The following is a 56,290-nucleotide window of genomic DNA, read 5'->3' on the forward strand; positions in this document are numbered from 1 at the left end:
TGACCTGGCCGCAGGACCGTCCTCGGGGTCGTACCCGGTGAAGGGCATGCTGATCGTGCCGGCGTCCACCGCCTGCGTCGCGGGTGTGGCGCTAGGGCTGTCGAAGGACCTGCTCCAGCGGGCGGCGAGCGTGACGCTCAAGGAACGCCGGAAGCTCGTGGTCGCCGTGCGGGAGACCCCGCTGAACGGCCAGACCCTGCGGCACCTGGTGGCGCTCGACGAGGCGGGCGCCGTGGTTCTGCCGGCGTCCCCCGCCTTCTACGCGGGGGCGACGCACATCCAGGACCTGGTGGACTTCGTGGCGGGGCGGGCGCTGGACGCGGCGGGTGTCGCGCACGGTCTGTACCGCCGCTGGGAGGGAGAGCTGGGGGGCTCCAGGGCCGACTAGCCGACCGACCCGCGAGGGGACCGGCGGCCGGCGGGTTTCGGGCCGTCCACGTCCTCGATCGTTCGGGATACGCATGGGCAGCGCGGGGTGTACACCCTGCGCGCCTTGGATTTCACACGTAAAATTGCGGTAGCGATGAATAATGGAAGGCTCAGGCATATGGACGCCGTGGATAGGCAGCTCATCCAGGCCCTGCGTGAGAACGGCAGGGCCTCGTACGCCGAGCTCGGACGGCTCGTGGGACTCTCCGGTCCCTCCGTCACCGACCGCATCAACCGTCTGGAGGCCGCCGGCGTCATCACCGGCTACCGGGCGACCGTCGACGCCGCCTCGCTCGGCCTCGGCGTCACCGCGCTGATCGGCATCTCCCTCTCCGACGCCACCGACCACGAGGACGTGGCACGCCGGTTGCGCGACCTGGCGGAGATCGAGGACTGCTGGTTCATCGCGGGCGACGACTCGTACATGCTCAAGGTCCGTGCCAGCGACGTCGACGGACTCGAGAAGACGATCCGCCGGCTCTCGGGGACGAAGGGCGTCTCGCGGACGCGTACCACCATCGTGCTGTCCACGAAGTGGGAGAACCGGGTCGGGGACCTGCCCGAGGAGGTCTAGGCGTAACGTGGGTGGGGCCTCCGGCGATCCCGGGGGCGCTCCCGGGAAAAGGCCCTGGGACAAGCGCAGTACGAGGACATCTGGGAGGCGGCCGCATGGATGCGGGGCTCAAGCGCGAGCTGGAGGAGAAGGTCCGGGCCGGCGAGCGGCTGAGCCGCGAGGACGGCATCGCCCTGTACGAGTCGGACGACCTGGCCTGGCTGGGGGGCCTCGCGCACGAGGTCCGTACGCGCAAGAACGGTGACGTGGTCCACTTCAACGTCAACCGCCACCTCAACATGACGAACGTCTGCACGGCGTCGTGCGCGTACTGCTCGTTCCAGCGCAAGCCGGGCGAGAAGGACGCGTACACGATGCGCATCGAGGAGGCCGTCCGCCTCGCCAAGGCGATGGAGAGCGACAACCTCACCGAGCTGCACATCGTCAACGGGCTCCACCCGAACCTGCCGTGGCGCTACTACCCGCGGTCCCTCCGCGAGCTGAAGCAGGCCCTGCCGGACGTCTCGCTGAAGGCCTTCACGGCGACCGAGATCCACCACTTCGAGACCATCTCCGGGCTGACCGCGTCGGAGATCCTGGACGAACTCATCGACGCCGGTCTGGAGTCGCTGACCGGCGGCGGCGCCGAGATCTTCGACTGGGAGGTCCGCCAGCACATCGTGGACCACCGGACCCACTGGGAGGACTGGTCCCGGATCCACCGCCTCGCGCACGAGAAGGGTCTGAAGACCCCGTGCACGATGCTGTACGGGCACATCGAGGAGCCCCGCCACCGCGTGGACCACGTCCTGCGGCTTCGTGAGCTTCAGGACGAGACCGGCGGCTTCCAGGTCTTCATCCCGCTGCGGTACCAGCACGACTTCGTCGACATGAAGGACGGCAAGGTCCGCAACAGGCTCCAGGCCCGGACGACGATGGCGACGGGCGCCGAGGCGCTGAAGACCTTCGCGGTCTCCCGGCTGCTGTTCGACAACGTCCCGCACGTCAAGGTCTTCTGGGTGATGCACGGCGTGCAGACCGCGCAACTGGCGCTGCAGCACGGCGCGGACGACATGGACGGTTCGGTCGTCGAGTACAAGATCACCCACGACGCGGACAACTACGGCACGCCGAACAAGCTGACGCGCGACGACCTGCTGGAGCTGATCCGCGACGCCGGCTTCCGCCCGGTGGAGCGGAACACCCGCTACGAGGTCATCCGCGAGTACCCGGGCCCCGACGGCGACCGCCGCGAGTCGCCCCAGCCCATGCGGGTCTGACGCATCCGGCCCCGCACACGGGGCCGAGCCCGCGGCCGTTGCGCCCCGGTCCCACCCGCCCGCGAGGGCGTGCCCCGCCCCCACCAGGGGCCGGCGGGCGGGGGCCGGGGCGTTGTTATCGTCGGGGGCATGGCCCTGGAATTCACGCTCGATCCGCCTGTCGACCCCGCGCTCCGCGACGGGATCCTCAGGCTCTGGACCGACGTGAGCAATGCCGACGGGGCCGTGGGTTTCGTCCCGCCGGTGAGCACGGAGGACGTGCGGCCCGAACTGGTGCGGCATCTGGTGGCGATGGCCGAGGGGCGGGCGCGGCTGCTCGTCGGGTGCGACGAGCAGGGCGACGTCGCCGCCGCCGCGTTCCTCACGCACAACGCGCACCGGCTGATGCGGCACTGGATCTGGCTCTACACGGTGATGGTGCACCCCCGGCACCAGGGCAAGGGCTACGGCCGGGACCTGCTCGCCGAGGCCGCCGGCGTGGCACGCGGGATGCGCGGCATCACGGCGATACGCCTCACCTGCCGCGGCGGCGCGGGGCTGGAGCGGTTCTACGCCTCCTGCGGCTACAAGGAGGTCGGGCGGGTGCCCGACGCGATCCGCGTCTCCGACGGCGACTTCCGTGACGACATCACGATGCTGCTCCCGCTGGTGTGACCCGCCTCGGGTGCCGTGTGGCCCGGTCCTGCCGGAGCCGCCTAAAAGACCACAGTCGGGACGTGCTTCACTGGACGGGCGACTCAGTGAAGGAAAGGGGCCGTCGTGTCCGACAGCAAGACGAGCGCCACGCTCCGGTACACCCTCATGCGGCTCGGCGTCTTCGTCGGCTGCTTCTTCGTCCTGTGGGGACTGGTGTACCTGCGCGTACTGCCGCGCGGCCTGGGCGACTCCAACCTGCTGTGGGTGCTCGTCCTGTCCGTCCTGATCTCGGCGCCGCTGAGCTTCGTCCTGCTGCGCAGGCAGCGCGAGGCGATGTCCGAGCAGATCGCCGCGAAGGTCGACCGGGCCAAGACCCGCCTGGAAGCCAACCGCACGCGCGAGGACGTCCAGTAGCGCGCGACGGAGTCCGGTGGCTCCACCGGCTGACGTAACCTTCGTCACACCGGACTCCACAGACCCCACGCCCCGGCACGGGAGCAGACGCTCCCGTGCCGGGGCCGTGCTGTTTCCGGACACGCGATGGCGCGATGCCGACTCAAAGTCCGGCTTTGAGGATCTCAAAGTTCAAGTGTTAACGTGTGGGCCATGACGACAGCAGCGTGCCCCGAAACGGTCATGAGCCTTCCGCTCGTGACGCGCCTGCACGTCGACCTGCGCCTCCCCCTCGCGCCTCGCTGCGCCGGTCCCGGAGGCGCCCCCGGCAGGTCCGCGGTCTGTTGCCGCCCGGTCTGACCCGGTATCACCCGGCGGCTTCCCCCGAGTGAAACGGGCGCCGCATCTCGTCTCCCGCTTGTCCGATACGCCTCACCGGAGTGTGTCCGTGTCCGCGAACTCCGCGACGCCCACCCACGCCAGCCGCATACCGAAGGTCCCGTTCTGGGCCCAGATCGTCGCCGGTCTCGTCGTCGGCGTCCTGCTCGGCTGGCTGGCCCGCAGTCAGGACGTCACCTGGCTCCGCACGACCCTGGAGCAGGTCGGCGACATCTTCGTCCAGTTGCTGAAGCTGGCCGTCGCTCCGCTCGTGTTCTTCGCGATCATGGTGTCGATCACCAATCTGCGGAGGGTCAACAACGCCGCCCGGCTGGCCGGCCGCACCCTGCTGTGGTTCATGATCACATCGCTCATCGCCGTGGCGATCGGCCTCGCGATCGGCCTGCTCACCAACCCCGGCGCGGGCACCGGTCTCACTCGGCAGGACGGCGAGAAGCCGGAGAAGGCCGGTTCCTGGATCGACTTCCTCACCGGCATCGTGCCCACGGACGTCATCACGCCCTTCACCGAGCTGAACGTCCTTCAGATCGTGTTCATGGCCGCCGTCGCCGGTGTCGCCGCGCTCAAGCTCGGCGACCGTGCCCAGCCGATCCTCACCTTCAGCGAGTCCGTGCTGGAGCTGCTCCAGAAGGCCCTGTGGTGGGTCATCCGGCTGGCCCCGCTCGGCACCGTTGGTCTCATCGGCTACGCGATCGCCGACTACGGCTGGGACCTCATCGGCAAGTACGCCACCTTCACGGCCGACGTCTACATCGGCTGTGCGCTGGTCCTGTTCGGCGTGTACCCGCTGCTGCTGGCGACCGTGGCCAAGGTCAACCCGCTGCAGTTCTTCAAGGGCGCCTGGCCGGCCATCCAGCTCGCCTTCGTCTCGCGCTCCTCGGTCGGCACGATGCCGGTCACCCAGAAGGTCACCGAGCGGCTCGGCGTTCCGAAGGAGTACACCTCCTTCGCCGTGCCGTTCGGCGCGACGACGAAGATGGACGGCTGCGCCGCCGTCTACCCGGCGCTGGCCGCGATCTTCATCGCGCAGATCTTCGACGTGCAGCTCGGAGTGCAGGACTACCTGCTGATCGCCTTCGTCTCGGTCGTCGGATCGGCCGCCACCGCCGGCCTCACCGGCGCGACGGTCATGCTGACGCTGACCCTCTCCACGCTGGGCCTCCCGCTGGAGGGCGTGGGTCTGCTGATGGCGATCGACCCGATCCTGGACATGATGAGGACCGCGACGAACGTCGCCGGCCAGGCCGTCGTTCCGGTGATCGTCGCCGCCCGCGAGAACATCCTCGACCGCGACGCGTACGACTCGGCCTCGGCCTCCCCGGTGGACGACGTGGACGCGGACGTCCGCGAGCCGGAGCGGAAGGTGGCCGTGGCCGCCGCCGTGTGAGGGCCGCAGCGCCGCGGCAACCGCGAGAGGGCCCCGGATCCGCCGGATCCGGGGCCCTCCGTCGTCGGGGTCGGCGCGCGGGGGCACGCGTCATCGCCGGGGGGCTTCCAGGCGCGCGAAGCGCCGGGGCGTCGTCTCCCAGCCCCGGCCGGCAAGGCCCAGTGTGAGCTGCCCCTCGGACCAGGTGCCGCGCACCACGATCAGGCGACGTGCTGCTCGTAGCGCGCCGTGCGCACGCCTGGGATGGGCACTTCGCGACGCAGCCAGGTGGCGTTGGCCGCGGCGTTCTCGGGCCGGGGAGCGGGCCGTACGAGTACGTCGAGGACGGTGCCGTCCCGGTAGAACCGGAACACCTGCACGTCTGCGCTGAAGATGCCGCTCAGCGGAACGGGCCCCCGGTGGCGATTCCGTCGGGACACTGGCACCCCCAGGTGTTCGGTGATCGCTGCCCGGCCACCGACCCTACGGGTGGACCGTCCCCGGTCCGGGGTGCTTCCCCGGCCGTACCCGTGCGGGCCGGTGGTCGAGGGGGGCCGGCCGTGTCGGCGGGCCGTGGGTGCGGAGCCGGAGCGGCCGCCCTAGACTGGCAAGATCATCGTTTTTCATCCGGAAGCGGGAGATTCGCACCATGTCGAAGCGAGGCAACAAGCGACGGGCCAGGAAGAAGAGGAAGGCCAATCACGGCAAGCGTCCCAACGCCTGACGGCCCCCACGCCCCGACCGCCCGCGCCGACCGGCGCGGCCCGCCCGAGGACCGGTCCGCGAACCGCGCGGACCGGTCCTCGGCGTATTCGCCCGATGGCGGGCCTTAGGCTTACCGAACAGTAGATCGGTGGCAGGGCCGGGAGGGCGTCTGACGTGGATGGTGCCGGTAGGAGCAAGCGGATGCCGCGTGCCATGCGGGAGCAGCAGATGCTCGACGCCGCAGTGCAGACGTTCGGGCAACGTGGCTACCGGGCGGCATCGATGGACGAGATCGCCGAGCTCGCGGGCGTGTCCAAGCCGCTGGTCTACCTCTATCTGAACTCCAAGGAGGACCTCTTCACCGCCTGTATCCGGCGCGAGTCCGCGGCCCTGGTCGCGGCCGTGCGGGCGGCGGTGGACCCGGGACTGCCGGCGGACCGGCAGCTGTGGGAGGGCCTCACCGCGTTCTTCGGGCACACGACGGAGCACCCGGACGCGTGGGCCGTGCTGCACCGGCAGGCCCGTACGCACGGGGAGCCGTTCGCCGCCGAGGTGGCCGTGATGCGGGACGAGATCGTGGCGTTCGTGACGGGCTTGATCGGGGTGGCGGCGCGCGAGTCCCTCGGGGACGGCGAACTCGCCGACAAGGACGTGGCGGGTCTCGCCCAGGCGCTCGTCGGCGCGGCGGAGTCGCTGGCCGGGTGGGCCAACGACACTCCGGGCGTCTCGGCGAGGGAGGCGGCCGCGACCTTGATGAACTTCGCGTGGGAGGGCCTCGGCAACCTCATGAAGGGCCAACGCTGGTCGCCGTCCGCCCGATGAGGTGCACCCGGCCCTCGGGGCCGGTCCCGCGCAGCTCGAAGACCCCGTCGCCCGTGGCCGTGTCGCCGGCGGCGTAGGCGACGGACCCGGGCAGCAGCACGGGCGCCTTGAACTCGGCTTCCGCGTAACGGAGTTCCCGAGGGTTCCGCTCGGCCAGACACCGGGCGAACGTCCACATGCCGTGGGCGATCGCGCGGGGGAAGCCGAAGGGGCGAGCGGTCGCCGCGTACAGATGGATGGGGTTGCGGTCCCCGGATGCGGCGCCGTAGCGGCGCCCGAGGACCGCCGGGAGCTGCCACGACGCGCGCTCGTTCAGCGCGGAAGGGGCCTGCGGCGGACCGTCGTTCGCGAGGCCGGGCCCCGGCGCACCGCCCTTCACCGGACAGCCGTCGGCCGGAAACCTGCGCGCCGCCGGGCCACCCGGTGCGGGTGCGGCGCCGGTCCGCCCGCCGGCTCCTCGGCGTTCCGGCGTCACCGCGGTTCCGTCCGCCGTCGTCCCCTCCGCCCGCCCGGGCCGCGGATGCCGCGAGAGATACGTGCTGCCCGACTCCCACACGAGTTCGCCGTCGAGCCGGGCCTCGGTCACCAACGTCACCTCCGTGCCCCGCCGGTGCGGCCGCAGACCGGTCGCGTGGACCGAGATCTCCGGCCGGTCGTCCGTCCGGATGTCCCGGTGGCGGGTGATCTCGATTCGGGTGTGCACCAGCCCGAGGACCGGCAGGGGGAAGCCGCGGCCGGCCATCAGCCGCATGGCGATCGGGAAGCCGAGGACGTGCGGATACGTGATCGGCAGCGGGCCGGTGGTGTCGAAGCCGCACACACGGGCGTACGCGGCCGGCTGCGACGGATCCGCGGCCGCTCCCAGGAGCGTGAGCCGAGCCGACGGGAGCCGGGCACCCTCTTCCGCGCGGGCGAGGGCCCCGCGCCGGAACGGCGAGGCGAGGGCACCGCGCAGCAGGTTGGGCCACAGGGCGGGCGGTGAGGACAGAGTCCGGGTCTGCACGGCGGGTCTCCTTCGGGGCCGGGGCGTCACGCGCCGAGGAGCGACTGGCCGCACACCCGCACGACCTGGCCGTTCACGGAGCCGGATGCCGGGTGCGCCAGCCAGGCCGTCGTCGCCCCGACGTCCTCCGGCAGACCGCCCTGGGCGAGTGAGTTCATCCTGCGGCCCGCCTCACGGATCAGCAGCGGCACGGCCGCGGTCATGCTCGTCTCGATGAAGCCGGGCGCGACGGCGTTGACCGTGACGCCGTGGTCCGCGGCGGCGCGCGGGGCGAGCGAGCGCACCAGGCCGATGATGCCGGCCTTGCTCGCCGCGTAGTTGGTCTGGCCGGAGTTGCCGGCGATGCCCGCGATGGAGGCCGTCGCCACGATCCGGCCGCCGGCCGCCACCACACCGGTCTTCAGCAGCGCGTCCGTGGTGTCGAGCACCGATGTGAGATTCACGTCCAGTACGGAACTCCAGTGCTCCGCCGACATGTTGGAGAGCCGGCGGTCGCGGGTGACGCCCGCGTTGTGGACGAGGACGCCGAGCCCGTCGGGGAAGGCGTCGGCTATGCGCTCCGCCGCGTCGTCGGCCGTCATGTCCAGGGGGAGAGCCGCCGCGCCGAGCCGCTCGGCGGTGCGGTCGAGTTCGCCCCCGGCCTGGGGTGCGTCGAGGCAGACCACCCGGGCGCCGTCGCGGACGAGGGTTTCGGTGACGGCCGCGCCGATGCCGCGTGCCGCGCCGGTGACGAGCGCCGTGCGGCCGGCGAGCGGACGGGACCAGTCGTCGGGGGTGGTGACCGCGGTGTCGGACACCTCGACCGTCTGCCCGCTGACGTAGGCCGATCCGGGGGAGAGGAGGAACCGCAGCGTCGATTCGGCGGCGCGGGCGCCGCCCGCGATCCGCACCAGGTTCACCGTCCTGCCCCGGCCGGTCTCCTTGGCCAGGGAGCGCACGAATCCGTCCAGCGCCTGCTGGGCCGCCGCCTGGTGGTGGTCCGTCGCAGAGAGCGGTGTGCCGAGGACCACGATCCGCCCGCTCGCGGCCACGGACCGGACGACGGGGTGGAGGAGGGCGTGCACTCCGGCGAGCGCCCGCGCGGAGGCGACGCCCGTCGCGTCGATCACGATCGCGGCCGGATCGGCGGCCGCCGCCGCCACCGGCAGGCCGGTCGAAGCGAGGACGGCCGCGAGCTCCGGTTCGCCGGCGGTGGACGAACCCACCGTCAGATGTGCGATCTCCCCGTCGAGCGTGGGGTGTTCCGGCGTCCGGCGGCGGAGCGCGGCCGGTTCCGGGAGTCCGAGGCGGCGCGTCAGCAAGCGACCGGGAGCGGTGCGGGTGAAGCGCAGATAGCGGTCGGCCATGGTTGTCCGGACTCCCTGCTGGGTCGTGGATTTACTCCGGAGTAAGGTTACTCAAGGGTCAGGAGTTGGTCGAGGTGTCGGGGCTTCAATCTCGCCCGCGAGACCGTCCTCGGCTCCGGTCTCGACCCCCGTACCCCCGCCTACGACATCCAGCAGGCCTGCGGCACGGGACTCCGGGCGGCCGTCGCCGCGGCCAACGCGCCCCGGCTCGACGGCCGCGAAACTCGCCCGGCTCAAGCCGGTGTTCGGCACGGACCACGACAACCCGACGATGACCGCGGGCAATTCGACCCCGCTCACCGACGGGGCGGCGGTGGTGCTGCTCGCCAGTGAGGAGTGGGCGGAGGCCCGCGGCCTCGACTTCCTCGCCCGACTCACGGCGTACGAGACGGCCGCGGTGGACTACGTGGACGGGGACGAGGGCCTGCTGATGGCCCCGGCCCGCGCGGTCCCGCGGATGCTGGAGCGCACCGGCCTGGGGATGGAGGACTTCGACCTCGTCGAGATCCACGAGGCCTTCGCCTCACAGGTCCTCGCCACACTGGCGGCCTGGGAGGAGCAGGGGCTCGCCCCGGTGGACCGCGCCAAGCTCAATGTCACCGGGTCCTCGCTGGCGACCGGCCACCCGTTCGTGGCCACCGGCGCACGGATCGTCGCCACCCTCGCCAAGCTCCTGGCGGAGCGCGACGGGCCCGGCCGGGGGCTGATCTCGATCTGCGCGGCGGGCGGGCAGGGCGTGACGGCGATCCCGGAGCGGCCGCAGGGCCGCGGGGCCCGGCCCGGCGGCGGTCGTCAGCCCCGCCTGAGCCGCCACTCCCGGAGGACCTCGTCCACGTCGTACGGCCTGCGCCCGAGCGGCGGGCCCGGCGGCGGCATCAGGAGCATCTTGGTGATCTTCTCGTTGATCTCCGTGACGATCCGGCGCACCGCGGTCTCCGAGGGCGCGCGGTAGGCCTTCTCCAGCGCGTCCTCGGCTTCCTTGCGCAGGGCGAGTGCGGGGGGCAGGACGGCGATGCCCTCCTTGTGCATCTTGCCCTTGACCCACCAGAGCTCGTCGTACGGGGCCAGATCGTCGGGCAGGGGCTCGCCGAGGCCCGGCAGATCCTCGAACTCTCCGCGTTCCCTCGCGTCGCGGATCTGCTTGTCGACCCACGATTCGAAACTGACGCCCGGGGGTTTGCGCTCGGTCATGCTTCCCAGGGTACGGACGTGCGAGGCCGCCGGTCGGGCTCTGGGACACTTGAACCGTGCTGATCAGAGAGGCGACCGCGCAGGACTGGGACCGGATCTGGCCGTTCTGGCAGCGGATCGTGTCCGCGGGCGACTCCTACGCCTGGGACCCGGACACCTCCGAGCCCGCGGCCCGGGCGCTGTGGATGGCGCCCTCCCACCGGGTGTTCGTGGTCGAGGACGAGGACGGCGCGCTGGTCGCTTCGGCGTACGTACGGCCCAATTACGGCGGCCCGGCCGCGCACATCGCCAACGCGGGCTTCATGGTCGACCCGGAGCAGGCGGGACGGGGCATCGGCCGGCTGCTGGCCGAGTACGTGATCGACCGGGCGCGGCGGGACGGCTACACCGGCATGGTGTTCAACGCGGTCGTGGAGACGAATCCCGCGACGCGGCTGTGGGAGGCGCTGGGTTTCCGCGTCCTCGGCACGGTCCCGGGCGCGTTCCGGCATCCGGAGCACGGTCCGGTGGGGCTGAACATCATGTTCCGGGAGTTGTGAGCCGTCCGGGGGACGCTTTCGTCTCCATTCCCCTCAGCCCCCCTCCGGTTTCCCTTTCCGGGTATCCGGCCCTCCGGGCGGCGATTCCGCCCGCCGGCCCGGTCCCGGAAAGGGCAGGAGCCCCGTCCCGTACGCGAGGTACGGGCGGGGCCCCTTGGGTACTGCTAAGTCGTGCGCGATCGCCGACCCGGTCGCATTAGGCCGGGGTGACGTTCTCCGCCTGCGGGCCCTTCGGGCCCTGGGTGACGTCGAAGTTCACGACCTGGTTCTCCTCGAGGGAGCGGAAGCCGGTCGCGTTGATCGCGGAGTAGTGGACGAAGACATCCGGGCCGCCGCCGTCCTGGGCGATGAAGCCGAAGCCCTTTTCAGCGTTGAACCACTTCACGGTTCCGGTAGCCATAAGCCCTCCTTGGGCCAAAGGGTTGCCCTGCTCCAGAACCTGCAAACAAGTCTGAAAACTACAAAAGCCTGCGGGTCACATGCTCCGCAGGCTCTGCACTGCAAGGGAAACCAAACTGCAACTTGCGTTGAGCCTAGCACGCACGGTGTTCAGATGGGTAGAGGGAAAGATCACGTCACCCGGATGTTTGATGCCGCCTTGACATGCTGACGCTCTCGGCGGGGTGCCCCGGCCATTCGAAGGCGTGCCCCCGGGTCTAGCCTCACGATGTGGACAGTCACGCAGAACCCGCGGAACGCGCGGAACACGCCGAGAACCCCGCCGCCGGTCGGGACCGCCGCAGCCGGCCGCGCGTCGGCCACATCCAGTTCCTGAACTGCCTGCCCCTCTACTGGGGCCTCGCCCGCACCGGGACGCTCCTGGATCTCGAGCTCACGAAGGACACGCCGGAGAAGCTCTCCGAGCGGCTGGTCGCCGGTGATCTCGATATCGGCCCGATCACCCTCGTGGAATATCTGCGCAACGCCGATGATCTTGTCGCTTTCCCTGATATCGCCGTCGGCTGCGACGGGCCGGTCATGTCGTGCGTGATCGTCTCGCAGCTGCCGCTGGAGCAGCTGGGCGGCGCCCGGGTCGCCCTCGGGTCCACCTCCCGCACCTCGGTGCGCCTGGCGCAGCTGCTGCTCGCCGAGCAGTACGGGGTGGCGCCCGACTACTACACCTGCCCGCCCGACCTGGGCGTGATGATGCAGGAGGCGGACGCGGCCGTGCTGATCGGCGACGCGGCGCTGCGGGCCTCCCTGCACGACGCGCCGAGGCTGGGGCTCCGCGTCCACGACCTGGGCCAGATGTGGAAGGACTGGACCGGCCTTCCGTTCGTCTTCGCGGTCTGGGCGGCCCGCAAGGACTACCTGCGGCGGGAGCCCGACGGCGTACGCCAGGTCCACGAGGCGTTCCTGGCCTCCCGCGACCTCTCCCTCCAGGAGGTCACGAAGGTCGCCGAGCAGGCGGCGCGCTGGGAGGCGTTCGACGCGGCGCTGCTCGAGCGCTACTTCACGACGCTCGACTTCCGCTTCGGCCCCGAGCAGCTGGCCGGGGTCCGGGAGTTCGCCCGCAGGACCGGGCGCACGTCGGGATTCCCGCCGGACGTGGCGGTCGAGCTGCTCGCCGTCTGAGCGGTGCGCCGGCCTCCGGCGCACCGCCGGGGGCCGGGCGGAACCAGGGAGGCCGCACGCGTGCCGCCTCCCGGCCCGGTCAGGAAGTGGGGATGGGCGCCTGCATGTGGCGGCTGATCCACTCGATCGACCCGTCCTCCATGCCCTGCACATAGGTCCTGGCGTTGTGCTCGCCGTCCTGGATGATCTGCAGGCGGGTCTTCACGGGCCCCTTGGTGTGATCCCGGATGAATGCCCTGACCTTTCGCAGCGCGGACTCCTTGGTGCCCGCCTGGAACGCCAGGTAGACGTCGGTGTCCTTGCCGCCCGGTTTCGCGCCGAGCGCCCGGGCGAGCTTCTCCGGGTCGTTCGCCGCCTGCTCCGCGGCGTGCCCGGCCCACAGCGGCGAGTCCGGCACGATGTCGGGGCCGGAGGCGATCACGGCCTTGAACCGGTCGGGGTGCTTCAGTACCGACTTCAGTCCGACGAAGGCCCCGGAGGACGACCCCATGAACGCCCAGCCGTCACGGGACTTGAACGTACGGAAATTGGCGCGGACGAAATCGGGAACGTCCTCGGTCATCCAGGTGCCCATTTTCGGCTGTCCGGGTATGTCGCTGCCGTCGTAGTAATACCTGTCGTCGGGATTGAGCACCGGCATCACCACGATGAACGGAAGGCTTCTGCCTTCCTTCGACCAACGGCTGATGCTGCTCTGCAACTTCAGGTCGGTGCCCATCCAGTAATTGTTCGGGTAGCCGTTGCCGCCCGGGAGAGCGATCAGGACGGGAAAGCCGCTGTTCGAGTATTTCGGGTCGAAGTACTGCCGGGGTGCCCACACCCAGACCTTGCCGGTGAAGCCGGACTTTCCGCCGTGCACCGTGGTGACGCCGATCCTGGTGCCGTCGTCGATGGTGTTCTGGGTGGTGAACTCGGCCTTCGGGCCGGTCGGCATGAGCGTCTTCGCGGCGGCCTCCGCGGCGGCCGTGCCGTCCGTGCCGCCGCTCCGGCCGGCGGCAGAAGCGGACGGGCCGTCGAAGGTGACGGGCTCCCCCTCGGCCGAGCAACCCGACACGAGCGCGACAGAGCCGAGGGCGACGGTGGCGATGAGCGCCGTGGACAGCCGTTTCATGGCGTACTCCGATTGTGCGGTGATTGGCGCGCTTCGCGGGGGTTACCGGCGCGGTGAGCGGTTTACGACCAGGGAGATGCGGGACCTGGCCGATCGGTTGGCCCCGCGCCGGGCCCAATCCCGGTGATCCGGACCACGCGTGGGCCTACGCTGCTGGACGGAACGGACGGGCCGCGGGCCGCCGCGACGAGGGGGGGAGAAGCGCATGCAGCCGTTGGAAGCCGGCGAACCGCGGACCATCGGCGCCTACCGGCTGCTGGGCAGGCTCGGCGCGGGCGGCATGGGCCGGGTGTACCTCGCCCGCAGTGAGGGCGGCCGCACCGTCGCGGTCAAGGTCGTCCATCCCCACTTCGCACTCGACGAGCAGTTCCGGGCCCGGTTCCGGCGCGAGGTGGAGGCGGCCAGGCGGGTGGGCGGGGCCTGGACCGCCCCCGTCCTCGACGCCGACCCCGACGCGCCCGTGCCGTGGGTGGCCACCGGGTTCGTCGCCGGCCCCGCGCTCGGCGCGGCGGTGGCCGGGCACGGGCCGCTTCCCCAACACACGGTCCGGACCCTGGGCGCGGGGCTGGCCGAGGCTCTGGCCGCCGTCCACGCGCTCGGGCTGGTCCACCGCGACGTGAAGCCGTCCAACGTGCTGCTGACGCTGGACGGCCCCCGGCTCATCGACTTCGGCATCGCCCGGGCCACCGACAGCACGGCCTCGCTCACCACGACCGGAGTCTCCGTCGGCTCTCCCGGCTACATGGCGCCGGAGCAGATCGTCGGCTCGGGCGAGGTGACGGGCGCTGCCGACGTCTTCTCGCTGGGAGCGGTCCTCGCCTACGCCGCCACCGGCACCGCGCCCTTCCCCGGCGACTCCTCGGCCGCCCTGCTCTACAAGGTGGTCCACGAGGAGCCCGAGCTGGGAGCACTGACGGGTGAACTGCGGGAGCTCGTCGGCGGCTGCCTCGCCAAGGACCCGTCCGCCCGCCCGGCCCCCGCCGTGCTGGCCCGCCGGCTCGCGCCGGCCGGCGCCGGGGCGTCGGTCGCGGCGGGCTGGCTGCCCGGGCCGCTGGTGGAGCAGGTCAGCAGGACCGCGGTACGGCTGCTCGACCTGGAGCCGGCGTCCGGGGAGGACCCGCTGGCGTCCGGGCCCGTGCCGTTCACCAGCCAGGCACTGGGCGTGTTCGGCCCGCCGATCGACCCCGTGCCCGCCACGCCGCCCCCCATGCCGACGCCACCCCCGCGTCAGGCGGCCGCGCCCGCGGACCGCAAGCGCGGCGGCCGTCTGTCCCTCTCGGTCACCACCCGCGACGAAAGCGAACGCCCGGGCGGCTCCCGAAAGGTCAGCTGCACCGTGGCCCTGGCCGTGGCCGGGGTTCTCGCCGCGGTGACCGTGGGGGCCGGCGTCCTGCTCGACCTCTTCCCGGGCGGTGGCGGCGGCCCCGACGACACCGCGGCCCAGCCGCCCGCGTCCTCGGAGACCGGCGCACCCACCGACGGCGGGACGGGTCCGGCCGAGGTGCCCAAGACCTTCGCCGGCACCTGGGAGGGGAGCATCACGGCCGCCGGCCTGCCCGCGGGCACGATGAAGGTCACCATCGAACCGGGCGGACGCACCGGCGAGCAGGTCGGCAAGGCCGAACAGACCGACATCCTGGGCAACTTCATCTGCGAGGACCTGCTCACCGCGACCAGCGCCGACGCCCGCACCCTCGTCGTGGACGCCCGCCGCGGGCCGCGCAGCAAGGGCATGTGCAGCGAGAGCACCAAGGGACTGCGCCTCGAACTCAGCGGCGGCACGCTGCGGTACGTCTCGGCCGACGCCCGTGCGGGCAACCCGGTCGGCGACCTCACCCGCGGCGGCAGATGAGCCCCGGCCGCCGGCCGCCCGGCGAGAGGTTCCCGGCGGGGCCGGACCGGGCGTGCCGCCGAGGTGCCGCCGAGGGGCGGGCGGCGGGCCTGTCGTAGGCTGGCACGGTCCGGCAACGACCCGCTCCACCACCGAAAGGCGACACCCCGGTGACCCAGAAGGCCGACCTCCAGTCCGTCCTGGACCGTGCCGCCGAGGGCGGGCGGATCACCCCCGAAGAGGCGCTCGACCTCTACCGTTCCGCGCCGCTGCACGCGCTGGGCTCGGCGGCCGACGCCGTGCGCCGCCGCCGCTACGCGGGTACCGAGCACATCGCGACGTACATCATCGAGCGCAACATCAACTACACCAACGTGTGCGTCACGGCGTGCAAGTTCTGCGCCTTCTACGCGCCGCCCAAGGACACCGCCAAGGGCTGGACCCGCGACCTCGACGACATCCTGCGGCGCTGCGCCGAGACCGTCGAGCTCGGCGGCACGCAGATCATGTTCCAGGGCGGTCACCACCCGGACTACGGCGTCGAGTACTACGAGAAGCACTTCGCGGCGATCAAGAAGGACTTCCCGCAGCTGGTCATCCACTCCCTCGGCGCCTCCGAGGTCGAGCACATGGCCCGGATCTCGGGGGTCTCGGTGGAGGAGGCCGTCCAGCGCATCCACGCAGCCGGCCTCGACTCCTTCGCCGGCGCCGGCGCGGAGCTGCTCCCGGCGCGCCCGCGCAAGGCGATCGCCCCGCTGAAGGAGTCCGGCGAGCGCTGGCTGGAGATCATGGAGACCGCGCACGGACTCGGGGTCGAGTCCACGTCGACGATGCTCATGGGCACGGGCGAGACCAACGCCGAGCGCATCGAGCACCTGCGGATGATCCGCGACGTCCAGGACCGGACGGGCGGCTTCAGGGCCTTCATCCCGTACACGTACCAGCCCGAGAACAACCACCTGAAGGGCCGGACCCAGGCGACGATCTTCGAGTACCTGCGGATGATCGCGATCGCCCGGCTCTTCTTCGACAACATCGCGCACATCCAGGGCTCCTGGCTGACCACGGGCAAGGAGATCGGCCAGCTGTCGCTGCACTACGGCGCGGACGACCTCGGATCGATCATGCTCGAGGAGAACGTCGTCTCGTCGGCGGGTGCCAAGCACCGCTCCAACCGGCAGGAGATCATCGACCTGATCCGCAGCGCGGACCGCGTCCCGGCGCAGCGGACGACCACGTACGAGCACATCGTCGTGCACGACGACCCGGCGAACGACCCGGTCGACGACCGCGTCGTCTCGCACATCTCGTCGACCGCGATCGAGGGCGGCACGGCGCACCCCGAGCTGAAGCTGCTCAACGCCAACTGACGGCGCCGTGCTGACCATTCACGCGGCGGACCTGCTGTTCGGCGCCAGGCACAGGCGCCCCGGCGACCCGACCGCAGTGGCGGTGGACGGCGGCCTGATCGCTGCGGTCGGGGCCCTCGGCCAACTCGTCGCCGCTCATCCGCAGGCCCGGGTGCGCCGCTGGCCCGGGCTGCTGCTTCCCGGGCTTGTCAACGCCGACGCCGTCGAGCTGCTGGAGGCGACCTACCACCCCGACCCGCGCGAGGCGGACGAGCTCGGCACCCAGCCGCTGACGGGGGAGGCGCTCGACGCCCTCGGCCTGGACGAGATGCGCCGGAGCGCGAGCGCGCGCCGGGGCCTCCAGCTGATGCTGGCCCACGGCACGACGGCCGTGGTCGGTCCGTTCACGCTGCCGGAGGTACGCAGCGCGGTCGCCCGGTCCGGGCTCCGGCTGCGGGAGCGTGCCCCGGGCCCGCAGAGGGAGGAGAGCGGGGCCGCCCCGTCCCTCGACCCGTTCGTCCGCCGGCCGCTGAACGCGGTGCCGGACGGCGACCTGACCCCGGGCGCCCCGGCGGACTTCGCCGTCTTCGACGTGCCGACGGACGTCCTTCCCGCGCGTGCCCTGCGCGAGCACGGCGCCCGCACCTGCGTCGCCACCGTCCTCGGCGGCCGGCTGGTGTACAGGCGGCGCTAGGCCGGGCCGGGGAACCTGGTGCCGGCCGCCCGAAGGGGGGTGACGTCCGCGTCCGGAACCCACGGCACGCCCCCGCCGGGCCCGCCGCGGTGTGCCTGAGACAATGGCCCGCGTACCGTCCGCACCCGACACTGCGAGGCCGAACGCCAGTGACCCGCGCTTCCCTGGACAAGCAGCCGCACGAAGTCGCCTCGATGTTCGACGATGTCGCGGCGAACTACGACCTCACCAACGATGTGCTCTCGCTCGGCCAGGACCGGCGCTGGCGCAAGGAGGTCGCCAAGGCCGTCGACGCGCGGCCCGCCGAGCGCATCCTCGACCTGGCGGCCGGGACTGGCACGTCGTCGCTGCCCTTCACCCGCACCGGCGCGTACGTCGTGCCCTGCGACTTCTCGCTGGGCATGCTGCGCGAGGGCAAGAAGCGGCACCCGTGGCTGCCCCTGACCGCGGGCGACGCGACGCGGCTCCCCTTCCGGGACGACTCCTTCGACGCCGTGACGATCAGCTTCGGGCTGCGCAACGTCCAGGACACCGACCAGGCCCTGCGAGAGCTGCACCGCGTGACGAAGCCGGGCGGCCGCGTGGTCATCTGCGAGTTCTCGCACCCGACGTGGGCACCCTTCCGGACCGTGTACGAGGAGTACCTGATGCGGGCGCTGCCGCCCGTCGCCCGTGCGGTCTCGTCCAACCCCGACGCGTACGTCTACCTCGCCGAGTCGATCCAGTTCTGGCCCGAGCAGGCGGACCTCGCCGGGATGCTCCAGAAGGCCGGCTGGTCGAAGGTGGCCTGGCGCAACCTGAGCGGCGGGATCGTCGCCCTGCACCGCGGCACCAAGTCCCAGTAAGTCCCCGGCGGACCGAGCACCATGGACTACCAGGCGATCCTCGAACGGATCGCGCAGGACGTCGCACCGCTGGTCGGCGACGGCACCCCGGCCGAATACATCCCGGCCCTGGCGGCCGTCGACCCGCGGCACTTCGGCATGGCCATCGCCGACCTCGACGGCAAGGTCCACGGAGTCGGCGACTGGGAGCGGCCCTTCTCCACCCAGTCCGTGACCAAGGTCTTCGCCCTGGCCCTCGCGCTCTCCCTGGGCGGCGACAGCCTCTGGGAGCACGTGGGCCGGGAGCCCTCCGGCAACCCGTTCAACTCGCTGGTGCAGCTGGAGTACGAGAACGGCATCCCGCGCAATCCGTTCATCAACGCGGGGGCCCTCGTCGTCACCGACCGGCTGCTGACCCTGACCGGCGACGCGAGCAGCGAGGTGCTGGAGTTCCTGCGGCAGGAGAGCGGCAATCCGGAACTGGCCTTCGACCCGGAGGTCGCCGAGTCCGAGTCCGCGCACGGCGACCGCAATGCCGCACTGGCCCACTTCATGGCCTCGTACGGCAACATCGCCAATCCCGTTCCGGCACTGCTCGACCACTACTTCTGGCAGTGCTCGATCGAGATGAACTGCGCCGATCTGGCCCGTGCGGCCCGCTTCCTGGCCCGTCACGGACTGCGCGCCGACGGCAGCCGGCTGCTGACCCGCAGCGAGGCGAAGCAGATCAACGCGGTCATGCTCACCTGCGGCACGTACGACGCGGCGGGCGAGTTCGCCTACCGGGTCGGTCTGCCCGGCAAGAGCGGGGTCGGCGGCGGGATCGTGGCGGTCGTGCCGGGGCGGTGCACGCTGTGCGTGTGGAGTCCGGGGCTCGACGGGCAGGGCAACTCGGTGGCGGGAGTGGCGGCGCTGGACCGGTTCACGACGCTGACCGGGCTGTCCGTGTTCTGACCGGACGGGAGGGCGCGGGCGGCCGTCGGGGTCGTCCGCGGGTGGGCAACCACATTGTGGCGAAAGCGAGTTGACGGGGCCCGGCGGACGGGCAAGATGGGTCGTTCACACCGGCCGCACCCGTTTTCTCCTGGAGCTCCCCTTGGCGTCGAACTGCCCGTACTGCGGGAACACCTCACCGGCCGAGGCGCGTTTCTGCATGACATGCGGACGGGAGCGCCCGCAGCCGGCCGCGGCGGCCTCGTACAGCCCCACCTGGGTGGGCCCCGGTGCTCCGCCGCCGGCGGTGCCGCCGGCCGCCGGAGGAGGACCCAGCCGCGCGCTCGTGTGGGGCGGGACCCTGACGGCGGCGCTCGTGCTCGGCGCCGGCACCACCGCGGGCGTGATGCTGATCAAGGACGACGGATCCGGCCCGGGCCCGGGGGGCCGTCCCACGGCGGCCGCCCCCGCACCGCCGCCGACGGCCGCCACGAGCCCCACGGGTGAGCCTCTCGCGAGCCCCTCGACCGCCGCGACGCCCCCGGCCCCACCGGAGCGGCCCGGGCCGGGCCGCTCCGGCGCCCCGCGCGGCGGCGACCCCGGTGTACCCGAAGGCTTCAAGCGCGTGAACGACCCCGCGGGCTTCTCCTTCGCGATCCCGTCCGTCTGGTACCGGCAGAAGGAGGTGAACGGGCAGATCACCTACGCCGGTTCCACGGGCATGTCCCACATCCTCGTCGGCGTCGTGCGGTCCGCCCCGTACACCTCCCTGGAGAACCTCACCGCCATCGAGGCCAAGTCCCGTTCGAAGAACGCCGACTACCGGCGGCTGCGGCTGGAGACGAACTCCTTCCACGGCCGGCCGGGGGCGATCTGGGAGTACACGTACACGCACGCCGAGTCCGGCGAGACGATCCACGGCATCGACCAGTCGTACATCGCCGACGACGGCACCGAGTACGCGATCTACTTCACCGAACGCGACCTGTACTGGGCGGACACCGAGCACGTCTTCGAGACGGCCCTGTCGACCTGGTCCGCGGACTCGGCGTTCGCTACAGGGTGAGCCGGAAGCAGAGCCCCTTGCGGTCCGAGTCGGGGACGGCGTACGTCTCCGCGAGCTCCATGCCAAGGCGCCGGGTCACGGCGATCGACCGCTCGTTGCGGGAGTCGACCATCGCGACCACGGAGGGGACGCCGGCCGAGCGCAGCCGGTCCAGGGTCGTCCGGGCGGCGGCGGTCGCGTAACCGCGGCCCCAGTACGGGCGCGCGAGCCGCCAGCCGATCTCGATCTCGCCGACCGGGCCGAAGGAGTCGTGCGGCCAGGGCTGCGCGCCCGTGAAGCCGAAGACCTCGCCCGCCCCGTCGAGCAGCGTCCACAGGCAGAATCCCCGCTCCGCGTCGTGCCGCCGCTGCCGCGCGGTGAGCTCTTCGTACACGGACACCTCGGCGGACCTGCCTCCGTGGAACTCCATCACCTCGGGGTCGTCGAAGACGCGGTGCCAGGCGAACGTGTCCTCCTCCGTGGGCACACGGAGCTGTACGACGGGAAGAGACGCTGCGGTCATCGTGGGGGAGCCCTTCGGTCGCCGATCGGTACGCCCCCATAGACTGCACATGACCTGTGCCGCACGGCACGCGAATTCGAGTCTTCGGGAGAACCAGCCGTGACCGAGACGACCCCTTCCGAGCACAGCGCAGATGTGATCGTCGTCGGGGCAGGCCCGGCCGGTTCGACGACCGCCTACTACCTGGCCAAGTCCGGCCTGGACGTGCTCCTGCTGGAGAAGACGGCGTTCCCGCGCGAGAAGGTCTGCGGTGACGGGCTCACGCCCCGCGCCACGAAGCAGCTGGTCGCCATGGGCATCGACGTCTCCGAGGAAGCAGGCTGGCTGCGCAACAAGGGCCTGCGGATCATCGGCGGCGGAGTCCGGCTGCAGCTGGACTGGCCGGACCTGGCCAGCTACCCGGACTACGGACTCGTGCGCAAGCGGGACGACTTCGACGAGCAGCTGGCGCGGCAGGCCCAGAAGGCCGGCGCGCGGCTGTACGAGCGCTGCAACGTCGGCGCCCCGATCGTGGACGACCGCACCGGGCGCATCACGGGCGTCCACGCCAAGCTGGGTGACGACAAGCGCGAGGTCACCTTCCACGCCCCGCTCGTGGTCGCCGCCGACGGCAACTCCTCCCGGATCTCCCTCGCCATGGGTCTGCACCGGCGCGAGGACCGCCCGATGGGCGTCGCGGTCCGTACGTACTTCACCAGCCCGCGGCACGACGACGACTACCTGGAGTCCTGGCTGGAGCTGTGGGACCGCCGCGGCCCCGGGGAGGACCGGCTGCTGCCCGGCTACGGCTGGATCTTCGGCATGGGCGACGGCACCTCCAACGTCGGCCTCGGGGTCCTGAACACCTCGGCGTCCTTCAAGGAGCTCGACTGGCGCGAGGTCCTCAAGGCCTGGTGCGCCTCGATGCCGGAGGACTGGGGCTACGTGCCCGACAACATGACCGGCCCGATCCGCGGTGCCGCGCTTCCCATGGCCTTCAACCGGCAGCCGCACTACACCAAGGGCCTGCTGCTCGTCGGCGACGCGGGCGGTCTGGTCAACCCGTTCAACGGCGAGGGCATCGCCTACGCGATGGAGTCCGGGCAGATCGCCGCCGACGTCATCGTCCAGGCGCACGCCCGGGCCACCCCCGCCCAGCGGGAACTGGCCCTGCACAACTACCCGAAGGTCCTGAAGGACACCTACGGCGGCTACTACACGCTGGGCCGGGCGTTCGTGAAGCTCATCGGCAACCCGAAGGTCATGAAGATCGCGACCCAGCGGGGCCTGACGCACCCGCTGCTGATGAAGTTCACGCTCAAGATGCTGGCCAACCTCACCGACCCGTCGGGCGGCGACGCGATGGACCGGATCATCAACGGCCTCTCCAAGGTGGCCCCCAAGGCCTGACGAGCGAAGCCCGGAGGGCGGGAGCGGGGCTCACGGGCCCGCGCCCGCCCTCCGGGCTCTCCGCCTCGGGCTCGCCTCTGCCCGCGGCGACGAGGGGCCACGGACGGACGACGAGAAGGCCACCGCCCCCCGGACGGGGAGACGGCGGCCTTCTTCGACTGACCAGCCGGAACGAAGCGGGCGTTCCGGGTGAAGTGCTACGAGAACCGCTCAGAGGACGCGAACGGCGCCGCTCGCCGGGTAGCCCGACAGCTCCTGGATGACGACGCCCTTGCTCGGGTTGGCGGCGTCGAGGTACTTGCCGTCGCCGATGTAGACACCGGTGTGGTACGCGGAGCCGGCGCCGCCCCAGTAGAGGATGTCGCCGACCTGGAGGTTGTCCAGGGAGACCTGGGTACCGGCCAGCGACTGGTCCTGGGAGACGCGCGGCAGGTCGATGCCGACCTGGCGGAAGGCGGCCTGGACCAGGCTGGAGCAGTCCCACGAGTTGGGGCCGGTGGCGCCCATGACGTAGGCGTCGCCGAGCTGGGCCTTCAGGAAGGCGACGACGGTCCCGGCGGAGCCGGACGCGTTGGAGACGCTCTGCGAGGCGCCGGAGAGGGTCGTGCGCTCGGAGGAGCGGGAGGACCGCTCCTCGGCGGCGGCGCGGGCGGCCTCCTCGGCCTTGCGCTCCGCTTCGGCCTTGCGCTCGGCCTCGGCCTTGGCCTTCTTCGCGGCCTTGGCGGCCTTGGCGGCCGCGGCGTTCTCCTGGGTCTGCAGATCGAGGTCCAGGGCCGCCTGCTGGGTCGCCTCGGCGGAGAGGGCGACCGCGCCGGCGAGCTGCGGGCTGTCGAAGGTGAGCGCGGGCATCTCGATGGTCTCGGTCACCGGCTCGGCGTTCGCCGGCCCGGCGCTTCCGGCCACCGCGATGGTGCTGAGGACGCCACCGGCAACTCCGGCGCGCAGCGCGAGCTTCGAGGAGCTGCGGCGGGGCTTCCGGTGGCTACGTATGTGAGCGGTGTGGGACATGGGTACAACCGCTATCAGGGCTCCACGGTTCCCTTCAAGAAACGTGGTTTCCACCACAGTTGCCGCCGGGAGCGCCCGAATCCACCGGCGTGACGCCTTTATTGACGCCGTAACGGGCAAAACGGGCAGGCGTGATCAGGGCTGTGATCATGGGCTTTCGTAAAAAGGTCCGGATTGCCCTTCGCTTACCACCCCTTCACACCGATGGCCAAGCCCCGGGTTTCCGGGCGGCGGCCCGAGTGGCGCAGGTCACAGATTGGTCACCGCCGGCGACGCCCTGGAGCGCTCGTGAACGTGTGCACGCGTCCACTTCGGTCCGCGCCACCCCTCGCGTGAGTGAAGGCCGTCCTCTATCACCCGGTCCGGTCCATCGCCAATTTGCCTGGGCGCCGTCGCTCCTGCTAGTGAGCCCGGCCTCTGACCAGCGGTAACGATCGAAATGGTCACCTTTTGTAGTCGCTCGTGCGCTTCCCGTGTGAAGATCACCGCTCATCCGACTTCATGATCCTTCGTCAGGTGGTGGAGATCACAAAGTCGTTGCGTACCCCGTGTCGCAGATCACAGACCGGCGGGCATAGGATGCGGAGCAGTCGGGCTTGTGAACTGCCTCACATGAGCATGATCTTCGCGGGGCGGCGAGGCGAGACCCGGTGCGGTCCAACGGTCAAGGACGACTGGAAGGAGCGAGGAGCGTGAATGCCTACGCGCCCATCCTCGTGCTCGGCGCCCTAGGGGCAGGCTTTGCGATCTTCTCCGTGGTCATGGCCACGCTCGTCGGCCCGAAGCGGTACAACCGCGCGAAGCTCGAGGCCTACGAGTGCGGTATCGAGCCGACGCCCACGCCGGCCGGAGGGGGCCGCTTTCCGATCAAGTACTACCTGACGGCGATGCTCTTCATCATCTTCGATATCGAGATCGTCTTCCTCTATCCATGGGCCGTCACCTTCGACGCCCTGGGGATCTTCGGGCTCGTGGAGATGCTGCTCTTCGTGCTCACCGTCTTCGTCGCCTACGCCTACGTCTGGCGGCGCGGCGGCCTGGAATGGGACTGAGGGGCTGAGGAGCAATGGGACTCGAAGAGAAGCTGCCGAGCGGTTTTCTGCTGACCACCGTCGAGCAGGCGGCGGGCTGGGTGCGCAAGGCATCCGTCTTCCCCGCGACCTTCGGCCTCGCCTGCTGCGCCATCGAGATGATGACCACCGGCGCCGGACGCTACGACCTGGCCCGGTTCGGCATGGAGGTCTTCCGCGGCTCGCCCCGTCAGGCCGACCTGATGATCGTGGCCGGCCGGGTGAGCCAGAAGATGGCGCCCGTCCTGCGGCAGGTCTACGACCAGATGCCCAATCCCAAGTGGGTGATTTCCATGGGGGTTTGCGCATCTTCAGGTGGAATGTTCAACAATTACGCGATTGTGCAGGGTGTTGACCACATTGTCCCCGTTGACATCTATCTGCCCGGCTGCCCCCCTCGGCCGGAGATGCTGATGGACGCGATCCTCAAGCTCCACCAGAAGATCCGGACCTCCAAGCTCGGAGTGAACGCGGAGGAAGCGGCCCGCGAGGCGGAGGAAGCGGCCCTCAAGGCGCTCCCGACGATCGAGATGAAGGGGCTGCTCCGGTGAGCGACGCGAGCACGGCCACCGGGCCGCAGACGACGACGAAACCCGCACCCCTGCGCCGTGCGGGCGGAGAAGAGATCAAGGGGGTGCACGCGTGACCGACCAGCCGAACCCGGAGAAGGAGCTCTCCGAGCAGAACCTGCCCGGGCAGCGTGGTGAGCACGGCGAGGAGATCCGCGTCCAGCGGGGCATGTTCGGCGCCAACAACGGCGGCGACACCTCCGGCTACGGCGGACTCGTCCGCTCCGTCCGGCTGCCCGGCGCCGCCACCCGCCCCTACGGCGGCTGGTTCGACGAGGTCGCCGACGAACTCGAGGGCGCCCTGGAGGAGCAGGACCTCCTCCCGGAGAGCGCGATCGAGAAGACCGTCGTCGACCGCGACGAGCTCACCTTCCACATCGCCCGCGAGCACCTCGTCCGGGTCGCCAGGACGCTGCGCGACGACCCGGCGCTCCGCTTCGAGCTGTGCACCGGGGTGAGCGGAGTCCACTACCCGGGCGACAAGGGCCGCGAACTGCACGCGGTCTACCACCTGCGCTCGCTCACCCACGGCCGGCTGATCCGCCTGGAGGTCAGCGCCCCGGACGCGGACCCGCACATCCCGTCGCTGGTCGCGGTCTATCCGACCAACGACTGGCACGAGCGCGAGACCTACGACTTCTTCGGCCTGGTCTTCGACGGGCACCCCGCCCTCACCCGGATCATGATGCCGGACGACTGGCAGGGCTTCCCGCAGCGCAAGGACTACCCCCTCGGCGGCATCCCCGTCGAGTACAAGGGCGCCCAGATCCCGGCTCCGGACCAGCGGAGGTCGTACTCGTGACCACCTCATCGGCAAGCTCGCGCGAGACCACCGAGGGGACCGTCTACACGGTCACCGGCGGTGACTGGGACGAGGTCGTCGAGACCGCGGCCAAGGCCGACGACGAGCGCATCGTCGTCAACATGGGTCCCCAGCACCCGTCCACCCACGGTGTCCTCCGGCTGATCCTCGAGATCGACGGCGAGACGGTCACCGAGGCCCGCTGCGGCATCGGCTACCTGCACACCGGAATCGAGAAGAACCTCGAGTACCGGACGTGGACGCAGGGGACCACCTTCGTCACACGCATGGACTACCTGACGCCGTTCTTCAACGAGACGGCGTACTGCCTCGCCGTGGAGAAGCTCCTCGGCATCGAGGACCAGATCCCCGACCGGGCCTCGGTCATCCGCGTGCTCCTCATGGAACTCAACCGGCTCTCCTCCCACCTGGTGTGCATCGCCACCGGCGGCATGGAGCTGGGCGCGACCACGATCATGATCTACGGATTCCGTGATCGTGAACTCATTCTCGACATCTACGAACTGATCACCGGCCTGCGGATGAACCACGCGTACATCCGCCCCGGCGGTCTCGCCCAGGACCTGCCCCCGGGCGCCGTGGACCAGATCCGCGAGTTCGTGAAGAAGATGAAGAAGAACCTTCCCGAGTACGACAAGCTCGCCACCGGGAACCCCATCTTCAAGGCCCGGATGCAGGACATCGGCCACCTCGACCTCGCCGGTTGCATGGCCCTCGGCGCGACCGGCCCGATCCTGCGCTCCACCGGCCTCCCCCACGACCTGCGCAAGACCGATCCGTACTGCGGCTACGAGAACTACGAGTTCGACGTCCCGACCGCGGACACCTGCGACGCCTACGGACGCTTCCTCATCCGGCTGGAGGAGATGCGTCAGTCGCTGCGGATCGTCGAGCAGTGCCTGGACCGGCTCGCACCCGGCCCGGTGATGGTCGAGGACAAGAAGATCGCCTGGCCCGCACAGCTCGCGCTCGGGCCGGACGGCCTCGGCAACTCCCTCGACCACATCAAGAAGATCATGGGCACTTCCATGGAGGCCCTGATCCACCACTTCAAGCTGGTGACCGAGGGCTTCCGGGTCCCCCCCGGACAGGCGTACGCGGCCGTCGAATCCCCCAAGGGAGAGCTCGGCGTCCATGTCGTCTCGGACGGCGGCACCCGCCCCTTCCGGGTCCACTTCCGCGACCCGTCGTTCACCAATCTGCAGGCCATGGCGGCGATGTGCGAGGGCGGCCAGGTCGCCGACGTCATCGTCGCCGTCGCGTCCATCGACCCCGTGATGGGAGGCGTCGACCGGTGACAGACGTATCGCTCGGGATGCCCCAGCTCCCCGCCCCCGACTATCCGGCGGAGGTGCGCACGAGGCTGGAGTCGGACGCCCGGCAGATCATCGGCCGCTACCCGGACAGCCGGTCGGCGCTGCTGCCGCTGCTGCACCTCGTGCAGTCGGAGGAGGGCCACGTCACGCGCACCGGCATGCGGTTCTGCGCGGAGGTGCTGGATCTGACGACGGCGGAGGTCACCGCGGTCGCGACCTTCTACTCGATGTACCGCCGCAAGCCGTCCGGCGACTACCAGGTCGGCGTCTGCACCAACACCCTCTGCGCCGTGATGGGCGGCGACGCGATCTTCGACGGCCTCAAGGAACACCTCGGCGTGGGGAACGGCGAGACCACCGGGGACGGCAAGGTCACCCTGGAGCACATCGAGTGCAACGCGGCCTGCGACTTCGCCCCCGTCGTGATGGTCAACTGGGAGTTCTTCGACAACCAGACCCCGGAGTCGGCACGCCGGCTGGTCGACGACCTGAGGGCCGGGCGGCCCGTCGAACCCACCCGCGGCGCCCCGCTGTGCACGTTCAAGGAGACCGCCCGCATCCTGGCCGGCTTCCCCGACGAGCGCCCCGGTGCCGTCGAGGCCACCGGCGGGGCCGGCCCCGCGTCCCTCGTCGGCCTCCAGCTGGCCAAGGGCGAGGCCCCCCAGCCGCGGGTCGTCCACCCGCGCGGCGCCGCACCGCGGGACGAGCCGCCGGGCGAGCACCTCAGCTCGCACGACGCACCACAGGACACGTCGGCGTCCGACCCGGCCCACCCGGCCGGCCCGGTTTCCGAGGAGGGGGAGTGATGACCGTGTCCACCGAGTACGGGCCGGAGGCCGGCGGCGAGACCAGCCCCGAGAAGCTGCTCGTGCCCGTCCTTTCCGCCTTCTGGGACCAGCCCGAGTCCTGGACCCTGGACACCTACCGCGAGCACGAGGGCTACGAGGGACTGCGCAAGGCCCTCGCCATGGCCCCCGACGACCTGATCGCCTACGTGAAGGACTCCGGGCTGCGCGGCCGCGGCGGCGCGGGCTTCCCCACCGGGATGAAGTGGCAGTTCATCCCGCAGGGCGACGGCAAGCCGCACTACCTCGTCGTCAACGCCGACGAGTCGGAGCCGGGCACCTGCAAGGACATCCCGCTCCTCTTCGCCAATCCCCACTCCCTCATCGAGGGCATCGTGATCGCCTGCTACGCGATCCGGTCCACCCACGCCTTCATCTATCTGCGCGGCGAGGTCGTCCCCGTGCTGCGCAGGCTGCACGAGGCCGTCCGGGAGGCGTACGACGCCGGCTACCTCGGCAAGAACATCCTCGGCAGCGGACTCGACGTCGAACTCACCGTGCACGCCGGCGCCGGCGCCTACATCTGCGGCGAGGAGACCGCCCTGCTGGACTCCCTCGAGGGCCGGCGCGGACAGCCCAGGCTGCGCCCGCCCTTCCCCGCGGTCGCCGGTCTGTACGCCTGCCCCACCGTGGTGAACAACGTCGAGTCCATCGCTTCCGTTCCCGCGATCCTCAACAAGGGCAAGGAATGGTTCCGTTCGATGGGCAGCGAGAAGTCCCCCGGCTTCACGCTGTACTCGCTGAGCGGCCATGTCGCCCGCCCCGGCCAGTACGAGGCCCCGCTCGGGATCACCCTGCGCCAGCTGCTCGACATGGGCGGCGGAATGCGCCCGGGCCACCGGCTGAAGTTCTGGACCCCCGGCGGATCCTCCACCCCGATGTTCACCGACGAGCACCTCGACGTGCCGCTGGACTACGAGGGCGTGGGCGCCGCCGGGTCGATGCTCGGCACCAAGGCGCTCCAGTGCTTCGACGAGACGACCTGCGTCGTCCGGGCCGTGACCCGCTGGACCGAGTTCTACGCCCACGAGTCCTGCGGCAAGTGCACGCCATGCCGCGAGGGCACCTACTGGCTGGTCCAGTTGCTGCGCGACATCGAGGCCGGCAAGGGCTCGCCGGAGGACCTCGACAAGCTGAACGACATCGCCGACAACATCAACGGCAAGTCGTTCTGCGCGCTCGGCGACGGTGCCGCCGCGCCGATCTTCTCCTCGCTGAAGTACTTCCGCGACGAGTACGAGCAGCACATCAGCGGCCGGGGCTGCCCGTTCGACCCCGCGAAGTCCACGGCCTGGGCCGTGTCGAACCTGGAGGTGGACGCATGACCGTCACCACGTCCGCCGCGTCCGCCGGCGGCGGGAGCGCCGCGGTCCCGCCGGAGGACCTGGTCACGCTGACCATCGACGGGGTCGAGATCTCCGTGCCGAAGGGCACCCTGGTCATCCGGGCCGCCGAGCAGCTCGGCATCGAGATCCCCCGGTTCTGCGACCACCCGCTCCTCGACCCGGCCGGCGCCTGCCGGCAGTGCATCGTCGAGGTCGAGGGCCAGCGCAAGCCGATGGCCTCCTGCACCATCACCTGCACCGACGGCATGGTCGTCAGGTCGCAGCTCACCTCGCCCGCCGCCGAGAAGGCGCAGAAGGGCGTGATGGAGCTGCTGCTCATCAACCACCCGCTCGACTGCCCGGTCTGCGACAAGGGCGGCGAGTGCCCGCTGCAGAACCAGGCCGTCTCGCACGGCCAGGCCGAGTCCCGCTTCGAGGGCAGGAAGCGGACCTACGAGAAGCCGGTCAACATCTCCACCCAGGTGCTGCTCGACCGCGAGCGGTGCGTGCTGTGCGCGCGCTGCACCCGCTTCTCCAACCAGATCGCGGGCGACCCGATGATCGAGCTCCTGGAGCGCGGCGCGCTGCAGCAGGTCGGCACGGGCGAGGGCGACCCCTTCGAGTCCTACTTCTCCGGGAACACGATCCAGATCTGCCCGGTGGGCGCGCTGACCTCGGCGGCCTACCGGTTCCGCTCCAGGCCCTTCGACCTCGTGTCGTCGCCGTCCGTCTGCGAGCACTGCGCGGGGGGCTGCGCCACCCGCACCGACCACCGGCGCGGGAAGGTCATGCGGCGGCTCGCCGCCGAGGACCCCGAGGTCAACGAGGAGTGGATCTGCGACAAGGGGCGGTTCGGCTTCCGCTACGCCCAGCAGCGCGGCCGGCTCACCACCCCGCTCGTCCGCAACAAGGAGAGCGGTGAGCTGGAGCCCGCGAGCTGGCCGGAGGCCCTGGAGGCGGCGGCCGCCGGCCTCGCGGCCGCCCGCGGCCGGGCCGCGGTGCTCACCGGCGGCCGGCTGACCGTCGAGGACGCCTACGCGTACGCCAAGTTCGCCCGGATCGCCCTCGACACCAACGACATCGACTTCCGGGCCCGGGTCCACTCCGCGGAGGAGGCAGACTTCCTGGCCGCCCGGGTCGCCGGCCACGGCCGGGACCTCGACCGCGAGGGCGTCACCTACACCTCCCTGGAGAAGGCCCCGGCGGTGCTGCTCGTGGGCCTCGAGTCGGAGGAGGAGGCCCCCGGCGTCTTCCTCCGGCTGCGCAAGGCGGCACGCAAGCACGGCCAGCGGACGTTCGCCCTCGCCACCCACGCCACCCGCGGGCTGGTGAAGGCCGGGGGCGTGCTGCTGCCGGCGGCCCCCGGCACCGAGACCGACTGGCTCGACGCCCTCGCGTCCGGCACCGGTCCCGAGGGGGACGGCGTCATCGCCGCCGAGGCGCTGCGGGCCGAAGGCGCCGTGATCGTCGTCGGCGAGCGGCTGGCCGGAGTACCGGGCGCCCTGAGCGCGGTCGCGCGCACCGCCGCGGCGACCGGTGCCGAGCTGGTCTGGATCCCGCGCCGGGCCGGTGAGCGCGGCGCGATCGAGGCGGGCGCCCTCCCGTCGCTGCTGCCCGGCGGCCGCCCCGCCACCGATCCCCGGGCCCGCGAGGAGACCGCGGCGGCCTGGGGCGTACGCGAACTGCCCCACCGCTACGGACGGGACACCGGGCAGATCGTGGAGGCCGCCGCCAACGGCGAACTGGCCGCCCTGGTCGTCGCTGGTGTCGAGGTCGCCGATCTGCCCCACCCGGCACGTGCCCGGGAGGCACTCGACTCGGTCGGCTTCCTGGTCTCGCTGGAGCTGCGGCCCTCCGAGGTCACTTCGCGGGCCGACGTGGTCTTCCCGGTCGCGGCCGTCGCCGAGAAGCCCGGTACGTTCCTCAACTGGGAGGGCCGGGCACGGCTCTTCGAGGCCGCGCTGAAGCCGGACCAGATGACCCGCACGCTGCCGCCCGCCGACGCGCGCGTGCTGCACATGCTCGCCGACGCGCTCGACGTGCATCTCGCCCTCCCGGACCTCCGGTCGGTGCGGCGCGAGATGGACCGGCTCGGTGCCTGGACCGGCCCCCGGGCGGACCAGCCCGCCGAATCCGCCCGGCCGCTGCCCCGCCCCGGTGCGGGCGAGGCGGTCCTGGCCGGCCACCGGCTCCTGCTCGACCAGGGGCTCCTCCAGGAGGGCGACGAGGCGCTGGCCGGTACCCGGCACGCGGCCGTCGCCCGGCTCTCCGCCGCCACCGCGGCCGAGGCGGGGGTCAAGGACGGCGATCTGCTCGCAGTCAGCGGGCCCTCCGGTTCCGTCCGACTCCCGCTCCGGGTGACCGAGATGCCCGACCGCGTGGTGTGGCTCCCGCTCAACTCGGCCGGCGGCGGCGTGCTGAGCGACACGGGCGTGACGCCCGGCCGGCTCGTCCGCGTCGGCCCGGTCGCAACGGCCGGCCCCGGGACCGCCGGCCCCGACGACGTACCGGAGGTGCGCGCGTGAACCCGGATCTCCTCGACCAGACACTGCTCGCGGCGGAGGACCTCTCGCTGTTCGGGCGGGATCCCTGGTGGCTCGTCGTCGTCAAGGCGGTCTTCTGCTTCGCCTTCCTGATGGTGACCGTGCTGTTCTCCATCGTGTGGGAGCGCAAGGTCGTCGCCTGGATGCAGCTGCGCATCGGCCCCAACCGGCACGGACCGTGGGGCCTCCTCCAGTCCCTCGCGGACGGCGTCAAGCTGATGCTCAAGGAGGACGTGATCGTCAAGCGCGCGGACAAGGTGGTCTACGTCCTCGCGCCGATCGTCGCGGCCATCCCGGCCTTCATGGCCATCGCCGTCATCCCGTTCGGCCCGGCCGGCAACGAGATCTCGATCTTCGGCCAGCGGACCACGATGCAGCTCACCGACCTGCCGATCGCGATGCTCTACATCCTCGCGGTGGCCTCGGTCGGCATCTACGGCATGGTGCTCGCCGGCTGGTCGTCCGGCTCCACGTACCCGCTGCTCGGCGGACTGCGCTCCTGCGCGCAGATGATCTCGTACGAGATCGCCATGGGTGCTGCGTTCGCCTCCGTCTTCCTCTACTCCGGCTCGATGTCGACATCGACGATCGTGGAGGCGCAGGCGGACCGCTGGTACGTCCTGCTGCTGCCGGTCTCGTTCCTCATCTACATCGTGACGATGGTCGGTGAGACCAACCGGGCCCCGTTCGACATGCCGGAGTCCGAGGGCGACCTCGTCGGCGGCTTCAACACCGAGTACTCGTCGATCAAGTTCGCGATGTTCATGCTCGCCGAGTACGTCAACATGGTCACCGTCGCGGCGGTCTCCGTCACCCTCTTCCTGGGTGGCTGGCGGGCCCCGTGGCCCATCAGCACCTTCTGGGAGGGTGCGAACCACGGCTGGTGGCCGATGCTCTGGTTCGTCGTCAAGGTGCAGCTGCTGCTCTTCTTCTTCATCTGGCTGCGCGGCACGCTTCCGCGCGTCCGCTACGACCAGCTGATGAAGCTCGGCTGGAAGGTGCTCATCCCGGTCTCGGTCGTCTGGCTGATGCTCGTCGCGACCGTACGGGCGCTGCGCAACGACGGTCGCGACTTCTCGCAGATCGTGCTGTACGTCGGCGGCGCGGTCCTCGCCGTCCTGCTGCTGTCCTTCGTCGCGGACCTCTTCCGCGGCCGGAGGGAACGGGCCGAGGCGGAGGCGGCGGAGGCCGCCGAGGCCGAACAGGGCGGGGTGCCCGGCGCGTTCGACCCGATGGCCGGCGGTTTCCCGGTGCCCCCGTTGCCCGGACAGGTGCTGCCACAGGCTCCGCGCAGGCGGCCCCGCCGCGACCGCGAGCTGATTGTCAGTGGCGGCACGAATACTGACAGTGACGGTCCTCGTGACGGAAAGGAGGCTGACGGTGTCTGAGCGACCCAAGGATTCCGGGGAGGCGTTCCAGAACCCGGTCGCCGGCTTCGGCGTGACCTTCAAGGCCATGTTCAAGAAGCGGCTGACCGAGCAGTACCCGGAGCAGCAGAAGACGACGGCGCCGCGCTTCCACGGCCGGCACCAGCTCAACCGGCACCCGGACGGGCTGGAGAAGTGCGTCGGCTGCGAGCTGTGCGCATGGGCCTGTCCGGCGGACGCCATCTATGTGGAGGGCGCGGACAACACCGAGGAGGAGCGCTACTCGCCGGGCGAGCGGTACGGCCGCGTCTACCAGATCAACTACGCCCGCTGCATCCTCTGCGGGCTGTGCATCGAGGCGTGCCCGACCCGGGCGCTCACGATGACCAACGAGTTCGAGCTGGCCGACAGCTCCCGCGAGAACCTGATCTACACCAAGGAGCAACTGCTGGCGGGCCTCGAGCCGGGCATGGTCGACACCCCGCACGCGATCCACCCCGGCACGGACGAGCAGGACTACTACCGGGGGCTGGTCACCGAAGCCGCACCGGGCACCGAGCGCCAGGTCGCCGTGTCGAAGGGGGAGAAGCCGCAGGACGCCGCATCCTCCTTCGGGCCGGCGGAGCCGGCGGCGAACAAGGAGGTCGACGCATGAGCGCGCTGGCCGCCGCGACCTCCACCGGCGAGGCCGTGCAGTTCTGGGTGCTCGGCACCGTCGCCGTCGTCGGGGCGCTGTGCACCATCCTGATGAAGAAGGCCGTGCACAGCGCGCTGTGCCTCGCCGCGACCATGATCATCTTGGCGGTCTTCTACCTCGCCAACGGTGCGTACTTCCTGGGCGTCGTCCAGATCGTCGTCTACACCGGCGCGATCATGATGCTCTTCCTCTTCGTCGTCATGCTCGTCGGTGTCACGGCCGCGGACTCCCTCAAGGAGACCCTGAAGGGCCAGCGCTGGTTGGCGGCCCTCTGCGGCATCGGCTTCGGCGTCCTGCTGGTCGCGGGCATCGGCCATGCCTCGCTGGGCCCCGGGTCCTTCATCGGCCTCGGCGAGGCCAACGCGGCGGGCAACGTCGACGGCCTGGCGGCGCTGATCTTCACCAAGTACGTCTTCGCCTTCGAGATCACGGGCGCCCTGCTCATCACGGCGGTGGTCGGCGCGATGGTGCTCACCCACCGGGAGCGCACCGAGCGCGCGAGGACCCAGCGCGAACTGGCCGAGCAGCGCGTGCGTGAGGGCAAGCACCTGCCGCCGCTGCCCGCCCCGGGCGTGTACGCCCGACACAACGCGGTGGACATCGCGGGTCTGCTCCCCGACGGCACCCCGTCGGAGCTCACCGTCAACAAGACGCTGCGCGCCCGCGGCCAGATCCGCGACGTGTCCCGTGAGGCGCTGAACGACCTCAAGGCGCTGGAGCGCCGCTCCGAGGAGCGTCTCGGCCGCGACCGGGACGCGCTCGACCGGGACGGCCGGCGCGACGGACAGGAGGCCCAGCGGTGAACCCCGTCAACTATCTCTACCTCGCCGCCCTGTTGTTCACCATCGGCGCGGCAGGCGTGCTGATCAGGCGGAACGCGATCGTGGTCTTCATGTGCATCGAGCTCATGCTCAACGCCTGCAACCTCGCGCTCGTCGCCTTCTCCCGGATGCACGGCAATCTCGACGGCCAGATCATCGCCTTCTTCACGATGGTCGTCGCCGCCGCCGAGGTCGTGGTCGGGCTCGCGATCATCGTGTCGCTGTTCCGTTCCCGCCACTCGGCCTCGGTCGACGACGCCAGTCTGATGAAGCTGTAAGGGGTCGCAGACTCGTGGACAACGCAGAGAACCTGATCGCGCTGCTGGTCGCGGCGCCCCTGCTCGGCGCGGCCGTGCTGCTGGTCGGCGGGCGCCGACTCGACCGCACGGGCCACTGGATCGGCACCGCGCTCGCCGCCGTCTCCTTCGTCGTCGCCGTCGTGCTCTTCGCCGACATGCTCGGCCGACCCGGCGACGACCGCACCCTGTACCAGCACCTGTTCAGCTGGATCCCGGTCGGCGGCTTCCAGGCGGACATCGCCTTCCAACTCGACCAGCTGTCGATGACCTTCGTCCTGCTGATCACCGGCGTCGGCTCGCTCATCCATCTGTACTCCGTGGGGTACATGGAGCACGACGAGCGCCGACGCCGCTTCTTCGGCTACCTCAACCTGTTCCTCGCGGCGATGCTCCTGCTGGTGCTCGCCGACAACTACCTGCTGCTGTACGTCGGGTGGGAGGGCGTCGGCCTCGCCTCGTACCTGCTCATCGGCTTCTGGCAGCACAAGCCCAGCGCGGCGACGGCGGCGAAGAAGGCCTTCCTGGTCAACAGGGTCGGCGACATGGGCCTGTCCATCGCCATCATGCTGATGTTCACCACCTTCGGCACCTTCGCCTTCGGCCCGGTGCTGGGGGCCACGGGCGAGACGTCCGAGGGCACGCTGACCGCCCTGGGGCTGCTCCTGCTGCTCGCCGCCTGCGGCAAGTCCGCCCAGGTGCCGCTGCAGTCCTGGCTCGGGGACGCGATGGAGGGCCCGACCCCGGTCTCGGCCCTGATCCACGCGGCGACGATGGTCACCGCCGGCGTCTATCTGATCACCCGCTCCGGGGCGATCTTCAACGCCGCCCCGGACGCCCAGCTCGCGGTCGTCACGGTCGGCGCGGTCACGCTGCTCTTCGGTGCGATTGTCGGTTGTGCGAAGGACGACATCAAGAAGGCACTGGCCGGTTCGACGATGTCCCAGATCGGCTACATGATCCTGGCGGCGGGCCTCGGCCCGATCGGATACGCCTTCGCGATCATGCACCTGGTCACCCACGGCTTCTTCAAGGCCGGGCTCTTCCTCGGCGCCGGTTCGGTCATGCACGGCATGAACGACGAGGTGGACATGCGGAAGTACGGCGGCCTGCGGAAGTACATGCCGATCACCTTCGTCACCTTCGGCCTCGGCTACCTCGCCATCATCGGCTTTCCGGGCCTGTCCGGCTTCTTCTCCAAGGACAAGATCATCGAGGCGGCCTTCGCCAAGGGCGGCACCGAGGGCTGGATCCTCGGCGGCGCGGCCCTGCTGGGCGCTGCCATCACCGCCTTCTACATGACGCGCGTGATGCTGATGACCTTCTTCGGCGAGAAGCGCTGGCAGCCCGACGACAAGGGCGAACTGCCGCATCCGCACGAGTCGCCGAGGACGATGACGATCCCGATGATCGTGCTCGCCTTCGGCTCGGTCTTCGCCGGCGGGTTGTTCTCCTGGCACGAGTCGTTCGTGAAGTGGCTCGAGCCGGTCACCAGCTTCGAGCACGGCCACTCGCCGCTCAGTGCCGCCACGGTCACGACGGCGACGGTCGCCGTGATGGTTCTGGGCGTCGCGCTCGCCTATCTCCAGTACGGCCGGCGCCCGGTGCCGGTCACCCCGCCGCGCGGCTCGCTGCTCACCCGGGCCGCCCGCCGCGACCTCCTCCAGGACGACTTCAACCACGTGGTCCTGGTCCGTGGCGGGGAGCACCTGACCCGGTCGCTCGTGTACGTGGACCACAGTTTGGTCGACGGGGTCGTCAACGGCACGGCGGCCTCGTTCGGCGGCCTCTCCGGCCGGCTCCGCAAACTGCAGAACGGCTACGCCCGCACCTACGCGGTCACGATGTTCGGAGGTACGGCGGTGCTGATCGCCGCGACCCTGCTGATGAGGGCGGTGTAACCGACATGTCCTTCCCGCTCCTCACCGCGACCGCGGCGCTCCCGGCGCTCGGCGCGATCGCCACCGCCGCCGTCCCGGCCGGCCGGCGCACCGCCGCCAAGTGGCTGGCGCTGCTGGTCTCCCTGGGCACGCTCGTGCTCGCGGCGGTGATCGCCGTACGGTTCGAGCCCGGCGGCGACCGCTACCAGCTCACCGAGTCCCACGCCTGGATCGCGGACTTCGGGGTCCGCTACGAACTGGGCGTGGACGGGATCGCGGTGGCGCTGATCGCGCTGACCGCCGTACTGATCCCGGTGATCATTCTGGCGGGTTGGCATGACGCCGATCCGCTCGAGACCGATTCGCAGAGGTGGCGGCCGACGCAGGGCTTCTTCGCCCTGATCCTGTCGGTCGAGGCGATGGTGATCCTCTCCTTCGAGGCCACCGACGTCTTCCTCTTCTACATCCTCTTCGAAGCCATGCTCATCCCGATGTACTTCCTCATCGGTGGCTTCGGGGACCGTGCCGCACCCGCCCGGCAAGGCGCTGCCGCGACGGGGGGCGGCGAAGAGAACGCCGCGGCCCAGCGCTCCTACGCCGCCGTGAAGTTCCTCCTCTACAACCTGGCCGGCGGCCTGATCATGCTGGCCGCGGTCATCGGGCTCTACGTCGTGGCGGGGAACTTCTCGCTGACGGAGATCGCCGAGGCCCGCGCCAACGGCACGCTGGAGATGGCGACCAACACCGAACGGCTGCTGTTCCTCGGCTTCTTCTTCGCCTTCGCGGTGAAGGCGCCGCTGTGGCCGCTGCACACCTGGCTGCCCAATGCGATGGGCGAGTCGACCGCCCCGGTCGCCGTGCTGATCACGGCCGTGGTCGACAAGGTCGGCACGTTCGCGATGCTGCGCTTCTGCCTCGGACTCTTCCCGGAGGCGTCCGAGTGGGCGACCCCGGTGATCCTGGCCCTGGCCCTGATCAGCATCGTCTACGGCGCGCTGCTCGCCGTCGGGCAGCGCGACATCAAGCGCCTGATCGCCTATGCGTCGATCTCCCACTTCGGCTTCATCATCATGGGCATCTTCGCGATGACGACCCAGGGCCAGGCCGGAGCCACCCTGTACATGGTCAACCACGGGATCTCGACCGCCGCGCTGATGCTGGTGGCCGGCTTCCTGATCTCGCGGCGCGGCTCCCGGCTCATCGCCGACTACGGCGGAGTGCAGAAGGTCGCGCCGATCCTCGCCGGCACCTTCCTCATCGGCGGCCTGGCGACCCTGTCGCTGCCGGGACTGGCGCCGTTCGTCAGTGAGTTCCTGGTCCTCGTCGGGACGTTCGCGCGCTATCCGGTGGTCGGCGTCATCGCCACCCTCGGCATCGTGCTCGCCGCCCTCTACACGCTGGTCCTGTACCAGCGGACGATGACCGGGCCGGTGAAGGAGGAGGTGCGGACCCTGCCGGACCTGCGACTGCGCGAGCTGGTGGTGGTCACCCCGCTCATCGCGCTGCTGATCTTCCTCGGCGTCTATCCGAAGCCGCTGACGGACATCGTCAACCCGGCCGTCGAGCACACCATGTCCGACGTCCAGAAGAAGGACCCCCAGCCCGAGGTGGAGGCGGCCAAGTGAGCACGACAGCTGTCCACAGCCTGTGGACAACGGCAGCCGAGCCGCTGGACAAGATCCCGGCGCCGCACATCGAGTACGCACAGCTCGCGCCCACGCTGATCGTGGTCGGCGCGGCGATCCTCGGTGTGCTGGTCGAGGCCTTCGTCCCGCGCAAGAGCCGCCACTACACACAGGTGTTCCTCGCCGTCGTCGCGCTGACCGCCGCGTTCGCCGCGGTGGTCGGCCTGGCCGTCGGCGGCTACGGCACGACCAAGGCGCACATCGCGGCTATGGGTGCCATCGCGGTCGACGGACCCGCCCTGTTCCTGCAGGGCACGATCCTGCTGGCCTCGCTGGTCGCGGTGTTCACGTTCGCCGAGCGCCGCCTCGACCCCGCGGCGCACGGCAAGCGTGTCGACTCCTTCGCCGCACAGGCCGCCTCCGTGCCGGGCAGCGACAGCGAGAAGGCGGCGGTCAAGGCTGGGTTCACCACCACCGAGGTGTTCCCGCTGGCCCTCTTCGCCGTCGCCGGAATGCTCGTCTTCCCCGCGGCGAACGACCTGCTGACGCTGTTCATCGCCCTGGAGGTCTTCTCCCTCCCGCTGTACCTGCTGTGCGCACTGGCCCGCCGCAAGCGGCTCATGTCGCAGGAGGCCGCGGTGAAGTACTTCCTCCTCGGTGCCTTCTCCTCGGCGTTCCTGCTCTTCGGCATCGCCCTGCTGTACGGCTACGCGGGCTCGGTCTCGTACGCGCGCATCGCGGACGTCGTCGACGGCACGGTCCAGACCATCGACCCGGCGCTCGCCGGCACGATGGGCAACGACGCCCTGCTGCTCATCGGCGGTGCGCTGATCCTGACCGGGATGCTCTTCAAGGTCGGCGCGGTGCCCTTCCACATGTGGACCCCGGACGTCTACCAGGGCGCGCCGACCCCGATCACCGGCTTCATGGCGGCGGCCACCAAGGTCGCGGCCTTCGGCGCGCTGCTCCGACTGCTGTACGTGGTGCTGCCCGGCCTGCGCTGGGACTGGCGCCCGGTCATGTGGGCGATCGCCATCGTCACCATGCTGGGCGGCGCGATCGTCGCCATCACCCAGACCGACATCAAGCGGCTCCTCGCGTACTCCTCCATCGCACACGCCGGCTTCATCCTGGCCGGTGTCATCGCGGTGACCCCGGACGGTGTCTCGTCGGTGCTCTTCTACCTGCTCGCGTACTCCTTCGTCACCATCGGCGCGTTCGCGGTGGTCACGCTGGTGCGCGACGCGGGCGGCGAGGCCACGCACCTGTCCAAGTGGGCCGGTCTCGGCAGGCGGTCGCCCCTGGTGGCGGCGGTCTTCGCGGTGTTCCTGCTGGCCTTCGCCGGCATCCCGCTCACATCGGGCTTCTCCGGGAAGTTCGCGGTCTTCCGGGCGGCCGCCGAGGGAGGCGCCGGAGCACTGGTCGTGGTCGGTGTGATCTCGTCCGCGATCGCCGCGTTCTTCTACATCAGGGTCATCGTGCTGATGTTCTTCAGCGAGCCGAAGCCGGAAGGCCCGACGGTAGCCGTCCCGTCCCCGCTGACGACGACGACGATCGCGGTCGGCGTCGCGGTCACGCTGGTGCTCGGTGTGGCACCGCAGTACTTCCTGGACCTGGCGGGCCAGGCGAGCGTGTTCGTGCGGTAGGCGCGGGCCGCGGGGGGATTCCCCGCACACGGTCGGCGCGAGGGCCCGGCACCTCTCGGAGGGGTGCCGGGCCCTCGCGCTGCCCACGCCCACCCGGCCGGGCCGCCCGAAAGCGACTACGCTCGGTCATGGGGCGAGGTCCGGCGGGTCGAGGAGGATTGTCATGACCGACCAGTACCAGGAGCCCGAGTACACCACCCCCTCCCAGGCCGAGGGCGAGGACCGGGACTCGACAGAGGAACAGCACCCCGATGTCGACCGGACCACGCCGTCCCAGGCCGAGGGCGAGCGCGTCGCCGACGACCGGACCTGACCCGGCCTGACCGGGGCCGAGCGGGACCCTTCCGCCGCCCCTCCCCGTCCGGCTCGGTCCGTCCCGTCTCCGGCCTCTCCCGCCGGTCCCGGGCAACCCGCGATCAAGGTTCGGCGTCCTCCAAGGCGCCGAACCTTGATCGCGGACACGGGGGGACGAGGTGGACACCTCAACGGAGAAGACGCAGGGCACCGTGGGGCAGGACGGACCCGACCCGGGGCAGGAGCCCGGGCAATCGGAGTGGCGCAAGCGCCCGAGCAGTGCCGACACCTGGCCGACGGTGGTGCTGCTCCCCGCGCTCCTGCTGCTGAGGTTCTTCGGGGAACAGGGCTGGGCCTACTGGACCGGGGCCGTCATCGGCGTCCTGGGCATGGCCGGGGCCGCCGTCGAGGGAACGGCGGCCGTACGGCACCTGCTGAACGGCCGCAGGCCGTGGGTCGCCGTCTGGGTCCTGCTGGTCCTGGTGTCGGCGTCACTGGTCCTGGTGCTCAGACTCGCCGATCACTGGTGACGCTCCGGGCCTGCACCGGCCTGCGTACTTTCGGCGTCGCGGCCGTTCGTGGCCGTCACCCGGGCCGCGGGGGCAGCGGTGAGCGCCCCCTGCCGGCGTGCACCGGAAGGCGTTCGGCGGGCCGGCGCCGGTGGCTCCGACGCCTGCCCGCCGATGGTGCCGCGGCAGTACCGCGCCGCCTCGGAGGCCCGAGCCGCGCCTCCGGCCTGCTGCCACGAGGGCGGGGCAGCCCTTCAGCCGGCGGCGGGCGCGATCCGGCCCGTGACCTCGCCGAGGCCGACCTTCACGCCGTCCGGACCGGGTGCCCATGCGGTGATGGTCACCTCGTCGCCGTCCTCCAGGAAGGTCCGCTTCCCGTAGGGCAGCTCGAGCGGGTCACGGCCGTTCCAGGTGAGCTCGAGGAGCGAGCCGCGCTGGTGGACGTCGGGGCCGCTGACCGTGCCGGAGCCGTAGAGGTCCCCGGAGCGCAGCGAGGCGCCGTTGACGGTCATGTGGGCCAGCTGCTGCGCCGCGGTCCAGTACATGGTGGCGAACGGCGGCTCGGACACGATCTGCCCGTTGATGGCGACGGAGATACGCAGGTCGAAGCCGCCCGGCTCCTCGTCGCCGGAATCGTCGAGGTACGGCAGGAGACCGAAGTCCCTGGCGGGCGGGGAGACCCGGGCCGCGTCCAGGGCCTCCAGCGGAGTGACCCAGGCGGACACGGAGGTGGCGAAGGACTTGCCGAGGAAGGGGCCGAGGGGCACGTACTCCCAGGCCTGGATGTCGCGCGCGGACCAGTCGTTGAGCAGTTGGAGCCCGAAGACGTGGTCGCGGAACCCGTTCAGCGGGACGGGCCGGCCGAGCTCGGACGGGGTGCCGACGACGAAGCCGACCTCGGCCTCGATGTCCAGCTTGACCGACGGGCCGAACACGGGGGCCGGGTCGCTGGGGGCCTTCCGCTGACCGGAGGGGCGGACGACCTCGGTGCCGGAGACGACGACGGTTCCGGAGCGGCCGTGGTAACCGATCGGCAGGTGCTTCCAGTTGGGCGTGAGCGGCTCGCCGTCCGGGCGGAAGATGCGGCCCACGTTGGTGGCGTGGTGCTCGCTGGCGTAGAAGTCGACGTAGTCGGCGACGTCGTACGGGAGGTGGAGGGTCACCGAGCCGAGCGGGTGGAGCAGCGGCTCGATGTCCCGGCGGTGGGCCGGCACCGTGACCCATGCGGTGAGCGCTCGGCGCACGTCCCGCCAGGCGGTGCGGCCGGCCGCGAGCAGCGGGCCGAGACCCGGCTGGGCGAGCAGCGCCGCGTACGGGGAGCCGAGGGTGTGCGCCGCGGCGCCGGCGTCGAGCACGTGGCCGCCGATCCGGACCCCGAGCCGGCGCCGGTCCGGCTCGTCCGCCGTGGTGAAGACGCCGTACGGGAGGTTGTGCGGGCCGAAGGGATCGCCCTCGGCCAGATCGAGCGGGCTCTGCTCGGGCATCGGTGCTTGCCTCGCTTTCCACGTGTGTGGAGGACACGTTACGTGGACCGTGCAGCCGGCGTCAGGGCCCACTCGGACACCCGGCACGGGGCCGACCGGCGCGGTGGTTCCGTCAGCCCGCCGTCCTCGGGATCCGCTTCTGCCAGGTGCGGTGGAAGACCACCTCGCGGCCGTGGCGGCACACCACCTCGTCGGTGGTGAGGAAGTCCTCCTCGTCGCAGCCGATCTCGGAGCGGGTCTCGACCGTGGTGTCCCAGCCCTGGTCCGGGCGGTGGAGGCGGATCGTCCACTCGGTGCAGGCCCTCGCGGACAGCGGGTCCCGCTCCCTGATCGAGTACGACTCCGCGCTCCTCTCGGTGTGTTCGAGACCGTCCGGGTGCACGCGGGTGCCGGGGTCGTGGGAGAGCTCCAGCCGCCATTCGCCCTTGGCGACGTCGCGGACCACCAGCCGTCCGGGGCGCGGCGGATCCAGTGTGACGGCCGTGACGACGCCGAGCGGTTCGGCGTGCTCCGGTTCCCCGAAGGCGATCGTGCCGGCGGACCTGGGGCCCTCGGGCGCGGCGCGGACGGGGAGTTCGAGGAAGGAGCCGTCCGGGTCGAGCGTGAAGCCCGCGGAGTCCGCCCGCGGCCAGATCCAGGGCCAGTAGGCGGAGGAGACGGCCAGCCTGATGCGCCGTCCGGCGGCGAAGGCGTGGCCGGCGGCGCCGAGCTCGAAGGAGACGTCCTCGGTGGCGCCGGCCTGCCAGTCGTCCGCGCGGTCCCGCCCGGCCCGGGACGAGAGGTCGAGCGCGCCCCGTGTCACGAGCGTCGACGAGCCGTCGGGCGCCACGTCGCACAAGCGGGCGACGACCTGTCCGTGGGGTGCGTCCAGGCGCAGCCGCAGGGTCACGCGCGGCCGTCCGAGAATCTCCGTCCGCTCGGTGACCGCGAACTCGAAGCTCACGGATTTCGCGTCCTCGTCCCGCTGGTCGGGCGGCAGGTCGGCGTCCTCACCGGAGGGCGTGAAGCTTCCGGCGTCCAGCCCCGTGTGCTGCGGTGAGTCGACGAGCGGCGGCGGGCCCCGGAACGCGTACGCCACCGGGGTGACCCTGGGGGACGGCCACACGGGCTCGCCGTCCCAGCGGCCGGGCAGTTCCTCGTAGGCCGTCGCGGGCGCGTGGGACTCGGTGACCCAGAAGCGGAGCAGCGGTTCCGCCATCACACCGGCGTCCGTGCGGGTGCCCGTGCCGTCGCCCGTTCCCCCGTCGGTGCCGGTGCCGGTGCCGGTGCCCGGGCCGGTGGAGGTGCCGGCCGTCACCGGCCGGTCCGTGCCGCTGCCGCGTCCGGCCCGCACCGTGGCGTCGCCCCGCAGCCAGTGGTCCCACCAGCGCAGCGTCTCCTGGAGGAAGCCGATCGCGGGGCCCGGCGTGTGCTCCTGGTCCGGGTACTCGTGCGGCCAGGGCCCGATGATCCCCCGCGTCCGCGCCGGGTCCAGCTCGCCGACGAGCCTGAGGACCGTGTCCCGGTACGGGTCCTGCCAGCCGCCGACGGCGAGCACCGCCGCCCGGATAGCGCCGTAGTCCTCACAGATGCTGCCGTGCTTCCAGTACTCGTCCCGCGTGCGGTGGGCGAGCCAGTTGTGGTGGAGGGGCTCGAGGGCCTCCAGCCGGCTCCGCCACAGTTCGCGCCAGTCGTCACCGGCGTACACCGGGTCGGGCGGCCGGGCGCCGAAGGCGAGCAGGGTCGCGGCCCGGGAAGCGGTGCCGGCGGCGGCCACGGCCCCGCCGATGCGGTGCACGTCGTTGTCGTACCTGTCGTCGGTGGAGCAGACCGTGACGACGGCCTTCAGCGGCTCCGGTGCGAGCGCCGCGATCTGCAGGGCACTGGTGCCGCCCCAGGACACCCCGAACATGCCCACCCGGCCCGCGCACCACGGCTGCCGGGCGAGCCATTCGACGACGGCGGCCCCGTCCGCCTGCTCCGCCGCCGTGTACTCGTCCCCGGGCACGCCCTCGCTGTTGCCGTGGCCGCGGACGTCGACGCGCACGGAGGCGTAGCCGTGCCCCGCGTACCAGGGGTGGCGCTGCCGGTCCGCGGCCGCGGTCCAGTCGCTCAGCCGGTAGGGCAGGTATTCGAGCAGGGCAGGGACGGGCTCGTCGGTGACCGGTCGCCAGACGCGGCCGTACAGCAGGGTCGTGCCCCCCGAGGCGTCGGGCACCGGGATGCGGACGTCGTCGCGGCGGGTCTCGTACGGGTAGTCGTTGCGGATCCTCATGACGGTGGCCCCGGCGGACTCGGCACACCCCTCCGGGTGCCTGCGCCCGCCCGGCGGAAGGGGACGCGACGGCCTTCGCCGGGCCGGTCCGCGCACGTCCTGACGGGCACAGTCGCGATTCTGGACAAAGCTCTCACATCCAGTCGTATGAGCTGATCACGAACATACCGGGGGAGGCGGGAAGGCGCCCATGGTGATCGAAAGGCGACCGGATACGCTGACTTGAGTGGTGACAGCGACACATCGACAATCCGTGTGATCGTCAGCAGACAGGAGTACCTCTCGTGACCGTCGTCGGGCCGTTCGGGCTGAGCGTGCGGGACCAGGCTCTTGAGGCCGATGTCCAGACCGGATTGGCGGCCGTCGAGTCGGGGCTGCTCGATGCCACCAAGAGCGAGGTGCCCTTCATCACGGAGGCCGCGCAGCACCTCGTCCGTGCCGGCGGGAAGCGGTTCCGGCCGCTCCTGGTGATGCTGGCGGCCCAGTTCGGCGACCCCGACGCTCCGGGCGTCGTCCCCTCGGCCGTCGTCGTCGAGCTGACCCATCTGGCGACGCTTTACCACGACGACGTGATGGACGAGGCCGAGGTCCGCCGCGGGGTGCCCAGCGCCAACGCCCGCTGGGGGAACTCCCTGGCAGTCCTCACCGGCGACTTCCTCTTCGCCCGCGCCTCGCACATCCTGGCCGACCTCGGCCCCGAGGCGGTCCGCATCCAGGCCGAGGCGTTCGAACGCCTCGTGACCGGCCAGATCCTGGAGACGGCGGGCCCGCGCGACGGCCGGGACCCGGTCGAGCACTACCTGGACGTCCTCCGGGGCAAGACCGGGTCGCTCGTCGCCGTCTCCTGCCGCTTCGGCGCGATGATGTCGGGCGCGGACGAGCGCGTCACCGACGTCCTCACCCAGTACGGCGAGCGCCTCGGTGTCGCCTTCCAGCTCGCCGACGACGTCCTCGACATCGCGTCCGACTCGCACGAGTCCGGGAAGACCCCCGGCACCGACCTGCGCGAGGGCATCGCCACCCTGCCGGTGCTCCGGCTGCAGGAGCAGGCGTCCGCGCACGGCCTGCCGGAGGACCTCGAGCTGGTGGAACTGCTCGCCGGTGATCTGACGGACGACGCCCGGCACGCCGAAGCGCTGGCGAGGCTGCGGGTCCACTCCGCCCTCGAACAGGCCAGGCGGGACACCGTGCGGTACGCGCAGGAGGCCCGCGCGATGCTGGCGGCGCTTCCCGAGTGCACCGCGAGGGCCGCGCTGGAGGAGCTGTGCGACGCGGTGGTCCACCGCGCGGGCTGACGCCCGGCCCCCTCCGACCCCTACTGGACGGGTGACGGAACCGGCCCTCGGGTCATACCGCAGCAGTACGCGGAGTTGATCCCGGGGGCTGACGCGTGGGACGGCCCGATTTGGTCAGATGGAGACAACCACTCCTCACCGAACCGACCGATACGGGTGAGAATGGCGGCGCGGGGTGGACTCGTGCACTTGACGGACGACGCCGCCGATCACGGAGGTAGGGCACACCATGGCACCGAACGACACCGCACGGACCACCGATGAGGCCGGGGAGGGCAGCGTCGTTCGCCGCAAGGCGGCGCGTTACGCGGTCCCGGTCGCGGTGGCGGGGGTCGCCGCGGCGACCATCGGGCTCGTCCCGGCGCTCGCCGCGTCCGGCGACCCCGATCTGCCGGACATCACGGCGCAGGAACTCATCGCCAGGATCGCAGCGTCGGACACCGAGCAGCTGTCCGGCACCGTCAAGATCAGCACCGACCTCGGTCTCCCGTCGCTCGGCGGACTTGCCGGGGGCGCCGCGGCCGGCTTCGCGCCCGAAGGCGGCGAGGGCGGCTCGTCCGCCTCGCCCGACGCCAAGCTGATGGAGCTGGCGTCCGGCACGCACACGTTGCGGGTGGCGGCCGACGGCCCGGACCGGCAGAAGCTGTCGATCCTGGGCGACGCCGCCGAGTACAGCCTCATCCACAACGGCGCCGACGTCTGGGCGTACGACAGCAAGTCCAACGAGGTCTTCCACGGCAAGGACGACGGGGCGGGCGCCGAGCGGGAGCACCCGGCCCCGAAGGACCTGCCCACCACCCCGAAGGCCCTCGCCGACGAGGTGCTGAAGGCCGCAGGCGACACCACCTCGGTGACCGTCGACGGCACGGCCCGGATCGCCGGCCGCGACGCCTACCAGCTGCTCGTCAAGCCGAAGCAGAGCGGCTCCACCGTCGACTCCGTCAGGATCGCGGTGGACGCCGAGAACGGCGTGCCGCTGAAGTTCACCCTGCTGCCCAGCGGCGGCGGCAAGGCCGTGGTGGACGCGGGCTTCACCAAGGTCGACTTCTCCCGGCCCGCCGCGTCGACCTTCGACTTCACCCCGCCGAAGGGAGCGAAGGTCACCGAGTCGGACGAGCTCAACAGCCGCGACAAGGGGGCGCCCAAGCACGCCGAGGGCCTTGAGGGCCTGGAGGGCCTGGGGCTGGACGGCATGGCCGGCAAGGACGGGCAGGCGGTGAACGTCATCGGCGAGGGCTGGACCGCCATCGCCGAGATCACCGGCCCCGGCGGCAAGGGCTCCACCGCGCCGAAGCCGGGCGACGCCCCGCCGGAGGCCCAGAAGTTCCTGGACGCCCTCGGCGACCGGGTCAAGGGCGACTTCGGCAGCGGCACGGTCTTCAAGACCCGCCTGGTCAACGCCCTCATGACCGACGACGGCAAGGTGTACGTCGGCGCGGTCACCCAGGACGCCCTCGTCAAGGCGGCGAACGCGGCGAAGTAGCACGGCCCGGGTGCGGGGCGCTCCACGGGCGCCCCGCACCCTGTGCGTGCCCCGGCCCGTGCAGGGGCGGGCGGCTCACGAAGGGGGACGGATGACCGGCGTCGCCGTCATCGAGACGCGCGGGCTCACCAAGCGGTACCGGAGCGGGCCGCCCGCCGTCGACCGGCTCGACCTCGACGTGCCGGCCGGCAGCGTCTTCGGCTTCCTCGGGCCGAACGGCTCGGGCAAGACCACCACGATCCGGCTGCTGCTCGGACTGGTCGCACCGAGCGCGGGCACCGCGACCGTCCTCGGCGAACCCATGCCCCGCGCCGCCCGGACCGTACTGCCCAGGATCGGCGCGCTGATCGAGGGCCCGGCGCTGTACGGGCATCTGAGCGGCCGGGACAACCTCGTGCGCTACGACTCCGCGGACCCGTCCGCCGATCCCCGCACCCGCGGCGCCCGGGTCGCCGCCGCGCTCGACCGGGTGGGGCTCTCCGCGGCCGCCTCGCGCAGGGCCAGGACGTACTCGCTCGGCATGAAGCAGCGCCTCGGGCTCGCCGCGGCCCTGCTCCAGCCCCGCGGCCTGCTCGTCCTGGACGAGCCCACGAACGGCCTCGACCCGCAGGGCATGCGCGAGATCCGGGCCCTGATCAGGGAACTCGCGGCGGACGGCACCACGGTGTTCCTGTCCTCCCATCTCCTGGACGAGATCGAGCAGGTCTGCACCCACGCCGCCGTGATGAACCGCGGGACCCTGATCGCGCAGGGCTCCGTCGCCGAACTCGCCGCGCACACCCGCGGGCGGCTGTCCGTCACCGGGCCCGACCCGGCGGACGCGGCACGCGTCCTGAAGGAACTCGGCGTCACCGATCTGGCCGTCGCCGGGGACCGGGTGACCGGTGACCCGCCCGCAGGGGCCGAACTGGCCGACATCAACGCGTCCCTGGTGCGGGCCGGGGTGCGGGTACGCGCCTTCGGCCGGGAACGGGCCTCCCTGGAGGACGCGTTCGTGGCCCTGACGGGGGAGGGTTTCGATGTCGCGGGCTGAGTCACCCGCCGGGGAGGCGGACGACAGGGGCGCCGGGGTGCGGGACGGTGCGCCGGAGGGGGATCCGGCCGAGGCCGTGGCCCGGGCGACGGGCGTCACGCCGGACTGCGCCCCCTCGGCGACGGGCGTCACGCCGGAGGGGGCCCCGCCGGCGGCAGCGGGTGAGGTGCCGCCCGCTGCGGTCGCGGCCAGGGCCGGGCGGCCGCTGTGGTCGCTGGGCATCTTCCGCTCCGAACTGGTGACGACCTTCCGCCGGTGGCGCACCCTCACGCTGCTGGGCGTCCTCGCCGCCGTGCCCGTGCTGATCGGCATCGCCATCAGGGTCGAGACCGCCGACGGCGGCCGGGTCGGCGACGGCGGCGGTCAGGGTCCCGCGTTCTTCACCCAGATCACCAACAACGGCCTCTTCCTCGTCTTCGCCGCGCTCGCCGCGACACTGCCGGTGTTCCTGCCCATGGCGGTCGGCGTCGTCGCCGGAGACGCGATCGCCGGCGAGGCGAACAGCGGGACACTGCGCTATCTGCTCGTGGCTCCCGCCGGCCGGACCAGGCTGCTGCTCGCCAAGTACACGGCCGCACTGGCCTTCTGCCTGGCCGCGACACTCGCGGTCGCCGTCTCGGCACTCGCGGCCGGAGCCCTGCTCTTCCCCGTCGGCGACGTCACCACCATCTCCGGCACCCGGATCTCCTTCGGGGAGGGGCTGCTTCGCGCGCTGCTGATCGCCCTGCTGGTCGCCGCTTCGCTCACCGGGCTCGCGGCGCTGGGGCTGTTCGTCTCGACGCTCACCGGAAGCGGTGTCGCGGCGATGGCGACGACCGTCGGGCTGGTCGTCACCGCGCAGATCCTGAACGCGATTCCGCAGTTGGACGCGGTGCACCCGTACCTGTTCCCGCACTACTGGCTGTCGTTCGCGGACGTCCTGCGCGAACCGGTCCTCTGGGACGACGTCCTGCGCAACCTCGGGCTCCAGGGCGTGTACACGGCGGTGTTCGGCTCGGCGGCGTGGGCGCGGTTCACCACGAAGGACATCACGGCCTGAGGCGCGCCACGGCCGGCGGGCGGAGCCCGTCCGACGCCGTGAACGACCGCATGCGCACACGGTGTCCGCGTGCGCATGCGGCCTGTGGGGGGTGGGACCGGTGGTGCCGACGGCTCAGAAGGTGAGTCGCCAGCTGTCGATGTAGCCGGTGTCCTGCGCGGCCACGTCCTGCACCCGCAGCTTCCAGGTGCCGTTCGCGGCCTCGGCGGAGGCGTTGACGGTGTACGTCGTGATGACGTTGTCCGCGGAGTCACTGCCGCTGGAGTTCTTCAGGCGGTACGCGGTGCCGTCCGGCGCCAGCAGGTCGACGACGAGGTCACCCCGCCAGGTGTGCTTGATGTCCACCCCCACCTTGAGGGTGGCCGGCGCGTTGCCCGTACGGCCGGACACGGTGACGGACGAGGTCACCGCGGCGCCGTTGTCCGGGATGGCGACGTCACCGGTGGTCTCGTAGACCTCGCCGGGCGGCACGGTCGATCCGGCGGACAGCGTCCAGACGGCGTGCGCGATGGCGTCGCTGTTGCGGTCGAGAGCGGTGTCGTTGATGTTCGACGTGGTGTCGCAGGACGAGTGGTAGCAGCGGTCGAAGGCCTGACCGGCCGTCCCGCCCCACTTCTGGGCCTGCGCGCTCGACTTGGTGCGGCTGGCGCCGGTGAACAGACCGCCCACCGCTATCCCGACGTTCTTGAACGAGGCGTGGTCCGAACGTCCGTCGCCCTCGGTCTCGATCTCGGTCGGCACGCCGAGTCCGGCGTAGAAGTCCTTGAAGGTCTGCTCGATCGCCGGGTCGTCGTCGTAGACGAAGTAGCCGGGGTTCGGCGACCCGATCATGTCGAAGTTGAGGTAGCCGGAAATCTTCGAACGCTCTGCGGAGGGCAGGTTGTTGACGTAGTACCGGGAGCCGACGAGCCCCAGCTCCTCCGCGCCCCACCAGGCGAAGCGCAGGTGCTTCGCCGGCTGCAGCTGGGCCCTGGAGACGGCGAGGGCGGTCTCCAGCACACCGGCCGAACCGGAGCCGTTGTCGTTCATGCCCGGTCCCGAGCTCACGGAGTCGAGGTGGGCGCCGGCCATCAGCACCTGGTTGGGATCGCCGCCCGGCCAGTCGGCGATCAGGTTGTACCCGGTGGCGCCCGAGGAGGTGAACTGCTGGACGGTGGTGGTGAATCCGGCCGCGTCCAGCTTGGCCTTCACATAGTCGATCGACGCCTTGTAGCCGGGCCGGCCGTGGGCGCGGTTGCCGCCGTTGGCGCCGGCGATGGACTGGAGCTCGGACAGATGCGCCTTGACGTTGGCGAGCGGTATGTCCGGCGCGGCGAGCGCCGCCGGGGAAGTGGCGGCGCTCGCCGGGGAGCCGGGCGCTGAGGCGGGTGGCCCGCCGGGTGCTGCGGTCGCCGGGACGGCGGCGGTGAGCAGCCCGGCGAGGGCCAGTGCCGTGGCGGCGGCGGTGCGTCTGTGCGCGGAGTGGCTCATGTGGGGGCTCCGGATTCCGTACGGGGACAGGACGGAACGTGCGGGACTCCCTGCGACGACGGCGTCGCAGGGTGCTGGAGCTGTGCGCGGTGCGGCAGTGTGCGGTGCGGCTGTGTGCTGAATGGTCAGTGAGATGGTGACTGACCGTCAAGGGCGGAAACCGGTCAGTCGGATCCGATAAGCGGACATCTCGGAACGGTCAAGTCCGCAAGGCCTTTTGAACAAGTCGCGTCTGCCGCCGCCCCGGCGCGGGCACCGTTTCCCCGTGCTTGCGTGCGGCTGCATGGACCTCGGCAAGACGGCCTGGGCGCTGCTCGAACTGAGTGCGTGGGGAGTGGTGTTCCTCGTCGCGGGGGCGCTTCTGCTGGTGTGTCTGGCGCTGGGTGCCCTCCAGCTCCTGGTGCGGGCCGTCCAGCGCCGTCGAGCCGGCCGCGGAGCCGGTGTCGCTCTCCGACTTCCGCTGGGAGAGGGAGCGGCACGACGCGTAGCCCGGTCCCGGGCCCGGTTCCGGCTCGGGGGTGCCGCAGCGGAACGCGGAAGGGCGGGCCCGTCGGGGCCCGCCCTCCGTCCGGCGCGGCCTCCAGGCCGGACATCCTTCAGTGGACGCAGAACTCGTTGCCCTCCGGGTCCTGCATCACGCACCACTCGCCACCCTGTTCCCTCACCCGGCGCAGCACGCTCGCGCCGAGCCCCTCCAGCCGGGCCACCTCCTCCTCGCGCCGGCCCGGGCCGGGGTGGAGGTCCAGGTGGAGCCGGTTCTTGGCCGTCTTGGCCTCCGGCACCCGCTGGAAGAGCAGCCGCCTGCCGAGCCCGGTGCCGGTCGCCTCCTCGTACGGGTCGTCCGGATGCCGGACGGCGGCCAGATCCAGCCATGCGCGGCGGCCGTGCCACTCGGTGGTCAGGGCCTCGGGGACGGTGCCCTGCTCCAGCAGGCCCTCGATCAGGGCGCTGTTGTCCTCCGTCCGGTAGCCGAGGGCCCCGGACCAGAAGTCGGCCTGGGCGAGCGGATCGGCCGCGTCGATCACGAGCTTCCAGTGCAGCGTCATGTAACCAGTTATAGTGGTTTCATGGACGCGACCGCAATGGACGCGCCGGGGCTGGTACTGCGGACGCCCGACGGCCGGCCGTACCGCTTCGACCCCGGCGCGCTCTGCCTCGAACTGCTCCTCACGGGCGGCCCGGGTCCCTACGCGCGCTACGAGGTGCTGCACGATCCGGACGGGCTGATCGGCTGGGCCGCGGCGAGCAGGCTCGCCTCCGGGCTCCGCCTCACCGTGACCGGGCCGGAGGTCGCGGCGGCCCGCGCACTGCGCGACGCGCTCTGGACGCTGGCGGAGGCCCGCGCGCACAGCCGCCCGGCCGCCGGCGGGGACGAGGCGGTGGCGGTGGTGAACGCCGCGGCGGCAAAGCCCCCGCTGGTCGCCCGGATCGAGCCGGACGGCACCCGCGGATGGGCGCCCGGAGCGACGGGCGGTCAACTCCTTTCGACCGTCGCCCGCGACGCGGTCGACCTCCTGACCGGCCCGTTCGCCGACCGACTCCGCGCCTGCGGCGCGGACGACTGCGCCCTCCTCTTCGTCGACACCTCCCGGCCGGGGCGGCGGCGCTGGTGCGCGATGGAGAACTGCGGCAACCGGCACAAGGTCCGTGCCCACCGGGCCCGGCAATCCGGAGGAGGCGAGTGATGCCCACAGGGCTGACCAAGGGGGCCGGCTGGGAGATCGGCGTCTCCCGAACCCTCCCGCTCCCGCACACCGCGGTGTGGGACTTCCTCACGGGTGACGAGGGCGTAGGGCTCTGGCTCGGCCCCGGAGCGCACCTGCCCGAGGAGAGGGGGCGGCCGTACGAGACTGCCGACGGCATCCGCGGCGAGCTGCGCAGCCGCCGTCCGGGCGACCGGGTCCGGCTCACGTACGACGGCACGACCGTTCAGGCCGCCGTCACCGCCGCCGGTCCCGGGAAGAGCGTCCTGCGTTTCCATCAGGAGCGACTTTCGAGCGCCGCGGAGCGCGAGGAACGGCGCGTGTACTGGCGGGCCGTCATGGAGCGGGTGACGAAGGCGCTGCTCCCCGACGGGAGCTGACGCGCCGCCGGCCGGGCAGCGCCCCGGAACGCTACGCGGCCCGGCTGCCGCCGCGCACCCCTGCGTCGGCAGGCCGGCCTGCGCTCTCCCCGCCCTCCGCCGGCCGCGCCCTCCGTCGGCCGCAGGGCTTCGCACCGTGCGCCCTGCGTCCGCCGCACGGCTTCGCACCGTGCGCCCTGCGTCCGCCGTCAGGCGGCCGGCTCCGGACGCCGCACGGATGCCGATTCCGGGGCCTCCGGTACCTCGGGTGCGGTGCCCGCGGCGGCCGCGGCGCGGGCCTCGGCCGCCAGGCGCGCCGCCTGGGCCCGGGTGCGCCGGGCGTAACGCAGCGCGTCCCAGGTGAGGATCGTCAGCGCCAGCCACACCAGCGAGAACCCGGCCCACCGCTCGGCGGGCATGGCCTCGTGGAAGTACAGGACCCCCAGCAGGAACTGGAACATCGGCGCCAGGTACTGCAGCAGCCCCAGCGTCGACAGCGGCACCCGGATCGCCGCCGCGCCGAAGCAGATCAGCGGTACGGCGGTGACGATTCCGGTGGCGGCGAGCAGCGCGGCGTGCCCGGCGCCGTGCGCGCCGAAGTCGGCAGCGCCCCGCGAGCCCAGCCACAGCAGATAGGCGAGGGCCGGCAGGAACTGCACCGCCGTCTCTGCGGCCAGCGATTCGAGGCCGCCGATGTTGGTCTTCTTCTTCAACAGCCCGTAGACGGCGAACGAGAAGGCCAGGACCAGCGAGACCCACGGCGGGCGGCCGTAGCCGACGGTGAGCACCAGCACCGCCGCGAAGCCGATGCCGACGGCCGTCCACTGCGCGGCGCGCAGTCGCTCCTTCAGGAGCAGCACGCCCATGGCGATGGTGACCAGGGGGTTGATGAAGTAGCCGAGCGACGCCTCGACGACCTGGCCCGCGTTGACGGCCCAGATGTAGACGCCCCAGTTCACCGTGATCACCGTGGCTGCGAGGGTGATCAGGCCGAGCTTGCGCGGGTCGCGCAGCAGGGGGCGCAGCCATGCCCATCGGCGCAGCACCAGCAGGGCGATGCCGACGACCGCAAGTGACCAGACCATGCGATGGGCGAGGATCTCGACGGCACCCGCCGGCTTCAGCAGCGGCCAGAAGAGCGGGACCAGGCCCCACATCCCGTAGGCCCCTATCCCGTACAGCAGGCCCATACGCTGCTCGTTGTCCGCCTTCACTGACCCTCCTGCCGCCCCGCACCGCGCTGTCCCGGTCGAAGGTAGCGCCGAGCGGGGCAGGCTGTCATGTCCGTATTGCTATACGGTCATGACGCGCCGGTCAGCGGTGCGCCAGGGCGGCCGCGACGGTCTCCGCGAGCGGGGTGGTCGGCCGGCCGATGAGGCGGGACAGATCGCCGTCGCCGCGGGCCAGCAGGCCGCGTTCGACGGCCCGGTCCACGTCGACGAGGATCGCGGCGAAGGGTGCGGGGACCCCGGCGCCGGTGAGGATCTCCAGGTGTGTCCCGGCGGGGACGTTCCGGTGGGCGATCTCCTTGCCCGACTGCTTCGCCACCTCGGCCGCGTACTCGGCCATGGACCAAGCCGTGTCACCGCTGAGCTCGTAGGCCCGGCCGAGGTGCCCCTCCCCGGTGAGGACGGCGGCCGCCGCGGCCGCGTAGTCGGCGCGGGTGGCGGAGGCGATCCGGCCCTCGCCCGCGCTGGCGACGACCGCGCCGTGTTCCAGGACCGGGGCGAGCTGCTCCGTGTAGTTCTCGGTGTACCAACCGTTGCGCAGGAAGGTGTACGGAAGTCCGGAGTCGAGGATCGCCTGCTCGGTCACCTTGTGCTCGGCCGCGAGTTCGAAGTCCGCCTCGGGGCCGCCGAGGACGCCCGTGTACGCGAGCTGCGCGACGCCCGCCGCCCGCGCGGCGGAGACGACGGCGGTGTGCTGCGGGACGCGCCGCCCCACCTCGTTCCCGGAGATCAGCAGCACCCGGTCGCCGGAGCGGAAGGCGCCGGCGAGCGTCTCCGGGTCGCCGTAGTCGGCGATCCGCAGCTCGATCCCGCGCGACGCGAGGTCCGCGGCCTTGTCCTTGTCGCGCACCACCGCGGCGATGCCGGCGGCGGGCACGCCCGTCTCCAGTAGGCGCTCGACGACGAGGCGGCCGAGATGTCCGCTGGCTCCGGTGACGACGACGCTCATGAGGGTTCTCCGTTCCGTAGGGCTTCGGCGCCGACGTTACGGTGAGCGCTAACCATTGGAAAGTACCCACTTTGAAGTAAGGTACTGGTATGAGCGTGAGCCCGCAGGTCGTCGGCGGTCCCGTGCGCCGGCCCGACGTCAACGAGAAGCTGTGCCCGTCCCGCGTGGTGCTGGAACACGTCACCAGTCGCTGGGGCGTCCTGGTGCTGGCGGCGCTGCTGGAACGCTCGTACCGCTTCAGCGAACTGCGCCGTGCCATCGGCGGCGTCAGCGAGAAGATGCTGGCCCAGACCCTCCAGACGCTGGAGCGCGACGGCTTCGTGAACCGGGACGCGAAGCCCGTCATCCCGCCGCGCGTCGACTACTCGCTCACGAACCTGGGCCGTGAGGCCGGTGAGCAGGTGTGGGCACTGGCGCGGTGGACCGAGCGGCGCCTCGGCGACGTGGAGCGGGCGCGCTCGGAGTACGACGAGGCCCGGACCTCCTGAGCGGAGATCCGGGCCCGTGTCCGGAAAGCCGGCCGTGCGTCAGCCGACGACGGTCCAGGTGTCGCTGCCCGCGAGCAGGGCGCCCAGGTCGCCCTTGCCGTTCTGCTCGATCGCGGCATCGAGCTGATCCGCCATCAGGGTGTCGTACACGGGACGCTCGACGCTGCGGAGCACCCCGATGGGCGTCTGGTGCAGCGTGTCCGGATCGGCCAGCCTGGACAGCGCGAAGGCGGTCGTCGGACTGGCGCTGTGGGCGTCGTGGACGAGGATCTGCGACTCGTTCTCCGCGGTGACCGCGACGACCTTGAGGTCCCCGGTGGCCGGGTCGCGCACCACGCCCTTGGAGCCGCCGACGCCGAAGCGGATCGGCTGCCCGTGCTCCAGCCGGATCACCGCCTCCTCGGCCTGCTCCTTGTCCTTGAGGGCCTCGAAGGCACCGTCGTTGAAGATGTTGCAGTTCTGGTAGATCTCCACCAGCGCCGTGCCCGGGTGGTCGGCCGCCGCGCGGAGCACCTCGGTGAGGTGCTTGCGGTCGGAGTCGATCGTTCGGGCGACGAACGACGCCTCGGCGCCGATGGCCAGCGACACGGGGTTGAAGGGTGCGTCCAGCGAGCCCATCGGGGTCGACTTGGTGATCTTGCCGAGTTCGGACGTGGGGGAGTACTGGCCCTTCGTCAGGCCGTAGATCCGGTTGTTGAACAGCAGGATCTTGAGGTTGACGTTGCGCCGCAGGGCGTGGATGAGGTGGTTGCCGCCGATGGACAGTGCGTCGCCGTCACCCGTGACGACCCACACGCTGAGGTCGCGGCGGGAGGACGCGAGCCCGGTCGCGATCGCCGGGGCGCGGCCGTGGATCGAGTGCATCCCGTAGGTGTTCATGTAGTACGGGAAGCGGGAGGAGCAGCCGATGCCGGAGACGAAGACGATGTTCTCC

General features: G+C 71.4%; 55 protein-coding genes and 1 pseudogene (2 of these 56 cut by a window edge). 41 read left to right on the forward strand and 15 right to left on the reverse strand.

Annotated elements, in window-relative coordinates:
- From BLT82_RS32970 to BLT82_RS32995, 6 genes are all read left to right on the forward strand, one after another.
- Positions 1–388, forward strand: partial view of a UbiX family flavin prenyltransferase gene (locus BLT82_RS32970; RefSeq protein WP_093661590.1) — the 3' portion only. 278 nt of this gene lie to the left of the window's left edge; 388 of the gene's 666 nt are visible here — the last part of the coding sequence; its start codon lies off the left edge, out of view; the stop codon is at positions 386–388.
- Between the two features lie 159 nt (positions 389–547).
- A complete protein-coding gene (locus BLT82_RS32975; protein ID WP_093661592.1) occupies positions 548–1,003 on the forward strand; it encodes an Lrp/AsnC family transcriptional regulator in 456 nt (151 codons plus the stop codon).
- Positions 1,004–1,098: 95 nt separating this feature from the next.
- The gene (gene mqnE / locus BLT82_RS32980) at positions 1,099–2,262 is read left to right on the forward strand and encodes an aminofutalosine synthase MqnE (protein WP_093661594.1); all 1,164 of its coding nucleotides are present in this window, start codon (positions 1,099–1,101) and stop codon (positions 2,260–2,262) included.
- 129 nt (positions 2,263–2,391) lie between these two features.
- A complete protein-coding gene (locus tag BLT82_RS32985; RefSeq protein ID WP_093661596.1) occupies positions 2,392–2,916 on the forward strand; it encodes a GNAT family N-acetyltransferase in 525 nt (174 codons plus the stop codon).
- 105 nt (positions 2,917–3,021) lie between these two features.
- Positions 3,022–3,312: a DUF4229 domain-containing protein gene (locus BLT82_RS32990; protein ID WP_093661598.1), complete on the forward strand. Its 291-nt coding sequence runs from the start codon at positions 3,022–3,024 to the stop codon at positions 3,310–3,312.
- Positions 3,313–3,739: 427 nt separating this feature from the next.
- Positions 3,740–5,077 (forward strand): dicarboxylate/amino acid:cation symporter, encoded by a 1,338-nt coding sequence (locus BLT82_RS32995; protein WP_093661600.1) that lies wholly within the window; start codon positions 3,740–3,742, stop codon positions 5,075–5,077.
- A 200-nt stretch (positions 5,078–5,277) separates the two neighbouring features.
- Here BLT82_RS32995 and BLT82_RS36945 read toward each other — a convergent pair whose 3' ends face one another.
- On the reverse strand, positions 5,278–5,496 hold the full coding sequence (locus BLT82_RS36945) for a hypothetical protein (RefSeq protein WP_143041573.1): 219 nt from the start codon (positions 5,494–5,496) through the stop codon (positions 5,278–5,280).
- Between the two features lie 209 nt (positions 5,497–5,705).
- Here BLT82_RS36945 and BLT82_RS38900 point away from each other — a divergent pair, with 209 nt between their 5' ends.
- Both BLT82_RS38900 and BLT82_RS33000 read left to right on the forward strand, forming a co-directional pair.
- Complete coding sequence (locus tag BLT82_RS38900) at positions 5,706–5,780, forward strand: 50S ribosomal protein bL37 (protein WP_106430099.1); 75 nt, start codon at positions 5,706–5,708, stop codon at positions 5,778–5,780.
- A 182-nt stretch (positions 5,781–5,962) separates the two neighbouring features.
- Positions 5,963–6,583: a TetR/AcrR family transcriptional regulator gene (locus BLT82_RS33000; RefSeq protein ID WP_208868113.1), complete on the forward strand. Its 621-nt coding sequence runs from the start codon at positions 5,963–5,965 to the stop codon at positions 6,581–6,583.
- On the opposite strand, the gene BLT82_RS33005 is transcribed toward BLT82_RS33000, so the two are convergent.
- Both BLT82_RS33005 and BLT82_RS33010 read right to left on the reverse strand, forming a co-directional pair.
- The gene (locus BLT82_RS33005) at positions 6,546–7,586 is read right to left on the reverse strand and encodes a MaoC family dehydratase (RefSeq protein WP_244529829.1); all 1,041 of its coding nucleotides are present in this window, start codon (positions 7,584–7,586) and stop codon (positions 6,546–6,548) included. The two genes, BLT82_RS33000 and BLT82_RS33005, sit on opposite strands and share 38 nt — an antisense overlap.
- Before the next feature lie 26 nt (positions 7,587–7,612).
- Positions 7,613–8,932, reverse strand: a complete 1,320-nt coding sequence (locus tag BLT82_RS33010; RefSeq protein ID WP_093661602.1) for a 3-oxoacyl-ACP reductase — start codon at positions 8,930–8,932, stop codon at positions 7,613–7,615.
- A 78-nt stretch (positions 8,933–9,010) separates the two neighbouring features.
- On the opposite strand from BLT82_RS33010, the pseudogene BLT82_RS33015 reads away from it, so the two are divergent.
- Positions 9,011–9,692 (forward strand): annotated as a pseudogene (locus BLT82_RS33015) (thiolase family protein); the annotation flags it as partial.
- A gap of 32 nt (positions 9,693–9,724) precedes the next feature.
- Here BLT82_RS33015 and BLT82_RS33020 read toward each other — a convergent pair.
- Positions 9,725–10,123, reverse strand: coding sequence for a DnaJ family domain-containing protein (locus BLT82_RS33020; protein WP_093661604.1), 399 nt, complete (start codon positions 10,121–10,123; stop codon positions 9,725–9,727).
- A gap of 56 nt (positions 10,124–10,179) precedes the next feature.
- Here BLT82_RS33020 and BLT82_RS33025 point away from each other — a divergent pair, with 56 nt between their 5' ends.
- Positions 10,180–10,662 carry a GNAT family N-acetyltransferase gene (locus BLT82_RS33025; protein ID WP_093661606.1) on the forward strand — a complete coding sequence of 161 codons (483 nt, stop codon included), beginning with the start codon at positions 10,180–10,182 and terminating at the stop codon, positions 10,660–10,662.
- Between the two features lie 196 nt (positions 10,663–10,858).
- On the opposite strand, the gene BLT82_RS33030 is transcribed toward BLT82_RS33025, so the two are convergent.
- Positions 10,859–11,062, reverse strand: coding sequence for a cold-shock protein (locus tag BLT82_RS33030; protein ID WP_017948713.1), 204 nt, complete (start codon positions 11,060–11,062; stop codon positions 10,859–10,861).
- Positions 11,063–11,331: 269 nt separating this feature from the next.
- Between BLT82_RS33030 and BLT82_RS33040 the strand changes: the two genes are divergently transcribed.
- Positions 11,332–12,237, forward strand: a complete 906-nt coding sequence (locus BLT82_RS33040) for a menaquinone biosynthetic enzyme MqnA/MqnD family protein (protein ID WP_093661608.1) — start codon at positions 11,332–11,334, stop codon at positions 12,235–12,237.
- Positions 12,238–12,316: 79 nt separating this feature from the next.
- Here BLT82_RS33040 and BLT82_RS33045 read toward each other — a convergent pair whose 3' ends face one another.
- Positions 12,317–13,348 (reverse strand): alpha/beta hydrolase, encoded by a 1,032-nt coding sequence (locus BLT82_RS33045; RefSeq protein WP_093661610.1) that lies wholly within the window; start codon positions 13,346–13,348, stop codon positions 12,317–12,319.
- Positions 13,349–13,553: 205 nt separating this feature from the next.
- Here BLT82_RS33045 and BLT82_RS33050 point away from each other — a divergent pair, with 205 nt between their 5' ends.
- From BLT82_RS33050 to BLT82_RS37410, 6 genes are all read left to right on the forward strand, one after another.
- Positions 13,554–15,200: a serine/threonine-protein kinase gene (locus BLT82_RS33050; protein ID WP_093661613.1), complete on the forward strand. Its 1,647-nt coding sequence runs from the start codon at positions 13,554–13,556 to the stop codon at positions 15,198–15,200.
- Between the two features lie 149 nt (positions 15,201–15,349).
- Positions 15,350–16,549, forward strand: a complete 1,200-nt coding sequence (gene mqnC / locus BLT82_RS33055; protein ID WP_093661615.1) for a cyclic dehypoxanthinyl futalosine synthase — start codon at positions 15,350–15,352, stop codon at positions 16,547–16,549.
- 7 nt (positions 16,550–16,556) lie between these two features.
- Entirely contained in the window at positions 16,557–17,222 is a 666-nt protein-coding gene (locus BLT82_RS33060; protein WP_093661617.1) for an amidohydrolase family protein, read from the forward strand.
- A 149-nt stretch (positions 17,223–17,371) separates the two neighbouring features.
- On the forward strand, positions 17,372–18,067 hold the full coding sequence (locus tag BLT82_RS33065; protein WP_093661619.1) for a demethylmenaquinone methyltransferase: 696 nt from the start codon (positions 17,372–17,374) through the stop codon (positions 18,065–18,067).
- 21 nt (positions 18,068–18,088) lie between these two features.
- Positions 18,089–19,000: a glutaminase gene (locus tag BLT82_RS33070; protein ID WP_093661621.1), complete on the forward strand. Its 912-nt coding sequence runs from the start codon at positions 18,089–18,091 to the stop codon at positions 18,998–19,000.
- A 199-nt stretch (positions 19,001–19,199) separates the two neighbouring features.
- Positions 19,200–20,045: a hypothetical protein gene (locus BLT82_RS37410; protein WP_167746150.1), complete on the forward strand. Its 846-nt coding sequence runs from the start codon at positions 19,200–19,202 to the stop codon at positions 20,043–20,045.
- Here BLT82_RS37410 and BLT82_RS33085 read toward each other — a convergent pair.
- Positions 20,035–20,547 carry a GNAT family N-acetyltransferase gene (locus BLT82_RS33085; protein ID WP_093661627.1) on the reverse strand — a complete coding sequence of 171 codons (513 nt, stop codon included), beginning with the start codon at positions 20,545–20,547 and terminating at the stop codon, positions 20,035–20,037. The genes BLT82_RS37410 and BLT82_RS33085 overlap by 11 nt on opposite strands.
- A 99-nt stretch (positions 20,548–20,646) precedes the next feature.
- On the opposite strand from BLT82_RS33085, the gene BLT82_RS33090 reads away from it, so the two are divergent.
- Positions 20,647–21,936 (forward strand): geranylgeranyl reductase family protein, encoded by a 1,290-nt coding sequence (locus BLT82_RS33090; protein ID WP_093661629.1) that lies wholly within the window; start codon positions 20,647–20,649, stop codon positions 21,934–21,936.
- A gap of 210 nt (positions 21,937–22,146) precedes the next feature.
- Here the strand turns inward: BLT82_RS33090 and BLT82_RS33095 are convergent, their stop codons facing one another.
- On the reverse strand, positions 22,147–22,944 hold the full coding sequence (locus BLT82_RS33095) for a C40 family peptidase (protein WP_093661631.1): 798 nt from the start codon (positions 22,942–22,944) through the stop codon (positions 22,147–22,149).
- A gap of 692 nt (positions 22,945–23,636) precedes the next feature.
- Between BLT82_RS33095 and BLT82_RS33100 the strand changes: the two genes are divergently transcribed.
- From BLT82_RS33100 to BLT82_RS33170, 16 genes are all read left to right on the forward strand, one after another.
- Entirely contained in the window at positions 23,637–23,996 is a 360-nt protein-coding gene (locus BLT82_RS33100) for an NADH-quinone oxidoreductase subunit A (protein ID WP_093661633.1), read from the forward strand.
- 14 nt (positions 23,997–24,010) lie between these two features.
- On the forward strand, positions 24,011–24,565 hold the full coding sequence (locus BLT82_RS33105; protein WP_093661635.1) for a NuoB/complex I 20 kDa subunit family protein: 555 nt from the start codon (positions 24,011–24,013) through the stop codon (positions 24,563–24,565).
- A gap of 91 nt (positions 24,566–24,656) precedes the next feature.
- Positions 24,657–25,385 (forward strand): NADH-quinone oxidoreductase subunit C, encoded by a 729-nt coding sequence (locus BLT82_RS33110; protein ID WP_093661637.1) that lies wholly within the window; start codon positions 24,657–24,659, stop codon positions 25,383–25,385.
- The gene (locus BLT82_RS33115; protein WP_093661639.1) at positions 25,382–26,704 is read left to right on the forward strand and encodes an NADH-quinone oxidoreductase subunit D; all 1,323 of its coding nucleotides are present in this window, start codon (positions 25,382–25,384) and stop codon (positions 26,702–26,704) included. The genes BLT82_RS33110 and BLT82_RS33115 overlap by 4 nt, the downstream gene beginning before the upstream one ends.
- Positions 26,705–26,721: 17 nt before the next feature.
- Complete coding sequence (nuoE, locus tag BLT82_RS33120; RefSeq protein ID WP_093661641.1) at positions 26,722–27,528, forward strand: NADH-quinone oxidoreductase subunit NuoE; 807 nt, start codon at positions 26,722–26,724, stop codon at positions 27,526–27,528.
- A complete protein-coding gene (gene nuoF, locus BLT82_RS33125; protein ID WP_093661643.1) occupies positions 27,528–28,892 on the forward strand; it encodes an NADH-quinone oxidoreductase subunit NuoF in 1,365 nt (454 codons plus the stop codon). The genes nuoE and nuoF overlap by 1 nt, the downstream gene beginning before the upstream one ends.
- Positions 28,889–31,417, forward strand: a complete 2,529-nt coding sequence (locus BLT82_RS33130; protein WP_093661644.1) for an NADH-quinone oxidoreductase subunit G — start codon at positions 28,889–28,891, stop codon at positions 31,415–31,417. Before nuoF ends, BLT82_RS33130 begins: the two co-directional genes overlap by 4 nt.
- Positions 31,414–32,823 (forward strand): NADH-quinone oxidoreductase subunit NuoH, encoded by a 1,410-nt coding sequence (nuoH, locus tag BLT82_RS33135; RefSeq protein ID WP_093661646.1) that lies wholly within the window; start codon positions 31,414–31,416, stop codon positions 32,821–32,823. Before BLT82_RS33130 ends, nuoH begins: the two co-directional genes overlap by 4 nt.
- A complete protein-coding gene (gene nuoI / locus BLT82_RS33140; protein WP_093661649.1) occupies positions 32,816–33,457 on the forward strand; it encodes an NADH-quinone oxidoreductase subunit NuoI in 642 nt (213 codons plus the stop codon). Before nuoH ends, nuoI begins: the two co-directional genes overlap by 8 nt.
- A complete protein-coding gene (locus tag BLT82_RS33145; RefSeq protein ID WP_093661651.1) occupies positions 33,454–34,302 on the forward strand; it encodes an NADH-quinone oxidoreductase subunit J in 849 nt (282 codons plus the stop codon). Before nuoI ends, BLT82_RS33145 begins: the two co-directional genes overlap by 4 nt.
- Positions 34,299–34,598 (forward strand): NADH-quinone oxidoreductase subunit NuoK, encoded by a 300-nt coding sequence (gene nuoK, locus BLT82_RS33150; RefSeq protein ID WP_093661653.1) that lies wholly within the window; start codon positions 34,299–34,301, stop codon positions 34,596–34,598. The genes BLT82_RS33145 and nuoK overlap by 4 nt, the downstream gene beginning before the upstream one ends.
- 14 nt (positions 34,599–34,612) lie before the next feature.
- Positions 34,613–36,517 carry an NADH-quinone oxidoreductase subunit L gene (gene nuoL, locus BLT82_RS33155; protein WP_093661655.1) on the forward strand — a complete coding sequence of 635 codons (1,905 nt, stop codon included), beginning with the start codon at positions 34,613–34,615 and terminating at the stop codon, positions 36,515–36,517.
- A gap of 5 nt (positions 36,518–36,522) precedes the next feature.
- Positions 36,523–38,121: an NADH-quinone oxidoreductase subunit M gene (locus BLT82_RS33160; RefSeq protein WP_093661657.1), complete on the forward strand. Its 1,599-nt coding sequence runs from the start codon at positions 36,523–36,525 to the stop codon at positions 38,119–38,121.
- Complete coding sequence (gene nuoN, locus BLT82_RS33165; RefSeq protein ID WP_093661659.1) at positions 38,118–39,767, forward strand: NADH-quinone oxidoreductase subunit NuoN; 1,650 nt, start codon at positions 38,118–38,120, stop codon at positions 39,765–39,767. Before BLT82_RS33160 ends, nuoN begins: the two co-directional genes overlap by 4 nt.
- Positions 39,768–39,930: 163 nt before the next feature.
- Entirely contained in the window at positions 39,931–40,080 is a 150-nt protein-coding gene (locus tag BLT82_RS37415; protein WP_167746151.1) for a hypothetical protein, read from the forward strand.
- 160 nt (positions 40,081–40,240) lie between these two features.
- Positions 40,241–40,591, forward strand: coding sequence for a hypothetical protein (locus tag BLT82_RS33170; RefSeq protein WP_093661661.1), 351 nt, complete (start codon positions 40,241–40,243; stop codon positions 40,589–40,591).
- A 233-nt stretch (positions 40,592–40,824) separates the two neighbouring features.
- On the opposite strand, the gene fahA is transcribed toward BLT82_RS33170, so the two are convergent.
- Positions 40,825–42,054 carry a fumarylacetoacetase gene (gene fahA, locus BLT82_RS33175; protein ID WP_093661663.1) on the reverse strand — a complete coding sequence of 410 codons (1,230 nt, stop codon included), beginning with the start codon at positions 42,052–42,054 and terminating at the stop codon, positions 40,825–40,827.
- Positions 42,055–42,166: 112 nt separating this feature from the next.
- Positions 42,167–44,308: a CocE/NonD family hydrolase gene (locus BLT82_RS33180; protein ID WP_093661665.1), complete on the reverse strand. Its 2,142-nt coding sequence runs from the start codon at positions 44,306–44,308 to the stop codon at positions 42,167–42,169.
- Between the two features lie 284 nt (positions 44,309–44,592).
- On the opposite strand from BLT82_RS33180, the gene BLT82_RS33190 reads away from it, so the two are divergent.
- From BLT82_RS33190 to BLT82_RS33205, 4 genes are all read left to right on the forward strand, one after another.
- Positions 44,593–45,603: a polyprenyl synthetase family protein gene (locus BLT82_RS33190; RefSeq protein WP_093661669.1), complete on the forward strand. Its 1,011-nt coding sequence runs from the start codon at positions 44,593–44,595 to the stop codon at positions 45,601–45,603.
- 229 nt (positions 45,604–45,832) lie between these two features.
- Positions 45,833–47,086 carry a LolA family protein gene (locus BLT82_RS33195; RefSeq protein ID WP_093661671.1) on the forward strand — a complete coding sequence of 418 codons (1,254 nt, stop codon included), beginning with the start codon at positions 45,833–45,835 and terminating at the stop codon, positions 47,084–47,086.
- Positions 47,087–47,177: 91 nt separating this feature from the next.
- A complete protein-coding gene (locus tag BLT82_RS33200; RefSeq protein ID WP_093661673.1) occupies positions 47,178–48,119 on the forward strand; it encodes an ABC transporter ATP-binding protein in 942 nt (313 codons plus the stop codon).
- Complete coding sequence (locus tag BLT82_RS33205) at positions 48,106–49,158, forward strand: ABC transporter permease (RefSeq protein ID WP_244529831.1); 1,053 nt, start codon at positions 48,106–48,108, stop codon at positions 49,156–49,158. The genes BLT82_RS33200 and BLT82_RS33205 overlap by 14 nt, the downstream gene beginning before the upstream one ends.
- A 114-nt stretch (positions 49,159–49,272) precedes the next feature.
- On the opposite strand, the gene BLT82_RS33210 is transcribed toward BLT82_RS33205, so the two are convergent.
- Complete coding sequence (locus BLT82_RS33210) at positions 49,273–50,628, reverse strand: M28 family metallopeptidase (protein ID WP_093661675.1); 1,356 nt, start codon at positions 50,626–50,628, stop codon at positions 49,273–49,275.
- A gap of 596 nt (positions 50,629–51,224) precedes the next feature.
- Positions 51,225–51,674, reverse strand: coding sequence for a VOC family protein (locus BLT82_RS33215; protein WP_093661677.1), 450 nt, complete (start codon positions 51,672–51,674; stop codon positions 51,225–51,227).
- A gap of 21 nt (positions 51,675–51,695) precedes the next feature.
- Between BLT82_RS33215 and BLT82_RS33220 the strand changes: the two genes are divergently transcribed.
- Positions 51,696–52,313 carry a CGNR zinc finger domain-containing protein gene (locus tag BLT82_RS33220; RefSeq protein ID WP_093661679.1) on the forward strand — a complete coding sequence of 206 codons (618 nt, stop codon included), beginning with the start codon at positions 51,696–51,698 and terminating at the stop codon, positions 52,311–52,313.
- The gene (locus BLT82_RS33225; RefSeq protein ID WP_093661681.1) at positions 52,313–52,711 is read left to right on the forward strand and encodes an activator of HSP90 ATPase 1 family protein; all 399 of its coding nucleotides are present in this window, start codon (positions 52,313–52,315) and stop codon (positions 52,709–52,711) included. Before BLT82_RS33220 ends, BLT82_RS33225 begins: the two co-directional genes overlap by 1 nt.
- A 188-nt stretch (positions 52,712–52,899) precedes the next feature.
- Here BLT82_RS33225 and rarD read toward each other — a convergent pair whose 3' ends face one another.
- Together rarD and BLT82_RS33235 are read right to left on the reverse strand one after the other, a co-directional pair.
- Entirely contained in the window at positions 52,900–53,904 is a 1,005-nt protein-coding gene (gene rarD / locus BLT82_RS33230; RefSeq protein ID WP_093661683.1) for an EamA family transporter RarD, read from the reverse strand.
- Between the two features lie 100 nt (positions 53,905–54,004).
- A complete protein-coding gene (locus tag BLT82_RS33235; RefSeq protein WP_093661685.1) occupies positions 54,005–54,868 on the reverse strand; it encodes an SDR family oxidoreductase in 864 nt (287 codons plus the stop codon).
- Between the two features lie 89 nt (positions 54,869–54,957).
- On the opposite strand from BLT82_RS33235, the gene BLT82_RS33240 reads away from it, so the two are divergent.
- Positions 54,958–55,356, forward strand: coding sequence for a winged helix-turn-helix transcriptional regulator (locus tag BLT82_RS33240; RefSeq protein WP_093661687.1), 399 nt, complete (start codon positions 54,958–54,960; stop codon positions 55,354–55,356).
- A 39-nt stretch (positions 55,357–55,395) separates the two neighbouring features.
- Here the strand turns inward: BLT82_RS33240 and BLT82_RS33245 are convergent, their stop codons facing one another.
- Positions 55,396–56,290 carry the 3' portion of a 2-oxoacid:ferredoxin oxidoreductase subunit beta gene (locus BLT82_RS33245; RefSeq protein ID WP_093661689.1) on the reverse strand. Its footprint extends 167 nt past the window's final position, so 895 of the gene's 1,062 nt are visible here — the last part of the coding sequence; its start codon lies beyond the right edge, outside the window; the stop codon is at positions 55,396–55,398.

The organism is Streptomyces wuyuanensis, from assembly GCF_900103455.1.
Lineage (GTDB): Bacteria > Actinomycetota > Actinomycetes > Streptomycetales > Streptomycetaceae > Streptomyces > Streptomyces wuyuanensis.

Bases quoted from the DNA above. Each gene is read 5' to 3' on its own strand.
- BLT82_RS33010 (WP_093661602.1), bottom strand. From the start codon at position 8,932: ATGGCCGACCGCTATCTGCGCTTCACCCGCACCGCTCCCGGTCGCTTG.
- BLT82_RS33205 (WP_244529831.1), top strand. From the start codon at position 48,106: ATGTCGCGGGCTGAGTCACCCGCCGGGGAGGCGGACGACAGGGGCGCC.
- BLT82_RS33050 (WP_093661613.1), top strand. From the start codon at position 13,554: ATGCAGCCGTTGGAAGCCGGCGAACCGCGGACCATCGGCGCCTACCGG.
- nuoF (WP_093661643.1), top strand. From the start codon at position 27,528: ATGACCGTGTCCACCGAGTACGGGCCGGAGGCCGGCGGCGAGACCAGC.
- BLT82_RS33145 (WP_093661651.1), top strand. From the start codon at position 33,454: ATGAGCGCGCTGGCCGCCGCGACCTCCACCGGCGAGGCCGTGCAGTTC.
- BLT82_RS33045 (WP_093661610.1), bottom strand. From the start codon at position 13,348: ATGAAACGGCTGTCCACGGCGCTCATCGCCACCGTCGCCCTCGGCTCT.
- BLT82_RS32975 (WP_093661592.1), top strand. From the start codon at position 548: ATGGACGCCGTGGATAGGCAGCTCATCCAGGCCCTGCGTGAGAACGGC.
- BLT82_RS37410 (WP_167746150.1), top strand. From the start codon at position 19,200: ATGACATGCGGACGGGAGCGCCCGCAGCCGGCCGCGGCGGCCTCGTAC.
- BLT82_RS33020 (WP_093661604.1), bottom strand. From the start codon at position 10,123: ATGACCGAGCGCAAACCCCCGGGCGTCAGTTTCGAATCGTGGGTCGAC.
- BLT82_RS33130 (WP_093661644.1), top strand. From the start codon at position 28,889: ATGACCGTCACCACGTCCGCCGCGTCCGCCGGCGGCGGGAGCGCCGCG.
- BLT82_RS33225 (WP_093661681.1), top strand. From the start codon at position 52,313: ATGCCCACAGGGCTGACCAAGGGGGCCGGCTGGGAGATCGGCGTCTCC.
- BLT82_RS33220 (WP_093661679.1), top strand. From the start codon at position 51,696: ATGGACGCGACCGCAATGGACGCGCCGGGGCTGGTACTGCGGACGCCC.
- mqnE (WP_093661594.1), top strand. From the start codon at position 1,099: ATGGATGCGGGGCTCAAGCGCGAGCTGGAGGAGAAGGTCCGGGCCGGC.
- BLT82_RS33200 (WP_093661673.1), top strand. From the start codon at position 47,178: ATGACCGGCGTCGCCGTCATCGAGACGCGCGGGCTCACCAAGCGGTAC.
- nuoE (WP_093661641.1), top strand. From the start codon at position 26,722: ATGCCCCAGCTCCCCGCCCCCGACTATCCGGCGGAGGTGCGCACGAGG.
- BLT82_RS33215 (WP_093661677.1), bottom strand. From the start codon at position 51,674: ATGACGCTGCACTGGAAGCTCGTGATCGACGCGGCCGATCCGCTCGCC.
- BLT82_RS33105 (WP_093661635.1), top strand. From the start codon at position 24,011: ATGGGACTCGAAGAGAAGCTGCCGAGCGGTTTTCTGCTGACCACCGTC.
- BLT82_RS37415 (WP_167746151.1), top strand. From the start codon at position 39,931: ATGACCGACCAGTACCAGGAGCCCGAGTACACCACCCCCTCCCAGGCC.
- BLT82_RS33235 (WP_093661685.1), bottom strand. From the start codon at position 54,868: ATGAGCGTCGTCGTCACCGGAGCCAGCGGACATCTCGGCCGCCTCGTC.
- BLT82_RS33180 (WP_093661665.1), bottom strand. From the start codon at position 44,308: ATGAGGATCCGCAACGACTACCCGTACGAGACCCGCCGCGACGACGTC.
- BLT82_RS33030 (WP_017948713.1), bottom strand. From the start codon at position 11,062: ATGGCTACCGGAACCGTGAAGTGGTTCAACGCTGAAAAGGGCTTCGGC.
- BLT82_RS33210 (WP_093661675.1), bottom strand. From the start codon at position 50,628: ATGAGCCACTCCGCGCACAGACGCACCGCCGCCGCCACGGCACTGGCC.
- BLT82_RS33240 (WP_093661687.1), top strand. From the start codon at position 54,958: ATGAGCGTGAGCCCGCAGGTCGTCGGCGGTCCCGTGCGCCGGCCCGAC.
- BLT82_RS33070 (WP_093661621.1), top strand. From the start codon at position 18,089: ATGGACTACCAGGCGATCCTCGAACGGATCGCGCAGGACGTCGCACCG.
- BLT82_RS33085 (WP_093661627.1), bottom strand. From the start codon at position 20,547: ATGACCGCAGCGTCTCTTCCCGTCGTACAGCTCCGTGTGCCCACGGAG.
- BLT82_RS33160 (WP_093661657.1), top strand. From the start codon at position 36,523: ATGTCCTTCCCGCTCCTCACCGCGACCGCGGCGCTCCCGGCGCTCGGC.
- BLT82_RS33195 (WP_093661671.1), top strand. From the start codon at position 45,833: ATGGCACCGAACGACACCGCACGGACCACCGATGAGGCCGGGGAGGGC.
- fahA (WP_093661663.1), bottom strand. From the start codon at position 42,054: ATGCCCGAGCAGAGCCCGCTCGATCTGGCCGAGGGCGATCCCTTCGGC.
- BLT82_RS33095 (WP_093661631.1), bottom strand. From the start codon at position 22,944: ATGTCCCACACCGCTCACATACGTAGCCACCGGAAGCCCCGCCGCAGC.
- BLT82_RS32985 (WP_093661596.1), top strand. From the start codon at position 2,392: ATGGCCCTGGAATTCACGCTCGATCCGCCTGTCGACCCCGCGCTCCGC.
- BLT82_RS33000 (WP_208868113.1), top strand. From the start codon at position 5,963: ATGCCGCGTGCCATGCGGGAGCAGCAGATGCTCGACGCCGCAGTGCAG.